44 protein-coding genes are annotated in these 43,700 nt (G+C 66.6%); 22 read left to right on the forward strand and 22 right to left on the reverse strand.

What is annotated here, in order from left to right; all coding sequences use genetic code 11:
• Nucleotides 1-146: 146 nt before the first annotated feature.
• The 5 genes from KBY93_RS11645 to KBY93_RS11665 all read right to left on the reverse strand — a co-directional run bounded on the left by KBY93_RS11645 (nucleotide 147) and on the right by KBY93_RS11665 (nucleotide 6,494).
• The gene (locus KBY93_RS11645) at nucleotides 147-953 is read right to left on the reverse strand and encodes an inositol monophosphatase family protein (protein WP_255094579.1); all 807 of its coding nucleotides are present in this window, start codon (nucleotides 951-953) and stop codon (nucleotides 147-149) included.
• Entirely contained in the window at nucleotides 950-2,371 is a 1,422-nt protein-coding gene (locus KBY93_RS11650) for a BCD family MFS transporter (RefSeq protein WP_315856408.1), read from the reverse strand. The genes KBY93_RS11645 and KBY93_RS11650 overlap by 4 nt, the downstream gene beginning before the upstream one ends.
• 55 nt (nucleotides 2,372-2,426) lie before the next feature.
• On the reverse strand, nucleotides 2,427-4,121 hold the full coding sequence (locus KBY93_RS11655) for a TolC family protein (RefSeq protein WP_255094581.1): 1,695 nt from the start codon (nucleotides 4,119-4,121) through the stop codon (nucleotides 2,427-2,429).
• Between the two features lie 65 nt (nucleotides 4,122-4,186).
• Nucleotides 4,187-5,575 carry a TIGR03279 family radical SAM protein gene (locus KBY93_RS11660; RefSeq protein ID WP_255094583.1) on the reverse strand — a complete coding sequence of 463 codons (1,389 nt, stop codon included), beginning with the start codon at nucleotides 5,573-5,575 and terminating at the stop codon, nucleotides 4,187-4,189.
• Between the two features lie 46 nt (nucleotides 5,576-5,621).
• Nucleotides 5,622-6,494: an undecaprenyl-diphosphate phosphatase gene (locus tag KBY93_RS11665; RefSeq protein WP_255094584.1), complete on the reverse strand. Its 873-nt coding sequence runs from the start codon at nucleotides 6,492-6,494 to the stop codon at nucleotides 5,622-5,624.
• 227 nt (nucleotides 6,495-6,721) lie between these two features.
• On the opposite strand from KBY93_RS11665, the gene KBY93_RS11670 reads away from it, so the two are divergent.
• The 3 genes from KBY93_RS11670 (at nucleotide 6,722) to nadB (ending at nucleotide 9,659) form a co-directional block, all read left to right on the forward strand.
• Nucleotides 6,722-7,354: a DUF3120 domain-containing protein gene (locus KBY93_RS11670; RefSeq protein ID WP_255094585.1), complete on the forward strand. Its 633-nt coding sequence runs from the start codon at nucleotides 6,722-6,724 to the stop codon at nucleotides 7,352-7,354.
• Nucleotides 7,355-7,525: 171 nt separating this feature from the next.
• A complete protein-coding gene (gene psbU / locus KBY93_RS11675) occupies nucleotides 7,526-7,903 on the forward strand; it encodes a photosystem II complex extrinsic protein PsbU (RefSeq protein ID WP_255094586.1) in 378 nt (125 codons plus the stop codon).
• Between the two features lie 61 nt (nucleotides 7,904-7,964).
• A complete protein-coding gene (nadB, locus tag KBY93_RS11680; RefSeq protein ID WP_255094587.1) occupies nucleotides 7,965-9,659 on the forward strand; it encodes an L-aspartate oxidase in 1,695 nt (564 codons plus the stop codon).
• Nucleotides 9,660-9,675: 16 nt separating this feature from the next.
• Here the strand turns inward: nadB and KBY93_RS11685 are convergent, their stop codons facing one another.
• Together KBY93_RS11685 and KBY93_RS11690 are read right to left on the reverse strand one after the other, a co-directional pair.
• Nucleotides 9,676-10,596: a vitamin K epoxide reductase family protein gene (locus KBY93_RS11685; RefSeq protein WP_255094588.1), complete on the reverse strand. Its 921-nt coding sequence runs from the start codon at nucleotides 10,594-10,596 to the stop codon at nucleotides 9,676-9,678.
• A complete protein-coding gene (locus tag KBY93_RS11690; RefSeq protein WP_255094590.1) occupies nucleotides 10,593-11,429 on the reverse strand; it encodes a BtpA/SgcQ family protein in 837 nt (278 codons plus the stop codon). The genes KBY93_RS11685 and KBY93_RS11690 overlap by 4 nt, the downstream gene beginning before the upstream one ends.
• 113 nt (nucleotides 11,430-11,542) lie before the next feature.
• Between KBY93_RS11690 and rimO the strand changes: the two genes are divergently transcribed.
• The 3 genes from rimO to KBY93_RS11705 all read left to right on the forward strand — a co-directional run bounded on the left by rimO (nucleotide 11,543) and on the right by KBY93_RS11705 (nucleotide 15,980).
• The gene (gene rimO / locus KBY93_RS11695) at nucleotides 11,543-12,979 is read left to right on the forward strand and encodes a 30S ribosomal protein S12 methylthiotransferase RimO (protein ID WP_255094592.1); all 1,437 of its coding nucleotides are present in this window, start codon (nucleotides 11,543-11,545) and stop codon (nucleotides 12,977-12,979) included.
• Nucleotides 12,976-14,214, forward strand: a complete 1,239-nt coding sequence (locus KBY93_RS11700; RefSeq protein ID WP_255094593.1) for an MFS transporter — start codon at nucleotides 12,976-12,978, stop codon at nucleotides 14,212-14,214. The genes rimO and KBY93_RS11700 overlap by 4 nt, the downstream gene beginning before the upstream one ends.
• Nucleotides 14,215-14,375: 161 nt before the next feature.
• Nucleotides 14,376-15,980, forward strand: coding sequence for a B12-binding domain-containing radical SAM protein (locus tag KBY93_RS11705; protein ID WP_255094594.1), 1,605 nt, complete (start codon nucleotides 14,376-14,378; stop codon nucleotides 15,978-15,980).
• A gap of 47 nt (nucleotides 15,981-16,027) precedes the next feature.
• Here the strand turns inward: KBY93_RS11705 and KBY93_RS11710 are convergent, their stop codons facing one another.
• Both KBY93_RS11710 and KBY93_RS11715 read right to left on the reverse strand, forming a co-directional pair.
• Nucleotides 16,028-16,450, reverse strand: a complete 423-nt coding sequence (locus tag KBY93_RS11710) for a DUF4346 domain-containing protein (protein WP_255094595.1) — start codon at nucleotides 16,448-16,450, stop codon at nucleotides 16,028-16,030.
• A 22-nt stretch (nucleotides 16,451-16,472) separates the two neighbouring features.
• Nucleotides 16,473-17,651 (reverse strand): GNAT family N-acetyltransferase, encoded by a 1,179-nt coding sequence (locus KBY93_RS11715; protein ID WP_255094596.1) that lies wholly within the window; start codon nucleotides 17,649-17,651, stop codon nucleotides 16,473-16,475.
• On the opposite strand from KBY93_RS11715, the gene KBY93_RS11720 reads away from it, so the two are divergent.
• Entirely contained in the window at nucleotides 17,650-18,150 is a 501-nt protein-coding gene (locus tag KBY93_RS11720) for a hypothetical protein (RefSeq protein WP_255094597.1), read from the forward strand. The two genes, KBY93_RS11715 and KBY93_RS11720, sit on opposite strands and share 2 nt — an antisense overlap.
• Here KBY93_RS11720 and KBY93_RS11725 read toward each other — a convergent pair.
• The gene (locus KBY93_RS11725; RefSeq protein ID WP_255094599.1) at nucleotides 18,137-18,784 is read right to left on the reverse strand and encodes a dihydrofolate reductase family protein; all 648 of its coding nucleotides are present in this window, start codon (nucleotides 18,782-18,784) and stop codon (nucleotides 18,137-18,139) included. The genes KBY93_RS11720 and KBY93_RS11725 overlap by 14 nt on opposite strands.
• Nucleotides 18,781-19,719, reverse strand: coding sequence for a 6-carboxytetrahydropterin synthase (locus KBY93_RS11730; protein WP_255094623.1), 939 nt, complete (start codon nucleotides 19,717-19,719; stop codon nucleotides 18,781-18,783). The genes KBY93_RS11725 and KBY93_RS11730 overlap by 4 nt, the downstream gene beginning before the upstream one ends.
• A 103-nt stretch (nucleotides 19,720-19,822) precedes the next feature.
• On the opposite strand from KBY93_RS11730, the gene KBY93_RS11735 reads away from it, so the two are divergent.
• Nucleotides 19,823-20,509, forward strand: coding sequence for a shikimate kinase (locus tag KBY93_RS11735; protein ID WP_255094600.1), 687 nt, complete (start codon nucleotides 19,823-19,825; stop codon nucleotides 20,507-20,509).
• Nucleotides 20,510-20,549: 40 nt separating this feature from the next.
• On the opposite strand, the gene KBY93_RS11740 is transcribed toward KBY93_RS11735, so the two are convergent.
• On the reverse strand, nucleotides 20,550-20,813 hold the full coding sequence (locus KBY93_RS11740; protein ID WP_255094601.1) for a chlororespiratory reduction protein 7: 264 nt from the start codon (nucleotides 20,811-20,813) through the stop codon (nucleotides 20,550-20,552).
• On the opposite strand from KBY93_RS11740, the gene KBY93_RS11745 reads away from it, so the two are divergent.
• Complete coding sequence (locus KBY93_RS11745; protein ID WP_255094602.1) at nucleotides 20,812-21,507, forward strand: DUF6816 family protein; 696 nt, start codon at nucleotides 20,812-20,814, stop codon at nucleotides 21,505-21,507. The two genes, KBY93_RS11740 and KBY93_RS11745, sit on opposite strands and share 2 nt — an antisense overlap.
• Before the next feature lie 9 nt (nucleotides 21,508-21,516).
• Here KBY93_RS11745 and KBY93_RS11750 read toward each other — a convergent pair whose 3' ends face one another.
• Entirely contained in the window at nucleotides 21,517-22,263 is a 747-nt protein-coding gene (locus KBY93_RS11750; RefSeq protein ID WP_255094603.1) for a glutathione S-transferase family protein, read from the reverse strand.
• Between the two features lie 113 nt (nucleotides 22,264-22,376).
• On the opposite strand from KBY93_RS11750, the gene KBY93_RS11755 reads away from it, so the two are divergent.
• The 5 genes from KBY93_RS11755 to KBY93_RS11775 all read left to right on the forward strand — a co-directional run bounded on the left by KBY93_RS11755 (nucleotide 22,377) and on the right by KBY93_RS11775 (nucleotide 26,743).
• Nucleotides 22,377-22,583, forward strand: coding sequence for a DUF751 family protein (locus KBY93_RS11755; RefSeq protein WP_255094604.1), 207 nt, complete (start codon nucleotides 22,377-22,379; stop codon nucleotides 22,581-22,583).
• A gap of 2 nt (nucleotides 22,584-22,585) precedes the next feature.
• Nucleotides 22,586-23,035, forward strand: a complete 450-nt coding sequence (gene rbfA / locus KBY93_RS11760; protein ID WP_255094605.1) for a 30S ribosome-binding factor RbfA — start codon at nucleotides 22,586-22,588, stop codon at nucleotides 23,033-23,035.
• Complete coding sequence (locus KBY93_RS11765) at nucleotides 23,032-24,684, forward strand: glycoside hydrolase family 3 N-terminal domain-containing protein (protein WP_255094606.1); 1,653 nt, start codon at nucleotides 23,032-23,034, stop codon at nucleotides 24,682-24,684. The genes rbfA and KBY93_RS11765 overlap by 4 nt, the downstream gene beginning before the upstream one ends.
• 65 nt (nucleotides 24,685-24,749) lie before the next feature.
• Complete coding sequence (locus tag KBY93_RS11770) at nucleotides 24,750-25,943, forward strand: glycosyltransferase family 2 protein (RefSeq protein WP_255094624.1); 1,194 nt, start codon at nucleotides 24,750-24,752, stop codon at nucleotides 25,941-25,943.
• Complete coding sequence (locus KBY93_RS11775) at nucleotides 25,943-26,743, forward strand: uroporphyrinogen-III synthase (RefSeq protein WP_255094607.1); 801 nt, start codon at nucleotides 25,943-25,945, stop codon at nucleotides 26,741-26,743. The genes KBY93_RS11770 and KBY93_RS11775 overlap by 1 nt, the downstream gene beginning before the upstream one ends.
• Here KBY93_RS11775 and KBY93_RS11780 read toward each other — a convergent pair.
• The 3 genes from KBY93_RS11780 to zds are packed head-to-tail and all read right to left on the reverse strand — an operon-like array spanning nucleotide 26,740 to nucleotide 29,262.
• Nucleotides 26,740-27,339 (reverse strand): hypothetical protein, encoded by a 600-nt coding sequence (locus KBY93_RS11780; RefSeq protein WP_255094608.1) that lies wholly within the window; start codon nucleotides 27,337-27,339, stop codon nucleotides 26,740-26,742. The genes KBY93_RS11775 and KBY93_RS11780 overlap by 4 nt on opposite strands.
• Nucleotides 27,326-27,772: an SRPBCC family protein gene (locus KBY93_RS11785; protein WP_255094610.1), complete on the reverse strand. Its 447-nt coding sequence runs from the start codon at nucleotides 27,770-27,772 to the stop codon at nucleotides 27,326-27,328. Before KBY93_RS11785 ends, KBY93_RS11780 begins: the two co-directional genes overlap by 14 nt.
• Before the next feature lie 5 nt (nucleotides 27,773-27,777).
• On the reverse strand, nucleotides 27,778-29,262 hold the full coding sequence (zds, locus tag KBY93_RS11790; RefSeq protein ID WP_255094626.1) for a 9,9'-di-cis-zeta-carotene desaturase: 1,485 nt from the start codon (nucleotides 29,260-29,262) through the stop codon (nucleotides 27,778-27,780).
• Between the two features lie 122 nt (nucleotides 29,263-29,384).
• On the opposite strand from zds, the gene KBY93_RS11795 reads away from it, so the two are divergent.
• Genes KBY93_RS11795 through KBY93_RS11810 form a run of 4 tightly spaced genes read left to right on the forward strand, consistent with a single transcriptional unit; the run spans nucleotide 29,385 to nucleotide 31,823 of the window.
• Entirely contained in the window at nucleotides 29,385-29,813 is a 429-nt protein-coding gene (locus KBY93_RS11795) for an iron-sulfur cluster assembly accessory protein (RefSeq protein WP_255094612.1), read from the forward strand.
• Between the two features lie 57 nt (nucleotides 29,814-29,870).
• Complete coding sequence (locus KBY93_RS11800; RefSeq protein ID WP_094556463.1) at nucleotides 29,871-30,299, forward strand: hypothetical protein; 429 nt, start codon at nucleotides 29,871-29,873, stop codon at nucleotides 30,297-30,299.
• 17 nt (nucleotides 30,300-30,316) lie between these two features.
• Complete coding sequence (locus KBY93_RS11805) at nucleotides 30,317-31,543, forward strand: lipid-A-disaccharide synthase-related protein (protein WP_255094613.1); 1,227 nt, start codon at nucleotides 30,317-30,319, stop codon at nucleotides 31,541-31,543.
• Nucleotides 31,518-31,823, forward strand: a complete 306-nt coding sequence (locus KBY93_RS11810; protein ID WP_255094614.1) for a hypothetical protein — start codon at nucleotides 31,518-31,520, stop codon at nucleotides 31,821-31,823. Before KBY93_RS11805 ends, KBY93_RS11810 begins: the two co-directional genes overlap by 26 nt.
• Here the strand turns inward: KBY93_RS11810 and KBY93_RS11815 are convergent.
• Entirely contained in the window at nucleotides 31,759-32,694 is a 936-nt protein-coding gene (locus KBY93_RS11815; RefSeq protein WP_255094615.1) for a TIGR01777 family oxidoreductase, read from the reverse strand. The genes KBY93_RS11810 and KBY93_RS11815 overlap by 65 nt on opposite strands.
• 94 nt (nucleotides 32,695-32,788) lie before the next feature.
• Here KBY93_RS11815 and ndhO point away from each other — a divergent pair, with 94 nt between their 5' ends.
• Nucleotides 32,789-33,037 carry an NAD(P)H-quinone oxidoreductase subunit O gene (gene ndhO / locus KBY93_RS11820; protein WP_255094616.1) on the forward strand — a complete coding sequence of 83 codons (249 nt, stop codon included), beginning with the start codon at nucleotides 32,789-32,791 and terminating at the stop codon, nucleotides 33,035-33,037.
• A gap of 29 nt (nucleotides 33,038-33,066) precedes the next feature.
• Here the strand turns inward: ndhO and KBY93_RS11825 are convergent, their stop codons facing one another.
• From KBY93_RS11825 to KBY93_RS11835, 3 genes are all read right to left on the reverse strand, one after another.
• Nucleotides 33,067-33,744 carry a J domain-containing protein gene (locus KBY93_RS11825; RefSeq protein ID WP_255094617.1) on the reverse strand — a complete coding sequence of 226 codons (678 nt, stop codon included), beginning with the start codon at nucleotides 33,742-33,744 and terminating at the stop codon, nucleotides 33,067-33,069.
• A 103-nt stretch (nucleotides 33,745-33,847) separates the two neighbouring features.
• Nucleotides 33,848-35,533 carry an iron uptake porin gene (locus KBY93_RS11830; protein ID WP_255094618.1) on the reverse strand — a complete coding sequence of 562 codons (1,686 nt, stop codon included), beginning with the start codon at nucleotides 35,531-35,533 and terminating at the stop codon, nucleotides 33,848-33,850.
• Nucleotides 35,534-35,880: 347 nt separating this feature from the next.
• Complete coding sequence (locus tag KBY93_RS11835; protein WP_255094619.1) at nucleotides 35,881-37,512, reverse strand: iron uptake porin; 1,632 nt, start codon at nucleotides 37,510-37,512, stop codon at nucleotides 35,881-35,883.
• 231 nt (nucleotides 37,513-37,743) lie between these two features.
• On the opposite strand from KBY93_RS11835, the gene KBY93_RS11840 reads away from it, so the two are divergent.
• Genes KBY93_RS11840 through KBY93_RS11850 form a run of 3 tightly spaced genes read left to right on the forward strand, consistent with a single transcriptional unit; the run spans nucleotide 37,744 to nucleotide 43,017 of the window.
• Nucleotides 37,744-39,747: a glycosyltransferase family 39 protein gene (locus KBY93_RS11840; RefSeq protein ID WP_399223092.1), complete on the forward strand. Its 2,004-nt coding sequence runs from the start codon at nucleotides 37,744-37,746 to the stop codon at nucleotides 39,745-39,747.
• Nucleotides 39,747-41,399 carry a glycosyltransferase family 39 protein gene (locus tag KBY93_RS11845; RefSeq protein ID WP_255094620.1) on the forward strand — a complete coding sequence of 551 codons (1,653 nt, stop codon included), beginning with the start codon at nucleotides 39,747-39,749 and terminating at the stop codon, nucleotides 41,397-41,399. Before KBY93_RS11840 ends, KBY93_RS11845 begins: the two co-directional genes overlap by 1 nt.
• Nucleotides 41,314-43,017, forward strand: coding sequence for a DUF2079 domain-containing protein (locus KBY93_RS11850; protein ID WP_315856409.1), 1,704 nt, complete (start codon nucleotides 41,314-41,316; stop codon nucleotides 43,015-43,017). Before KBY93_RS11845 ends, KBY93_RS11850 begins: the two co-directional genes overlap by 86 nt.
• A 116-nt stretch (nucleotides 43,018-43,133) precedes the next feature.
• Here the strand turns inward: KBY93_RS11850 and KBY93_RS11855 are convergent, their stop codons facing one another.
• The gene (locus KBY93_RS11855; protein ID WP_158218592.1) at nucleotides 43,134-43,274 is read right to left on the reverse strand and encodes a hypothetical protein; all 141 of its coding nucleotides are present in this window, start codon (nucleotides 43,272-43,274) and stop codon (nucleotides 43,134-43,136) included.
• Between the two features lie 205 nt (nucleotides 43,275-43,479).
• The coding region (locus KBY93_RS11860; protein ID WP_255094621.1) for a hypothetical protein at nucleotides 43,480-43,700 on the reverse strand (221 nt) is incomplete at its 5' end.

Genomic DNA, 43,700 nt, shown 5'->3' on the forward strand with positions numbered 1-43,700 from the left:
GCTCGCGGTGGTCTCCCGACCGCTTTGGAAACTTACAACACCGGCGGCGGGCTCTCGCCCTCACTTCAGTTGCAAGCCCTGCAGCGCTTGCCTTTCGGCTCACGCGCAGTCCAAAAACATACCACAGAACTAGCCGTGCTTTGGGCTCAACCCCGAAGAAGCGCTTCGGCCCAGGGCATGAAGCGCTCGAGCGCCTCCGGGCTGCTGGCGGCCAGCACCGGAAAATCAGTGTGGCCATGGTCGTCGCCAGGCCTCAGGTGCTCGGGACTGCGCACCAGCCAGCGCAGGGGACACTGCAATTCACTCAGCACCAGCCAGGCTGCAGCCAGATCCCAGATCTTGGGGGTGGCCTCCAGCGCCATCACGGTCTGGCCCATGGCCACGCTCACAAGGTTGAGGCTGGCGACCCCGAGCAGGCGGATCTTGCCGGGGAAGCGCCGATCCGGCAGCTTCTGCAGCACCCCGATCGAACGGCTGCAGAGCGAAGCACACCCGGCCGCCTGGGCCTCATCTCCCGGTGGTTTCAAGGATTTGCCATTGCGCCAGGCCCCCAGCCCTCGCACCGCGATGATTCTCTGGCGCAAGGGAGGCACATCCAGCACCGCCAGCACGGGGACACCTCCCTCGAAGCGGGCCAGGGAAATCGCCCAGTAGGGAATCCCGGCGGCGAAGTTGGTGGTGCCATCAAGGGGATCGACCACCCAGTAGGCGTCGGTGGAGGGAACCAGCTTGCGGCCCTCCTCACTGAGAACCCCCTCGCCGGGATAAAGCAGCTCCAGCCCCCGCACCAGGGTTTCATCGCTCCAGCGGTCACAGGCGGTGATCAGGCTGCCATCGGCTTTGGCTTCCGAGGCCATGTGGCCGAAATCCTTGCGTTGCCGCTCGGCAACGGCATCAAGCAATTCCGTGAGCCTCAGAGCCTCGGGTGGAATTGCGGTAAAGGTGGCAGTCATCCGAGTTCGGTGGTCAGGACCTGGGTCAGCTGCCTGGTGGTGTCGTCGCGGAAGCAGTGAACATTGAGGGCGACCAGCACCCGCAGTGCCGCCAGGGCGATCAGCGCGGCCGTGCCCAAGACCAGGGCATAAGGAATAAAAGGACCCTGGCCGGGGATGATGGCACGACCCAGATCCAGCAATCCGCCACCGATCAGTTTGGCCGTGGCGCGGGAGAATGCCTGGGCCAGGCCCCACACACCCACGAAGGTGCCAGCGGCTTCCGGCAGGGTCAGATCGAGCATCAGGCACAGGGTGCTGTTGGTGCCGATGCCGGAGGCCAGCCCGAAGAGCAGCAGCACCGCCTGAAGCAAGGGGACCTCACCCACAAGTCCGCTCAGGATCAGCAGGAGCATCGAAGCCAGGATCAGCTGACAGCCAAGCCTGGCCGTTGCGTACTTACCCAGCCTGGGCACGATCCACCAACCCGCCAGCACCAGGCCGAGCAGGGTGCCGACCCCCCAGAAGGCATTGAGCGAGGCGGTGGCGGCAATCGGCATGGCGAACACGTCGGCGCCATAGCTCTCCAGGATCGGGTCCTGGATGAACAGGGCCAGGGTGAAGAGCACCACGAACAGGAAGAAAACCGCCACCTGCCGGCTTGAGGTGATCAGACGCCAGGCCTGGGGCATGGTGATCGCATCGTCGCGGGCTGGGCTGGTGCCGCCGCCGACGGCCTTGGTGCTAGCCGGAGCGGCGGGCTCGACGCCCCAGGTGGCAAGCAAGGTGAGACCCATCACCGCCAGGGCGGCCCGAACCATGAACCGGGAGAGCACAGCCTCCAGCACCAGCGGGTCGGTGACGCCGTCGAGCCCCTTGAGGCTCCGGGAGATCACCACCGCTCCCACCACGATCCCCACTGTGAGCATGCACCAGATGATTCCCACCGCCCGGGGGCGCTCCCTCTCCTGGGTGCGGTCGATCACCAGTGCCAGATACGGGGTGGTGGCCATCGAAACAGCCAGTCCGTAGGCAGCGAACAGGGCACACATCAGGACTGTGCCCAGAGTGATGGCGGCTCCATCCCCCAGCTCCCGGGCCGCTGCGAGCCGGAAGATCACCGGCACCACCAGCACCGCCAGCCCGCAGAAGAGCGCGGCGCCCAGCCAGATGTATGGGGTGCGGTGGCGGCCCGCGAGGGGCCGGGCATCGGAGAGCTGGCCGAAGAGAATCCTCGACGGGGCCACGAATTGCTCGAAGGCCAGGGCCCCACCCACCAACAGACCGGGAAATCCCAGTTCACTGATCATCACCCGGTTGAGCATGCCGGCAAAAATCACCGCCAGAAAGCCGAGGCTTCCCTGGAACAGCCCCAGCCGCACGGTGCTGGCGATCGAGAGGCTGGGCGGCGAGCTGGAGAGGGCCATGGTGGAGGGCAAGATTCAGGCAACGAAACCTTCCGGCCACCCGGGTTGATCCCCCGCCGGGCGCTCTCTAGGGGGAGAGAGGACCACGCCCATCCGGCGTACGCACCTCAGACTGACAGGCCGGTAACAACGGTTGGGGCTCGATCGGAATCTGGGTGGTGAGATCGGTGGCCGGCTTGCTTGATGGGAGGGTGGGCGGCTGACAGAAAGCCACCTGATCCAGGCCCGTGCGGCGCCTCAGTTCGGCCAGCCGGCGGTTGTAGTCGGTCACGGCGCGGGCATAGCTCACCTCCGCCTGGGTGAGGTCGCGCTGGCTGTCGACGACCTCCCGCTGGGTGGTGACGCCCGCCTGGAAGCGCAGCCGGGCCAGGCGCAGCGCTTCGCGCGAAGAGATCACCGACCGGGAGGTGGTGGTGATGTCGCGGTTGTTCTGAAGAAGCAGGTAGAAACTGGTTTCCACTTCCAGCCGAATCTGATCGCGGCGTTCGGCAAAGTTGAAGCGCTGCTCTTCTGCCGCCTGTTTCTGCTGGCGGTACCGGGCGGCGGCCCGACCACCGTCAAAGAGATTCCAGCTCAGATTCAGGCCGATCGAATTGTCGACGCCGTAGGTGTAACTGCCCATGTTGATCGGCAGATCCACCGGAACCCCATTCCGGCCGTTGCTGCGATCCCAGCCGAAGTTGTTGACGATGCTCAGAAAGGGCTGAACCGCGCCGATCGCCGCATTGGCATTGCTGTTGGCAATTGAGATCTGCAGGATTACCTGGTCGAGCTCCTCACGGAAGGCATAGGCCGCCACGATGCTTTCCTGCAACGACGGCATCCAGGTGCCCACCACTCGTGCCGGCTCCTTGGCCGTCGGCGTGACGTCCTGGGGAAGATCCAGCAGGGAGGCCAGAGCCCGGCGAGCCACCGACTGCTCGGCCAGAGAGTTGGTCAGCAACTGCTGGTCACGGGCCAGCTGGGTTTCCGCCTGGAGCACCTCAAGCTTGGTGGAGACCCCCGCCTGAAACCTGGCTCGGGCATCCTTGAGACTCACCAAAGAGGCCCGCACCGATTCCTGACCGATGCGCACGCCCTCATCAGCAAGCTGCAGGTTGAAGTAATTCTGGGCCGCCTGAAGACGCAGGTCGCGAAGGGCGATCAGGTATTGATTCTGGGCCTGCTCGAACTGGTCGCGGGCCGCTGAAATCTGGGGAACCCTCTGGGGATTGATCAGGTCCCAGTTGATCCCGATGTTCATGTTGGCCCCAAGGGTCTGCCCTTTCGTGCGCGACTCAGGCGTGGCAAAGGGGCCGGTGGCGTCGGCGTCGTAACTGAAGCGGTAGTTGTTGGTAAGGGCCGGGAAGGCTCCGGTGGATAGGTTGATGCTGGGGTACCAGGCGGAGATCTGTGCGCGCAGGGTGGATCTGGCTTGATCCACCCGGGAGGCCACCGCCTTGAGGCTGGGGTTGTTGGTCTCGGCGAGGGTCTCGACCTCGCGGAGGCCCAGGGGCCGCAGTTGCTGGATTTTGACCTGGGCTGGCCTGGTGGGCAGCGCCAGGGAGGGGGGGGAGGCCAGGGGTCGTAAACCAGGCTCAAGCTCGGTAGCCGCCGGTGGAAGAACGGTGGGGTCCGATTTGGGCCGGTTTCCCTTGACCTCAGGAGCCAGGGGAATCGGCACGGGCTGGGCTGGGCGTCCAGGTGCAGCCTTCAGGGGAGCGGCCGCTGGGGCTGTGTCCTGGGCCAGGCTCACGCCCTGAAAGCCAGGGACGAGCGCCATCCCCGCAAGGGCTGCCGAGGCAAGGAAGGAGGGCCGCACACCGATACCCGTTGTTAGTCCCGAGCTTAAAGAGCCAAGGCCTGAATGCCGAGGCAGGCGGCCACGAAATCATCCGCCCCCTGCACCAGGCGGATCGGCGCCGGCAACCGACGCTGCAGGTCCTCAAGTCTGAAGTCATCCAGGAAGACCGGCTCCCCCTGACGCAGCATCACCGAGGGAAGCAGCAGCTCATCCCCCAGCGCCTGGCCCTCCAGGCCGGCCAGAAGATCGGAGCCAGTGAGCAGGCCGGTGACCACCTGTTCCTGCCCCCAGTAGGGACTGGGCAGACCATGGAGCCGAAGCGACAGCCCTTCGACGGCATTGAGGCGATCGACCACTGGCTGCAGGGCATCGGCCACCAAGCCCCCGACGACCCAGCTCAGGCGCCGGGGCTGCACCAAGCGGAGGGGCAGGCGGCTGGTGGCCTGATCGAGAGCTTCGAGAAAGGCACGGATGCTGCCGACCCCATTCTCCTGCTGGGGCAGATCCTCGTAGCTGGCGCGCTCCGGCAGGGGAAGGCCGGCCATGAGATACCACTCGTCGGAGAGCCAGGCGAAGCGGCTGCCGAGTGCCGCCCGGAAGCGGTCCTGGAGGGGCTCCACCTGCTCGATAACCCGGCGGGCGCAGGAGCGGTCGACCGGCACCAGACCATCTCCCGGGGGACGGAAGCGAGTCAGCCCCACGGGCACCACGGCGGCGGAGAGCACGGCCGGCCAGTCGCCGGCACCGAAGCGGGCCAGATCGAGCAGGGTGCGCTCCAGGGCCGCTCCGTCATTAACCCCCGGGCATACCACCACCTGGGCATGGATCTGCAGCCGCCGCTCGCCGAACCAGCCCAGCTGATCAAGCAACAGGCCGGCCCTTGGGTTCACCAGCAGGCGGCTGCGCAACTCGGAATCGGTGGCATGCACCGAGACAAACAGGGGCGAGAGCCTCTGCTCCTCGATCCGCTGCCAATCCGCCGCGGTGAGGTTGGTGAGGGTGAGGTAGGAGCCGTAGAGAAAGCTGAGACGGTAATCGTCGTCTTTCACATAGAGGCTCTGGCGCCGGCCGGGGGGCTGCTGATCGATGAAACAGAAGGGGCAGTGGTTGTTGCACTGGCGCAGGCCATCGAAGAGGGCCTCGGTGAAAGCAAGCCCCAGACCTTCATCGGCATCCTTCTCGAGCTCGACCTGATGGCGGGTGCCATCGGGGTCCTCCACCTCCAGGCTCAGCTCCTCCTCCCCCACCAGCACCTGAAGGTCGATCAGGTCGCGTGGCCGCACCCCGTTGATACTGATCAGCCGGTCCCCGGGCTGGAACCCGAGGTCTTCGCCGATCGACCCGGGCTCCACGGCGGCCACCACGGCTGGCTGGGGCTGGCGGACTGAATCCACAGGGGCCAGGACAAGACCTGCGGAGGGTTCGTTCCACACGGTGGAGACTCGAAGCGGAGAGTTTCAGTGTGGGCGCCTGAGGGCTTCAGCTGACGGCTGGATCCATCCGCCAGACCCAGAGCAGCAGCAGCAGCCCGAAGGCCAAGCGGTAGATCACGAAGATCCAGGTGCTGTGGTTCTGCAGAAAGCGCAGCAGCCAGGCGATCGCCAGCCAGGACACCACGGCGGCTGAGGCAATGCCGATCAACAAGGGGATCGGCCCGTGGCTGGCGCTGCTGGCGAAGGCCGACTTCAGCTCCACCAGTCCCGCCAGTGTGATCGCCGGGATTCCGAGCAGGAAAGAGAATCGGGCCGCCGCTGCCCGCTGCCAGCCATCGAAGAGCGATGCGGTGAGGGTGCTTCCGGAGCGCGACACCCCGGGGATCAAGGCCAAGGCCTGGGCGATGCCCACCAGCAGGCCATCAATCGGGCGCACCTGGGGCAGGTCCTTCTGGCGTCGACCGCTCCGCTCGGCCAGGGCCAGCAGCAGGGCCATCACGATCGAGACCAGGGCGATCGAGGTGATGCCGCGCAGCGGCGAGCTCTCGTAGGCCGGCCACAGGATTTTGATGGCCAGGCCGGCCAGCACGATCGGCAGGCTGCCGATGGCCATGGCCAACCCCAGCCGCGCCGAAGGATCCCCCCACTGCCCATGGCGGAAGGCACGGCTGACGCCCGAGAGCACCTCCGCCAGGTCGTGGCGGAAGTAAACCAGCACGGCCGCGATGCTGCCCAGCTGAATCACGGCCGTGACGGCCACCCCAGGATCGCCCCAGCCGAGCAGCACGGGCACCACCTTGAGATGGGCTGTGCTGCTGATCGGCAGGAATTCAGTGAGGCCCTGCACGATGCCAAGCACCAGGGCGTGCCAGCAGGCTTCAAGAAAGCTTGGAACCGGGGCTGAAAGGGCAGAGCCCATGCGCGGAGTGGCACGGCGGAGCCAGTGACCCTATGACCGCCCTGCTCACAGCTCCACCTCCGGCGTCCCTTAAGGTTGCATACCTTTCTTCACAGAACCAGGTGATCGGGGCCACCGCCACTCCTCCCACGTCCGCCCTGGTCCCCGAGACCCTCGTTATTTCCCAGCGCCCATCCAGAGCAGCGCTGAAGGCGCCCCTGGGAGGATCTGATGCAGCCCTGCTGCCGATGGTTGCCGCTGCCCTTGTGGTGGTGCCTGTCTTTCTTCAGGCTCCCTGGGTCCGCCTGCACCCCAGCAGCGCCACGCTGTTCACAGCCGTGATCACAGCCGCCGGGCTGCTGCTGGAGTTGCGGGGCCCAGAGCGCTGCCGCGGTTTTGGGCCGCTGCTGGTGGGCTTCAGTAGCAGCTGGCTCGCCGGCTGTCTCTTCTGGGGATGGTGCCGCCTGCATCCGCTCTGGCATCTGCCGATCGAGGCCTTCGCCCTGCCTCTGGCCCTGGCCGGCCTGAATGGACGCTGGCGCAGCGCCTCCCAGTTCTATCTGGCCTCACTGCTGGGCACCGCCTGCACCGATGGGGCCATCGCCCTGACGGGGGTCATGCCGCTCTGGCCGCAGGTGTTGAGCGCCCCGGTCCAGGAAGCACCCGCTCTGTTGCATCGGGCAGCCCTGCAGGTCCTGGAGCCGGCCTCGCTGGCTCTGGTTATGGGGATCGCGGTGGCCCTGACGCTGCTGGCGCGTCGATGCCGCCGCTCGGGTGCTGGCGGGCGATTGGCCGCAGCCACGCTGCTGACCACCCTGGCGGTGGACGGGTTGTTCCTGATCGCCGCCCTGCTCAGCCCCCAGCTCAGTGGATTGATCTGAAGAGGAGCGGGACTGGGGGGCGGGAATTGAAGAACTGCAAAAGCCTTGGCGCTGTGTGGATTGATCCGCCAACTGGCCTGTAGCGTTGCCCGTGACCCTGCTCGGAGAGCTTCCGAGTCAAGGCTTCCATCCAACGGCGATCCTCACCGATCCACACCACGGAGAACTGCGATGAAACGGCTGGTTGCCTGGATGATGAGCGGCGTGCTGCTGGCTGGCCTGCTGGTGTCCCTGCTCCTGCCTCCGGCGGTCCAGGCGGAGGAGCTCCGCAATGTGGCGGATGAGAAGATCGCGGCCCGCCAAGGCAAGGTGGATCTCAATAACTCACCCGTGCGCAGCTTCCAGCAATTTCCCGGTATGTATCCGACCCTGGCCGGCAAGATCGTGCTCGGGGGGCCTTACGAGGAGATCGACGACGTGCTCAGCCTGGATCTGACGGATCGGCAGAAGGAATTGTTCGAGAAGTACAAGGACAATTTCACGGTGACCGCACCCTCGATCGCCCTTAATGAAGGCGACGATCGCATCAACCCGGGCGTCTACCGCTGAACCCCTACAGTCGCGACCCCCCGAAAGCCGTCGGTCTCCGGCGGCTTTTTTTTGCGGCCCCATGACCTCGACACCCCACCCCCAACAACCCCTGGCTCCGCGCTGGGATGTGGTGGTTGTGGGTGGCGGCGCTGCTGGGCTGATGGCCTGCCTGGAGCTTCCCGCCGGGCTGAGGGTGCTCCTGCTCAGCAAGGAGCGCGGACCCCGAACCGCCAGCCGCTGGGCTCAGGGCGGCATCGCCGCAGTCACCCGGGCTGAGGACAGCCTGGAGAGCCACCGCGATGACACCCTGCGGGCTGGGGCGGGACTGTGCGATCCAGGCGCCGTCGATCTGCTGGTTCGGCAGGCTCCGGCCTGCGTTGAACGGTTGCTGGGGCTGGGCATGGCCTTTGACCGCGACGGCAGCGGCCTGAGCACCACCCTTGAGGCCGCCCACAGCCACAGGCGGGTGCTCCATGCCCAGGATCGCACTGGAGGCGCTCTGGTGGATGCCCTGGAGCGGGAGGTGCTGCGCCGCCCGGGGCTGGTGCAGCGCAAGGGCCTGATGGCCCTTCAGATCTGGGTCGAGCAGGGCCGCTGTCTCGGCCTGCAGGTGCTGGAGAACGATCAGGTGCGCTGGCTTGGGGCCGGTGCCGTGGTGCTGGCCAGCGGCGGCGGCGGCCACCTGTTCGAGAAAACCACCAATCCCTCCCAGTCCACGGGCGATGGTGTGGCGATGGCCTGGCGGGCCGGGGCCGCCATCCGCGATCTGGAGTTTGTCCAGTTTCACCCCACCGCCCTGATGCTGCCAGGGGCCCCCCACTTCCTGATCTCCGAGGCGGTGCGGGGTGAAGGGGCCCGCCTGATCGATGCCCACGGCCACAGTCCGGTGGCCGACCTGGCCAGTGCCGATCTGGCGCCCCGCGATCAGGTGAGCCGTGCCCTGGTGCGAACCATGCAGGCCCAGAGCGTGGACCACCTCTGGCTCGACCTGCGCCCGGTGGGACAGGAGCGGCTGAACCGTCAATTTCCAACGATCCTGCGCCGCTGCCGCGAGCTGGGCCTGGAGCCCATTTCGGCGCCGATCCCCGTGGCTCCAGCCGCCCATTACTGGATGGGTGGCGTGAGCACCGACCTGGGCGCCGCCACAAATCTTCCGGGCCTGTACGCCGTGGGGGAAGTGGCCTGCACAGGCGTGCATGGCGCCAATCGGCTGGCCAGCAATTCACTGATGGAATGCCTGGTCTTTGCCGGGCAGCTGCGGCACCTGTCCCTGCCGGAGCAGCAGCCCTGGCCCAGCTCCTGGGAATCGCCCTCGCCTGCCGGGGGGGGCAGCTGCCCCTCCCCACTCGCCCAGGCCCAGCCCCTGCAGAGCGACTTGCTGGCCCAGAGCGAGCGGCTGCGCCATCTCTGCTGGCGGGTGGCGGGGGTAGAGCGCCAGGAGCGGGACCTGCGGGAGGCCCTGCGGCTGATCCACCACCAGCGACAGGAGCTGGACGATCAGCCCTGGATTCAGGCCCTGGCCAGGCTCGAACCCGGCGATCAACTGCCCCTTGGACCGGGAGGCGGAAGTGTTCTGCGCCCCCTCAACGATCTGCGCCAGCTGCTCACGCTGGCAGATCTGCTTGTGGAGGCTGCCCTGTTCCGCCGCGAGAGCCGCGGCGGCCACTACCGGACCGACTGCCCGGCGCCCCAGCCCTTCTGGCAGCGCCACTCACTGCAGCTGTGCGGTAAGGGGATCCACACCACCCCGTTGCTGAAGGGGAACTCCGGCTGAACGCTGGCCTGTGAGTTCAGAGCTGGCCCTTGAAACCACTCAATTCGGCCAGTTTGGCGAGAGTCTTGACGCCGGAGTCCAACTTGCCGTTGATCTCCCAGGTGGGGAATCCCTGGAGGTTCTTGCTGTCGCAGAGCGCTTTCTGATTGTTGACGCCATCGGCGGCACATTCGATCACCTTCAGCTTGGCGTTGGCCTCCTTGCCGAACAGTTCCTTCTGTTCATGGCAGTGGGGGCACCAGTAGGCGCTGTACATCACCGCACCGGTCTGGCTGAGGTGCTCCGCCAGGGCCAGGGTGGCTGGGGTACTGACGCTGATGACGGGCGGTGGTGTGCCGCGGGTGCCCATGGCGGCGGGCCTATCAACGGAGGCGGCCCAGCCCAGGCCCACCAACCCCACCAGCAGGGCCACAAGAACCCCACGAAACACCAGCTGGCCGCGGTCGTCCCACTGGCCGCCGATGAGGCTGAGAACGAACAGGATCAGGCTGAGAACAGCCGAGAGCACACAGAAAAAACAGAAGGCCTTGATCTTGAACACCAGCAGCCCCATCAGGAGCAGGCTGAACACGGCCATGCCGCCGCTGAGAAGGAACAGCCCCCACCAGCTGCGCTCGGAGATGGCCGATCGGGCCTCGCCCCTGAGAATCAGCGGCAGCACCGCCAGCACCAGCACCGTGGTGTAAGCGAGGAAGCCGAAGAGCGAGAGCGGCTGGCCGAAGAGACTGCCCCAGGCACTGTTGAGCACCTTGTCGCAGCCTTCGGAGCCCCCGGGGCAGCTGAGCGGGCCGATCAGCCCCCAACGCTTGAGGGTGATAGCACCGGTGTCGATCGCACCGATCGTGGCCAGAACAGCCATCACGACGCGGACCCAGCGCAGTCCGGGATCTGATCGTCGACGGCTGCTCAGACGACTGCTCAAGCGGGTGGAAGTCACGGCAAGGGCTTTATCTGGGCCGATTGTGGCAGCATCCGCTTCAGAGCACTGACCCGCGCGGGGTCCACCGGCGCAGAGATCAAGCCATTGCATTTGAGGGCCGTGCCAGCGATCACGCCGTCACAGGCAGCCGAAAGCCTCTGCAGCGTCTGAGGATTGGCCCCACTGCCGATCAGCACAGGCGCCCCGGCTGCCGCAGCCCTGGCCTGCTCCAGATCGGCCGGATCGGTGGGTCTGCCGGTGCCCGTGCCCGAGACGATCACCCCATCGGCGCCGCCGCGCTCGAGCACATCGCTCACTGCCTCCGCCATCGACAGCGGCGCCAGGGGGGCTCCGTGCTTGACCAGCACATCGGCCAGGATCCTCACCGATTCGGCACCCAGTAGGCGGCGCCGGCGCAGCAGCTCGGCGGCCACCCCCTCGATCAACCCCTGATCGGTGACCGTGGCACCGCTGAGCACATTCACCCGCAGAAAGTGAGCGCCACTGGCCTGGGCGATCGCCAGAGCCGCCAGCGCGTCATTGCGCAGCACGTTGATGCCCACCGGCTGCTCTGTGGCCCGCACCACCGCCAGGGCCAGCCTGGTCATTGCCGCCACCGTTTCCGGCGGCACCGATCCCCGCCAGAAGGGCACATCGCCGAAGTTCTCCACGATCAGGCCATCGACGCCACCGCTGAGATAGGCATCGGCATCGGCCAGGGCGGCAGCCTCCAGATGCCCCAGATCACCGGCCCAGCCCGGAGATCCAGGCAGGGGCCCAAGGTGAATCACCCCGATCAGCGGACAGAGTTGGGGAAAAAGCTCACGCCAGTGGGATCCAGAGCAGGGCATGGCAATGGCCGCAGCAGGAGAACGAGCCAGGCCGAGGCACCCTGACATCCCATAGGGTGATGGATTGGCCCCAGGGGTTCTACCCACGGTCAAGGTTTTCGGCCGCCGCACCCATGTCTCCCGCCAACGCAGCTTTCCCCGCAGGATCGGTCCGGCCCGCCGACGAGTCCAAGACCAGCCGTCCCACCGTGGCCTTCGCTCACCTGGGCTGCGAGAAGAACCGGGTCGACACTGAGCACATGCTCGGACTGCTCGCCCAGGCGGGCTACGGGATCAGCGCCGATGAGCGCGATGCGGCAGTGGTGGTGGTGAACACCTGCAGCTTCATCCAGGACGCCCGCCAGGAATCTGTGCGGACCCTGGTGGAGCTGGCGGAGCAGGGCAAGGAGCTCATCATCGCCGGCTGCCTCGCCCAGCATTTCCGCGAGGAGTTGCTGGAATCTCTGCCGGAGGCACGCGCGATCGTCGGCACCGGCGACTACCAACACATCGTGGAGGTACTTGAGCGGGTCGAGGCCGGTGAGCGGGTGAACCGTGTGAGCGAGGTGCCCACATTCGTGGGCGATGAGCATCTTCCCCGGTACCGCACCACCTCCGAGGCGGTGGCCTACCTCAAGGTGGCAGAAGGCTGCGACTATCGCTGCGCCTTCTGCATCATCCCCAGGCTCCGGGGCGACCAACGCTCCCGCACGATCGAGTCGGTCGTGGCGGAGGCCCATCAGCTCGCCGCCCAGGGGGTGCAGGAGCTGATCCTGATCAGCCAGATCACCACCAACTACGGCCTCGACCTCTACGGCAAGCCCCAGCTCGCGGAGCTGCTGCGGGTCCTGGGAGAGGTGGAGATCCCCTGGATCCGGGTTCACTACGCCTATCCCACCGGCCTCACATCAGAGGTGCTGAGCGCCTACCGGGACGTGCCCAACGTGCTGCCGTATCTGGATCTGCCGCTTCAGCACAGCCATCCCGAGGTGCTGCGGGCCATGAACCGCCCCTGGCAGACCGGCGTCACCACAGAGCTGCTGGGACGGATCCGCCAGCAGCTGCCCGATGCGGTGCTGCGCACCACGTTCATCGTCGGCTTCCCCGGTGAAACCGAGGAGCATTTTGAGCACCTGCTCCGTTTCGTGGAGGAGCAGCGCTTCGACCATGTGGGGGTATTCACCTTCTCCCCGGAAGACGGCACCGCTGCGGTGGATCTGCCCGATCCGGTGCCGGCTGAAGTGGCGATCGAGCGCCGCAACTGCCTGATGGCCGCTCAGCAACCGATCGCGGCCGAGCGCAATGCCAGCTGGGTGGGTCGGATCGTTGATGTCCTGATCGAGCAGGAGAACCCCAGCAGCGGCGAGATGATCGGGCGTTGTGCCCGCTTCGCTCCCGACGTGGACGGGGAAGTGCGTGTGAGCCCGGGTCCCGGTGGTCTCTGCGCCTCCCCCGGCACCATGGTGCCGGTGCGGATCACGGCCTCCACCCCCTACGACCTTCAGGGCGAGGTGGTGGGCGCCCGGGCCATGGTGGAGGAGGCTCTGGCCAACCGCGGCAGCCGCGGTTGAGGCACTGGATCCGCCGCAACCAGCGCACCACCTTTCTGATCGCCTCGGGGCTGAGCACCGCCGGCTCCTTCGCCGGACTGACAGCCAAAGGCTGGATCCTGATGGACCAGACCAGCAATCCGTTGCTGCTGGCCCTTCATTTCGGCGTCCTGGCGTTGCCGAGTCTGCTGGCCAGCGGCACTGCTGGGGTGCTCACCGACCGGATCGGCTGCGAACGGGTGCTGATCCGCTCCCAGTGGGGCCTGGTGGCGGGTGCCGCCCTGGGGGCTGTGGCCATCCCTCTGCTGACGGGAGCCGCCCAGGTGAGCCTTCTCCTGCTCAGCACCCTGGTGGTGGGTCTGGCCAGCGCCTTTGAACTCACGGCTCGCAACAAGTACTGCGCCCTGCTGGTGGATGAGCCGGCCCAGCTGGCTCCCTACCTCACCTCCTTCTCGGTGGTGTTCAACGTCGGCAAGCTGGTGGGGCCACCCATCGGTGGGTTGCTGCTCGCCCTGACGGGACCAGCCACGGCCCTGACCATCGATGCGGCCTCCTACCTGCTGCCGATCGCCACAGTGCTGTGGCTGCTGCAGCCCAACCTCAGCGCCGAGCGGCGCAGCGGCAGGGGCGTTGATTCCAGCCTGATCAGCGCCTGGCGGGGCTGTGGCGCCAGCCTTCGCCACGTGCTCGTGTTCACTGGCCTCGCTTGCCTGGCGGTCTTCTTCCATCCCGGCCTGGCGCCGCTGATCGCCGCCCAGGTGCTGGGACCATCCCCTCAGGCCCTGGGCTGGTTCACGAGTGTGCTGGCGGCGGGCAGCATCAGCGGAGGGCTGCTGCTGCAACGACGCAGTCAGTGGCTGAGCGAGCGCCCTTCCCTGCTTCTGGGCACCTGTGCCGTGATCACCAGCCTCGCCCAGCTGGGCATGGCTCTGAGTGCGCCCACGGCCTTCCGGCTGGGGATGACCTTTCTGATCGGAGCGGGGACCGCTGGTCTGCTGGCAGGCAGCAACCTGATCCTGCAGGTGGGAGCTCCGCTCGTGCTGCGCGGACGTATGGCAGGTCTTGGTCAGATCGCCTTCCTCGGCGGCGGCGGCTTCAGTGGCCTGATCGCCGCCGTGCTCACCCTGAGGATCGGATTGCCAGCCACCTTTGCGCTCATGGGCAGCATTGGCCTGGCGTTGGGGCTGCTTGAGCTAACCAGCCGCTGGGGACTGCGCCTGAATCCAGGGGGGTCAGATCAGCTTGATGCCGCGTAAAACAGTGGACAGAAGGAAGGCCGTCAGCAGTCCAGCGGCCACCAGAACGAGGTACAAAGCTGCCGCCATGGCCAGCACGGGAATACAACCCGCTCATTAGAGCAGAGCAACCCTGCTGCCGTGGGTTCCCCTTAGGCTGGCGCCCTACGAACCGGATCAGCATGCGCGCTCTGCTCGTCTACCCGGAGTTCCCCAAGACCTTCTGGAGCTACGAGAAAATTCTCGAGCTAGTGAATCGCAAGGTGTTGCTCCCGCCACTCGGGATGGTCACCGTGGCGGCCCTGCTGCCCCAGCAGTGGGAGTTCAAGCTTGTCGACCGCAATGTGCGCGAAGTGACCGAGGCCGAGTGGGCCTGGGCTGAGCTGGTGATCATCTCCGGGATGATCGTGCAGAAGGCCGACATGGCCGCCCAGATCGCCAAGGCCAAGCAGCGGGGTCTGCCCGTGGCGGTGGGAGGCCCCTTCGCCAGTTCGACCCCTGATGCACCAGAGATAGCTCTGGCCGATTTCAAGGTGCTCGATGAGGGTGAGATCACCCTGCCGATGTTCATCGAGGCTCTGGAGCGCGGCGAGCAGCAGGGCCGCTTCAGCTCGGAGGGCGTGAAGCCCGACGTGACCGGCACCCCCATTCCCCGCTTCGATCTGCTCGAGCTCGACGCCTACGACTCGATGTCAGTGCAGTTCTCCAGGGGCTGCCCGTTCCAGTGCGAGTTCTGCGACATCATCGTTCTGTATGGACGCAAGCCCCGCACCAAGACCCCAGAGCAACTGATCGCCGAGTTGCAATATCTCTACGACCTGGGCTGGCGGCGCTCGATCTTCCTGGTGGATGACAACTTCATCGGCAACAAGCGCAACGCCAAGTTGCTGCTGCCGGCCCTGAAGCAATGGCAGATCGAGCACGGCTATCCCTTCAGCTTCGCCACCGAAGCGTCGGTGGATCTGGCCTCCGACGACGAAATGATGTTGATGATGGCCGAAAGCCGTTTCGACAGTGTCTTCCTCGGCATCGAGACCCCGGATGAGGCGAGTCTGGAAACGGCCCGGAAGCTGCAGAACACACGCAGCTCCCTGGAGGAATCCGTCGATCGGATCACCTCCTACGGCATCAGGGTGATGGCCGGCTTCATCATCGGCTTCGATGGGGAGAAATCCGGGGCCGGCAAACGCATCGTCGAGTTCGTGACCCGCACAGGCATCCCCGCAGCGATGATGGGCATGCTGCAGGCTCTGCCCAACACCGGCCTCTGGCATCGGCTCGAGAAGGAAGGACGGCTGATCCAGGACAAGGCTGACGCCAAGGGGGTGAACCAGACCAACCTGCTCAACTTCGTGCCCACCCGCCCGATCCGCGACATAGCCAACGAATACGTGGAGGCCTTCTGCAACCTCTATGAGCCGAACGCCTACATGGATCGGGTCTTCAGCTACTACCACAAGGTGGGCAAGCCCCGCTGGCAGCCCTTCCTCAAGCCTGAGCATTCCGGCTTCAAGCTTCCCAGCTGGACCGACGTGCGCGCCTTGCTGATCGTCATCTGGCGTCAGGGCCTGGTCCGCGACACCCGCGGTCGGTTCTGGCGTTACCTGTTGGCCATGGCCCGTACGAATCCCGATCAGCTAGAGCAGTTCCTCGTGGTGCTCGCCCACAACGAGCACTTCATGGAGTACCGCAGCATCGTCACCGAGGAGATTCAGGTGCAACTGCAGTCACTGCCTCCGGAACCACCTCCCGCCACGTCAGATGTGAGAGAACTCCAGCCGGCGTGACCAACTGAGCTCATGTCGGAGAGAAACCCTGAGCTCCAGCAGTTCCTTCAGTCCTGGATGTAGGAGTCGCCAGAACGCAGGGCCGCTTCGGCCTTCTGCAGTTCACGGCCCAGATAAAGGGCATGATCCAGCCTGCTGATCGGGGCTGGGGATGGCCCCTCAGTCAGCTGAATACCCAGTTGTTTGGCCGTGCGGCCTCGAAATACTGTCACCGGCCGGCGGGGGGCTGCTCTACGGCAACTGAGCACTTCGCCGGTGTCAGGATCGGTGGCCAGGCCTCTGGCATTGATACCGTTGCTGTAGAGCTCCGCCACCAACTCTCCCCGCTCGCGATCCAGGCTGATCAGCACATAGCCGGCGGGATCGAGATCGATAGGGCGCTGCGACAGGCGTTCATCGAGAGCTCGCAGCTCCTGCAAGGGTGTAGCTGCAGGCGCGGGTGAAGACGTGATCGACGATCGCTGATCCATGCACTGATCGTAAACAGCGGACTCAGCAGGTGCCCAAGGGCAGATCCCGGCGGCTGAAAGGCAGCTCGGCATTTTCCGCCTCGATCTCCTCGAGCATCTGGGCATTGGCTTCGGGCAGCCAGCGACGCAGCAGCCGATCGAAGCCTGGATCCTGCCAGCGGTGCAGGCTGGCTCGGGGCTCGGCCAGAAAACCCCGGCGCCGCTTGTGGCTCCCGCCAGCCCCTGGATCAAAGCAGCTGATGCCCTGCTCGATCGCCCACTCGATCGGGGCGTAGTAGCAGACCTCGAAATGCAGGTTCTCGATCTCCCGATCACTGCCCCAGTAGCGGCCCCAGAGGGCCTCGCCGTGGCGCACGCAAAGCGACATCGCCACCGGCTCCTGCGGATCGCCCCGATGGGCACTGAAGAGCACCAGATGCTCTCGCAACTCAAGGGCATCCAGCCGGAAGAACTCCTCGCTGAGGTACTTGCTGCCCCAGGCCCCCCAGCGGCTGCAATGCTGGGCGTAGAGGTGGTGCATCCGCTCCAGCATGGCGGCGGGAATCGCAGATCCCACCAGGGGAGTCACCTGCAGACCGGCCGCGGCGATCGAGCGCCTCTCCCGGCGGATGTTGCGCCGCTGGTTGGCATTGAAGCCCGCCAGATAATCCTCGAAACTGCTGAATCCATCGTTGGACCAGAGACTCTGCTGATTCAGCCAGGTGGCGCAGCCAGCGGCCTCGGCCCAGGGCTGCCACTGGGGATCCACGTAGAGGAAGTTGCAGCTGAAGATCTTCTGTTCGCGGCAGAAGCGATCGATCAGCTCAAGCATCAGGGCCGTGACCTCTGCCTCGTCTTCACTGGGATCGATGTGAAAGCGATAACCCTGCACCGGGCTGAGCGGGCTCATGCCCACCAGCTTCGGGTAGTAGCGCAGGCCCAGCTGACCGGCGAGCTGGGCGAAGGATTGATCGAAGACGAATTCCCCGTAGCTGTGGCCCTTGAGGTAGAGCGGCGCCACGGCAATCAACCGCTCCTGGCGCCACAGGCTCAGATGGCAGGGCTGCCAGCCCTGGCGGGGCACGATGCTGCCGGAGCGCTCCAGAGCGTGCAGCCAGGGCCAGCCGTAGAACGGAAGACCCGCAGGCCCCGTGAGCTCCTGCCAGGCTTCACGGGGAATCTCCGTCATGGCCCGGTGCCAGCGGGCCTGCAGCTCAGCCATGGCGGAGGAACACGTGGGCTCGACGGCGAGGGGCAAAACTAACGGCATGACGCAACGACTGCACCGGTTGTCGACCCTGGTGGCGGCACTCCTGACGCTGTCCGGTGCATTGGCCTCCGGGTTGGGCAGCCCCCTGCCCGCTGCGGCCAGTCTGCTGGGGCCGGTACTGCGCCTGATGCGACCCCAGCTGGAGAGAAAGCTCAGCGACGTCTGCGTGAGCACTGCCGCCGGCGGCCAGGCCAGCCTGGAGCGCAGCCTGAAGGAACCCTGCCGTCGTCTGGCGGCACCGGCCAGCGCCTGCCTGATCTCCGAGGCCGAGAGCAGCGGGCGCAGCTTCGGGGTGATCAGCGAACTGGCCCGGGGCCGGCTTGGCGACGACAGCGAGGTGGTGGTGAAACGCTGCGTTGCCAAGCTGCTGGGGCTGCCCGCCGACAGTCTCAAGGAAGTGTCTCTGGATGACCTTCAACGCCGCTTCAAGCGCCCCGTCACGCTGCCGTAGGAGCACTGCAGCGGTAGCGCAGCAGCAGTTCACCGTCCCCCAGGGGCCGGTGCTCCAGCAACTCCCAGCACTGACCCGAGAGGTCGGGCGCCAGGGGACTCACCCAGCCATGGCTGCCCCCCAGCAGCAGTGGGCAGAGGCTCAGCTGCAGCTCCTGCACCAGTCCCTCCGCCAGCAGGGCCGTGGCCAGTTCGGCGCCACCGAGCAGCACCAGCCGGCGCAGCCCTCGCCCTGCCAGTTTCGCCAGGGAAGCCCGCCAGTTGCCAAGGGCCACATGGTCATCAAAGGCCTGCTGGGCAGGCCCAGGTGAAAGCAACCAGCGCTCCAGGGGCTGGGAGAAGAATGGAAGGGACGGCTCGAGTCCGCGGCCACGACTAACCACCACAACGATGGGTTGAAGTTGGCGCCCCTCCAGGCGGCGACGCGCCAGCAACTCAGGGCGATGGATCAAGCAGGTGCTGCGATGTAGGCGCAGCGTGGCCGCTCCGACGAGGCAGCCATCAGCCCAGGAGAGGGCCTCCTCGAGCACGGCCCGATCTCCGGCAGCTCCAAGCTGGGCGGCACCTCCTTGGGCGGGCGCGAGACGGCCATCGAGGCTGATGGCCAGCACCAGCCTCAGCTGGGGCAGGCTCAAGCGCCGGCCAAGGCCTCCAGCACGGCGGGGCGAGTTTCGAGCAGGGGGGTTTCGGCGAACACCTCAGCGGCGTTGTTCGGGCTCTCCTGCAGACGCACCTTGTGCAGAGCTGCACCAGTGGCGGCAATCGGAGCGCTGAGCAGATCGGCAATGTGCAGTGCGATGTTCTCAGCCGTGGGGACGCAGCTGGCGAAATGGGCCACGTCCTTGTTGAGGAAGGTGTGATCGAAAGGCTCCACCACCAGTTCGTTCACCAGGCCCTGCAACTCGCCCAGGTCGCAGACCATGCCGGTACGGGGATCGATCGCACCGCGCACGGTGACATCGAGCAGGTAATTGTGGCCATGGCCATGGGGGCGGGCGCACTTGCCGTAGATCGATTCGTTCTCGCTCTGGGACAACTCTTCGCGGGCCAGGCGGTGGGCGGCGGAGAAGTGGGTGCGGATCGAGAGGAAGGCTTCCATGGGATTGCCGATGACATCGGCCCAGAGGGTGGGTTGCTCGTAGAGGCGCAGACCGACGAGCGGCAGGTGCGGGGCCAGCCGTTTCCAGATGGCCTGGAGCAGAGCCTCGGTGGTGGGCAGGCAACCCTCGGGTCGGCTCAGATCAAACTCCGGCCAGCAGTCGTTGAGGAAACGGAAATCGAGGGGATCGGTGACCTCCCGACGGATGGCATGTTTCACATCAGAGAGGTTGAGCACCATGCCGTCGCCATCGAGCGGGCCAGCCATCGCCACGATCAGCTCATAGTTGTGACCGTGACCCGGGGCGAGGCTGCAGCGGCCAAAGCGGTTGGCGTTCTCCTCATCGCTCAGCTCCGGCAACCGGTAGAGGTGGCTGGCACTGAACAGGGCCCGTCGGGTGATAACGCAGCCACGGCCGCGGCCATGGTGGTTCATGCCGGCTGAAACGCCAGTGGTTGGGGTGGCGGGCATCGCCAGGATCCCGGTTGCCATCGACTCGGCGGCGTCCTGCTGGGTCATCCTAGGGATTCCGCCCCTGGCAACGCCGGACCCAAGTCTTCGCCGACCAGCCCCCATGGCCTCTGAACCGCCCTCCACCGCCAGCGTCAGCGTCAGCCCAGATTTGCCCGGGAGCCTGGAGGGCCTCAACATCTACCTGGTGGGGATGATGGGGGCAGGCAAGAGCAGTGTGGGGCGCCCGCTGGCCGAAGCCCTCGGCTATCGCTTCATCGATGCCGACAGCGTGCTCGAGCAGCACGCCGGCTGCTCCATCCCCGAACTGTTCGAGCACCAGGGAGAAGCGGCCTTTCGCGAACTGGAGTCGGCCGTGCTCAACCGGATCGCCTGCTGGCATTCCCTGGTGGTGGCCACAGGCGGTGGCGTGGTCAGCCGCCCCGTCAACTGGGGCCAGATGCGGCAGGGGCTGGTGGTGTGGCTGGACGCCCCAGAGGAGCTGTTGCTGAAGCGCCTCCGAGCCGATCCAGGCCAGCGGCCCCTGTTGACCACGGCTGATCCTGAGTCGCGGCTGCGCCAGCTGCTTGACCAACGCCGGCCCCTCTACAGCCAGGCCGACCTGAGGGTGCCCCAGGACGGCCGGGCGGCCGCGGCAGTGGCCCAGCAGGTCGTGGAGGCGATCCCGACGGTGCTGCGCCAGCGGGAGGCGCCACCCCAGGCTCCCGCCGAACTGATCGACATGAACGGCGCCAGTGCAGCGAGCCTGAACAGCACAGCAGAGCTGCAAGGAGTTCCAGGTCTGCAGTAACCCTCTAATCGGAACTGAACTCCATCGAGGCGTTCGTGCATCAACGGGCCGGGGGCTCCAGGCGCACGGCAAACCACTGAACAGCCATGCCGGGCTCCAACTCCAGTTCACAGGCCGTTTCCAGCAGGCGCTCGGCCCGTTCACGGTCGCTGGGCAGGGAGCGCAGGTCGGCGGGGGGCTCTTCCAGTTCAGCGAGCTGGGTGGTGAGCCAGCTGAGGGTTTCGGCGGCCGAGAGAATGCGTTCACCCCGGGAGGGCTCCAGCACCACGTAATGATCGAGTTCCCGCAGCAGGGGATCGGACATGCTCAGCTCACGGATCGCCTTCATCCTCGCCGCCCTGATCGCCCTCTGGCCGGGGCAGGCAATGGTGGCCAACAGTGGCCCAGGTCCGCTGGAGCGGCGGCTGGTGGCCTGGCCGGAATGGAGTCTGCCGGCTCCGCTCAGCCGACCCGGTCGCAGCGATCTCCGCTACCCCGACTGGTTCGCCGGGGCCTGGTGGGTCCACAGCCTGGAGGAGGGCAGTTCTGCGCCGATCCCGCCCTATGCGGTGCGCTTCCTCATGGATCACCGAGGGGCAGTGGTGGGAGATCGTGCGTTCAACGCCACCCAGGTGGGCGATGCGCTACTGGGTGGTCAGCTGCTCTCGGTCGCCAACGACCCGGCCAACCCCAACCGTCAACTGGCTCTGCTGCGCGGTGATCTGGAGCTGGAATCCACCGTGATCGGCCGCCGCAGCCAGGGTGGTTCGGAGGCTGTGGCCCTTGGCGAAAGCTTTCTCAGCGACGAGCTGGCCCTGCAGGTGCTGCACGGCCCCGGTGGGGCCCGGATCAGCCGCGTGGAGACCCTGAGCCGCTACCGGCTCGTGGACAGCACTCCGGGCCACGAACTGATCCGGGCGGAGCAGTGGCAGGCCAGCTACCCGTCACCGGAGCAGGGGCTAGTGGCCCATGCCGGCGACAGCCATCACCTCTGGTTGCTGCTCAGCCGCAACCCCTGAGTACCCGGATCAGGGTGTGGTCGGGGAAACCGGCTCGCTGACAGCAATACGGCCGAGGGAGAGGTACAGGCCATCCCTCCAGGCGAACAGGCTGGTAAGCAGAGGATGGTCGGCCAGGCCTGGCACGCCACGGCCAGCCAGGGGGGCACCGGAGCTGGCCGGGAAGAGCAGCAGCGACAGCTGGGCCGCCACCGCCAGATCAGCCAGAGAGAGGCGATCACCCACAAGAAAACGGCCGGGCGCGAGAAGCACCGCCAGCTGCTCGAGGTTCGCCTGCAGTTGGCGCCGCTCTGCCTGGCCGATGGTGTCGCCAAGCGACGCGAGCAGATCCGTGGGCAGGGCCCCCACCACCAGCGAGCGCAGCACCGCAGGGGTGGCTTCAGGCAGCAGGGCGCCGCGCAGCACCGAATCCGAGCTTGCCGCCTGCAGCAGAGCCTGACGGACCCCGCTGGCCAGGGCAGTGTCGGCCCAGTCTTCAAGCAGGAGCACCCGCGCCCTTTCGGCCGGATCCTCGGGAATCAGGGGAGGGGTCGGCACCTGGCGCTCCAGGTACTGGGCAATTGAGCTGGAGTCGGCGATCACCTCGGCTCCATCCACGAGCACCGGCACCTGACGCTGACCTGAGAGACGGAACAGCTCAAGCTGCCCCAACCCGGGGGTGACCTCGATGACGCGATACTCCAGACCTTTGGCGGCCAGGATCAACCTCACCTTCTCGCAGAAGGAGGAATGGCGGAACTGGTGGAGCTCGAGCATCGGCGGCACGGTCCTCTGGGCGGCAGAGTAGCCCTCATGTTCTCCCGGCGTGGGCGGCACCCCGCCACTGCCTCGCCTTTCAACGACTTGCCACCCACTGCCCCGCCTGCGCCATGAAGGACTTCTTCCTCAACGTGACGCGCTACCCGCGCTACCTGGTGGCCTTCAGCCTCGGTGTGTTCAACTCCGTGCTCGAACCCCTGGCAAAACGGCGCAGCAACCCGGTCACCGCCGTAGCCCTTGTGGGGGCCCTGGTGAGCGGAATGATCAGCCTGAGCCTGGTGCTGCGTGCCATGGTGAATCCAGCACCACTGGCATAGGAATGGCACAGGGCCGACGGGTCGAGCGGATGGCTTCCCTGATTCGCCGGGAGATCAGTGAGCTGCTGGTGAACGGCATCAAGGACGAGCGGGTCTCGCTGGGCATGGTCAGTGTCACCCAGGTGGAAGTGGCGGGTGATCTGCAGCACTGCAAGATTTTCGTGAGCGTCTTCGGGAGCGACGAGGACCGCCAGACGACCCTGGCCGGTCTGAAGTCGGCGGCTCCCTTCGTGAAAGGGGAGCTGGCACGGCGGCTGAATCTGCGCCGCACCCCCGAGGTGCAGTTCCTGCTCGATCGGGGCCTTGAGCGGGGCGGGGCGGTGCTCGGGCTGCTCAGCCAATTGGGGGAGGAGCGGCAGCAACGGGAGGCCCTGGCCGTTGATGAGCCTCCCCCCTCTGATGAACCCCTCACAGCTGAAGCCGTCGACGGAGGCCAGGGCAGCGGGCGATGACGACGGTTCTGCCCCAGGACCTGGAGCCCCTACCACCGGCGGCTGAACTGCGCAGGCAGGTGGCCCGGCTGCTGGTGATCCGCGGCAGCGGCCACCTGAGTGACGGTCAGCGGCGCTACCCACTCTGGGAACTGGAGAACTCCACCCTGAAGCGGCTGCTGGCAGAAGGCGTGGGTGGCGTGATCCTGCTGGGGGGCAGTGCCGCCGAGCTGCGCCTGCGCAGCGAACAACTGCGGAATTGGTCGGAGCAACCGCTGCTGATCTGCGCCGATGTGGAGGAGGGGGTGGGGCAGCGATTCGAGGGGGCCAGCTGGCTGGTACCGCCCCTGGCTGTCGGGCGCCTGCACCGCAGCGATCCTGAGGGCGCCCTCTCCCTGGCCCGCCGCTACGGCCACTGCACGGGCCGCCAGGCGCGCCTGCTGGGGCTCAACGGTGTGCTCGCTCCGGTCTGCGATGTCAACAACAACCCCGACAACCCAGTGATCAACGTGCGCGCCTGGGGGGAGACCGCCGCCACCGCGTCGGCCCTGGCGGCGGCCTTCGTGGAGGGGGCCCAGGCCGAAGGGGTGCTCTGCTGCGCCAAGCACTTCCCCGGTCACGGAGACACCAGCGACGACTCCCACCTGGAATTGCCCCGCCTGCCCCATGGCAGGGAGCGGCTGGAGGCGATCGAGCTGCCCCCCTTCCGGGCGGCCATGGCCGCCGGCTGCGCGGCGGTGATGACCGCCCACCTGCAGCTGGACGCCCTGGATCCGCTGCGGCCGGCCACCCTTTCGCGGCCCGTGCTCACGGGGCTGCTGCGGCACGAGCTGGGATTCACGGGGCTGGTGATCACCGACGCCCTGGTGATGGAGGCGATCACCTCCCGCTGGGGCGCAGCGGAGGCCGCCGTGCTGGCCTTCGAGGCCGGCTCGGATCTGATTCTGATGCCCGCCGATGCAGATGCCGCAATCGAGGGTCTGGTGGAGGCCTTCAGCACCAGGCGCCTGTCGCTGGAGCAGCTGAACCAGAGCCTGCGGCGGCGCGAGCAGGCTCTGGCCGCCGCAGGCTCCCGGGCCCCGGCCGCCTCGATGGCACCACTGGAGGGGCTGGGCGAGCTGGAGACTCCGCAGGATCAGGCCCTGGCGCGGGAGCTGGTGGAGATGAGTCTGAACACGCGGGGCCACCAGGACCTGCCGCCGGGGCCAGGGGTCAACCTGATCCGCCTGGACAACAGCCTGGCCTGTCCCTTCCTGCCTGCGATGGCGCCGGCCCTGTTGCGGCCAGCCGCGGCCGACTACCGATGCTGCCTGCTGGACGCCCGTGGGCCCAGTCCCTGGAGCGGGGACGCCGAGGCACCCCTCGCCCTTGACCGCCTGCCGGATGGGCCGTTGTTTCTGCAGTTGTTCGTGCGCGGCAATCCCTTCCGCGGCAGCGCCGGAGCTGATGAACCCTGGCCCGCGGTGATCCGGCAGCTGCTGCGGCTTGGTCGGTTAGCTGGCCTCACCGTGCTGGGCAGTCCCTACCTGTGGGAGGCCCTGGAGCCCCAGCTTCCCAGTGGAATTCCTGCGGGCTACAGCCCCGCCCAGATGCCCCTGGCCCAGGCCGCCCTGCTCACAAGGCTCGGCCTGGCCGCCGGCAGCCCCGCCGAGGGCGGCTTCACCGACTGAGCCCGATCACGCCTGAAGCCCTGACCTCTCACCCCTAACCTCCCGCCTGGTTGCGGGCCGCCGCCGTGCTCAGCCTGTCGATGATCGTGCGCAACGAGGCCGAGCGCCTCGGCCGCTGCCTGGAGTCGGTGGCGGGGTTCGCCGATGAGCTGGTGGTGGTGGACACCGGCTCCAGCGACGACACGGTGGCGGTGGCTGAACTCCATGGCGCCCGGGTGGAGCGCATCGTCTGGCCCGGGGACTTCGCCCCCGCCCGCAACCTGGCCCTGGAGTGGGTCCGGGGTACCTGGGTGCTGGTGCTTGATGCCGATGAGCAGCTGCTGGAGGAGGCCCGTGAACCATTGCGCGCGTTGATGGCCGATCCCGACACGCTGCTGATCAACCTGCTGCGCCAGGAAGTGGGCGCGCTGCAATCGCCTTACTCCAGCGTCAGTCGTCTGTTCCAGCGTCACCCCCAGATCCGCTGGAGCCGCCCATATCACGCGATGGTGGATGACAGCGTGGCCGAGCTGCTCGCAAAGGAGCCCCGCTGGAAAGTGGTGGACTGCCCCCAGCCGGCGATCCTCCATGAGGGATACCGACCGGAACGGCTTGCCGATGGGCGCAAGGCGCGGCAATTGCGACGGGCCATGGAGCAGGAGCTGCGGGAGTACCCCGGGAATGCCTACGCCAGCGCCAAACTCGGTGGCCTGGAGATCAGCGAGGGGCGGGTGAAGCGTGGGATTGCCCTGCTCAGGGCCGGGCTGGCTGGCTGCCCCCCCGGAGCCCACCCCGAACGCTTTGAACTGCTGCTGCACCTGGCGATGGCCGAGGCCAGCCGCCATCCCGCCAGGGCCGCGGCCCTGTACCGGGAGGCCCTGGAGCTGCCGCTCGATCCACGGCTGCAGGTCGCGGCACGGCTGAACCTGGCGGCCCTGCAGCTGCAGGACGGCGCCACGGAAGAGGCTGCCCAGCTGGCGGAAGCCGTCACGCGCGGGGCACCCGAGCTGGCTCTGGGCTGGTACAACCTCGGCCTGATCCGCCGCCGCCTCGGCGACATTCGCGGCTCCCTCAAGGCCTACGACATCGCCGTGAGCCTGGCCCCCGAGCACGCCGAAACCCACCAGAACCGGGCGGTGGCCCAGCTGCTGGCGGGCGACATCAGCGCTGCCCGCGCCAGTTTTCGCCAGGCCATTGCCCAGCTGCGGCAGCAGGGCCAGACCAGCGCCGCCGAGCAATTGCAGCGGCAGGCGGGGGCGATGGTGAGACTGGACGACTGATGGAGGAGGTGGACATGCTTTCAGGTCGGGTGGTGGCGGTGACGCGGGCCGAGCAGCAGCTGGGCGAAGCTCGCGCGATGTTCGAGCGGGCCGGCGCCAGGGTGCTGGACCTTCCCGCTCTGGTGATCGGCCCTCCCGATGAATGGGGGCCCCTTGATGATGCGCTCGAAGAGCTGGAGAGCTTTCACTGGCTGGTGTTCTCCAGCGTCAATGGGGTGGAGGCTGTGGAACAGCGGCTGCAGCGGATCGGGCGCAACCTCAGTGATCGCCCCCGCGGCCTCAAGATCGCGGCGGTCGGCCGCAAGACCGCAGCCCGACTGGAGCAGCTGGGCGCCCCCGCCGATTTCGTGCCTCCCAGCTTTGTGGCCGACAGCCTGATCGAACATTTCCCTGTCTCCGGCTGGGGGCAGCGCCTGCTCCTGCCCAGGGTCCAGAGCGGTGGCCGCACCCTGCTGGCGGAAGCCTTCGCCGAAGCAGGCACGCGGGTGGTGGAGGCCGCCGCCTATGAGTCCCGCTGTCCGCCCCATCTACCCCTGGCCACCGCCGCTGCCCTGCGCCAGGGCCAGGTGGACGCCATCACCTTCACCAGCGGCAAGACCGTGCGCCACACCGTTCAGCTGCTGCAGCAGGATCTGAAGGAGGGCTGGCGCGAACGGCTGGACACCGTGGCCCTGGTGTCGATCGGTCCCCAGACCAGCAACGCTTGCCTGGAGCTGCTTGGACGGGTGGACGCCGAAGCCGACCCCCATGACCTGGACGGGCTGATGGCGGCCTGCGACCGCGCCCTTGGAGGTCCCTAGAGCTCGGCGATCACCACCTGGCCCTTGGCCTGGCCCTGACGGCTCACAAGGGTCAGGCGGCCGCGCAGCACATCAATCGAGGCCACACCCCAGGCCTCGGGCAGGAGGTCTGTGGTGCGGCCGCCTGCATCACCAACGGCCAGGGAACCGCTCTGACCGCCGAACTGGACGAGAGCCATGGGGCGGCCGCCGCTGCTGATCACGCCCTGGAAACGGAAACCATCGGGGAGGGTGAGGGGAGGTTGGACCACGATGGCCCGGGGTTTACCGGCGTCCCTGGTGACCCTGGTGACCGCCAGTGGCGCGAAGGGGTCGAGCCGGCCCTGGGGCATCGCAGCCTCAACCTGCTGGACCGTGGGCAGGGGGGTGAAGCCTGCTTTGGCAATGGCGGCTGACGCCGGTGCGGGTTTGTTGGGTGTGGTGGGGGCTGCCCCGGGTGCAGCGGGGGGCGGAGGGGCCACCGCACCAAGATCGGGAGGGGGTGGTGTGCCTCCACAGCCCGACAGGCCAGCCGCGAGCAGGAGCGGCAGCAAGGCGAGGCCCGTCACGATTCGCCCCTGGTTCATGCCGGGTTGATGCCGCTCAGCTCTGGCCATGCTCCTGCTCCACAAGGTCCCGGAAGCGATCCAGGTTGGCCTGGAGTTCCCGGGTGACGATTCCTCCAAGGATGGTCGGTTCCATCAGCGGCGCAAGGATTCCCGGCAGCTCGTAGCTGACGGTCAGCCGGACAATCGTCAGCCTCTCGGACTGGGGGTAGAACCGCACGGCCCCCTTGGTAGGCAGACCCCCCACCGACTCCCAGTGCAATTGCTGGGCTTCGATCCGGTGGGAGATACGGGCCTTCCAGTGGAAGCGAAATCCCTGGGCCGCCAGGGTCCAGTCGGTGAGATCGGGATCATCAAGGGTGACCACTGACTCGATCCAGCGCATCCAGCGCGGCATTGCCTCCAGATCGCTCCAGACTTCCCAGACCCGATCCACCGGAGCCTTGATCTCCGTGGTCACACTGTGCTCAAGCCAACGTCCCATGGTGATCAGGCGACGGCCGCCAGGGAGGCAAGCCGCACCGGCTGATCGAGGATGGCGGCTGCCGCTAAACGCCCACTCATCGTGGCCCCCTCCATCGAATCGATGTAGTCCTGACGGGTGTAACTGCCAGCCAGAAAGAAATTGTCAACCGGCGTGCGCTGCTGCGGGCGGAAGGGTTCCATGCCAGGGGCCTCGCGGTACAACGACTGAGCCAGTTTGACCACGTTGCTCCAGATCAGGTTGAGGCCGCGGGCCGAGGGGAACAGCTCACGCACCTGGGCGTCCACCAAAGCGGCGATCTCGTCGTTTCGGCGAGGAATCCAGGGGTCACCGGGGGTGAGCACACACTGCAAAAGGGACCCCTCCCCCTCGCGCCGGTAGTCGGCAGGGCTGGCGAGAGCCAGGTCGGCGAAGCAACTGAAATCGGCGTCGGCGGTGTACAGCAGGTTGTCCAGTCCGCTCGCACGGCTGAGATCACGGCGGGCAGCGGCATGGGCTTCGCCCTCCCCGAGCTCGGTGACCCAGCCGTCGTAGCGCAATTGCACTGTGGCCACCGGCACCGCCTCCAGCCGGTAGATGTTCTCAAACTGGGCAAAGCGGCGCCAGGAGGGCGGCAGCAGCCGCTGGATGCCAGGCACGTCGCAGGCTGCCAGGTAAGCGTCGGCCTCGACACTGATCTCCCCATCGGGGGTACCCAGGCGCAGGGCCGTGACCTGGGGCGCCGCCTCCGGCCCCGCCCCCTCGTCGAAGCAGACCTCACTGACCCGGTGGCGGAGATGCAGCCTTGCCCCGCGGGCTTCGATGTAATCGAGGATGGGCTGGTGCAACCAACGATGCGGCGAGCCCTTGAGCAGATTCAGCTTGGACGCCTCGGTCTTGGAGGCGAACATCATGAAGATGGTGAGCATGCAGCGGGCCGAGATGGCCTCGCAGTCGATGAAGCCCAGGGCATAGGCAATCGGATCCCACATCCGCTCCACACTGCGGGCGCTGCCTCCATGGCCGAGGAACCAGTCGCGGAAGCTGATCCGGTCGAGGGACCGGATCACTCCCATCGCCCCCTGGTAGTCCACCAGGCCACGCACGATCGGGCTGGTGCCCAGGGCCAGGGCATTGCGCAGCTTGTCGATCCAGTCAAGCTGCGGGGTGGTGAAGAAGGCCTTGAGCCCGTTGAAAGGGGCTCCGATCGGGAAGCGGAAATCCAGTTCACGCAGATCGCCGCCCTTGTTCACGAACAGGTGGGTGTGCTGCTTGGGCAGAAGGTTGCCGAAGGCCCCCACCTTCCGCATCAGGGCGAAAAGGTTGGCGTAATTGAAGAAGAAGACATGCAGGCCCATCTCGATGTGGTTGCCGTCCGCATCGACCCAGCTGCCCACCTTGCCACCCACGAACGGGCGGGATTCATAGAGGTCAACCTGGTGGCCGGCATCACAGAGATCGACCGCGGCTGCCAGACCGGCCAGACCAGCTCCCACGATGGCGACGCGCACCCTTGACTCCTTCAGGTGAGCCGACTCTATGGAGCCGTCCACGGCGACGGCGGGACGCCAGAGCTCGAGATTGCTCCATAGACTGACCTGACAACCCGTTCCACCTGCCGCAGGCCTCGCCCATGAGCAGCCCCACAACCGATGCTCCCGCCCCGACCCAGGAGGCCGCGGCGGCACCTGTGGCAACTCACACCGGAAAGGACGGCAAGGGCATCCGCATCACCGAGCCGGCCATGAAGCAGCTGGCCGCCCTGATGCAGCAGCAGGGCAACGACAAGCTCCTGAGGGTGGGAGTGCGCTCCGGCGGCTGCAGCGGCATGAGCTACACCATGGATTTCATCGACAGCGCCGCGATTCGCGACGATGACGAGCATTACGTCTATGAGCCTGATGGCGCCCCCAGCTTCCGGGTGGTGAGCGATCCCAAGAGCTTGCTCTACATCTACGGCATGCAGTTGGATTTCAGCTCTGCTCTGATCGGTGGTGGCTTCAATTTCACCAACCCCAATGCCAGCCAGACCTGCGGCTGCGGCAGCTCCTTCGCCGTCTGAACCGCCGCAGATGCGGACCTTCAGCGTGGGAATCTGGGTCACCCGCAGCCGCAGCCGATGACGGCCACCACCAAGTCCGCCGAAGCCCTGTTCGATCAGGCCATTGGCCGCTACCAGCAGGGAGCTGCAGCCGCTGACGTCATCGACGACTTCCTGACGATCACGTCCCAGGCTCCCCGCCTAGCGGCAGCCTGGACCTGCCTTGCCTGGCTGCAGCTGCTCGAGGACCAATCCGAAGCAGCGCTGCGCTCAGCCCGGATGGCGGTAAAGCTGAACCCCCAGGACCCCCAGTCGCGGGTGAACCTCTGTCTGGCCATGCTCGAGTCGGGCGCCAAAGGAGTGCGGGAGCACATTGATCTGGTGCTGCGCATCACCGCCGTATCACCGGAGCTGGCCAGCGAACTGAACGAGGCGATAGCAGATGGGCTCAGGCGGCGCCCAGGCTGGGGTGCTCTGGAGAAGGTCAAGGCCTGGCTGCAGGGTTGATCCCTCGAGCCCCCACGATGGGCGATCCCCCCCGGCGCCTGCTGCTGCTCAGCAATGGCCATGGGGAAGACCTCAGCGGCAGCCTGATCGGACAGGAGCTCCAGAAACTGGGGCTGGAGGTGGTGGCCCTGCCGTTGGTGGGTCATGGCGGCGCCTACCGCCAGGCTGGATTGCCCGTGCTCGGGCACACCCGCGAATTCAGCACCGGCGGACTGGGCTACACCAGCCTCGGCGGACGCCTGACTGAACTGGTGCAGGGCCAGCTCACCTACCTGCTCAGCCAGCTGGTGCTGTTTTTCCGAGAAGCCCGGCACTGCGCCGCGGTGGTGGTGGTCGGAGATGTGATCCCCGTACTGGCCGCCTGGTGCAGCCGCCGGCCGGTGGTCACCTACCTGGTGGCCTACTCCAGCCACTACGAAGGCCGCCTGCGCCTGCCCTGGCCCTGCGGAAGCTGCCTGCGCAGCCGCCGCTTCCGCAGGGTATTCAGCCGGGATGCGTTCACCGCCACAGACCTGAGCCACCAGCTCGGGCGGCCTGTGGACTTTCTCGGTAACCCCTTCCTCGACAGGGTCCTGGAGAGCGCACCTCCCCTCGACGGACCAGGGGTCGGGGCGCCCAGCCCCCGGCTGGGGCTGCTGCCTGGCAGCCGCCTGCCAGAGGCCCTGCGCAACTTCGAGTTGATGCTGCAGGTGCTCACCCGCTTGCCTGCCGCCCTGCAGGCCAGCGGCGGCCTCCAGCTGAACGCCGCCCTGGTGGGGGCCATCGACAAAGCCACAGTGGCCAGGCTCAGCCGCCCCCTTGGCTGGCAGCTGGATCCATCTGGGCGCCTGTGCCACGGGGAGCTGGAGCTGAGGCTGCACTGGGGGGAATTCCAGGCGGTGGTGCAGCAGGCCGATCTGCTGCTGGCGATGACCGGCACGGCCACGGAACAGGCCGTGGGCCTGGGCAAACCCGTGGTTCAGCTGGCGGGGGGCGGGCCCCAGTTCAGCCCCAATTTCGCCGAGGCCCAACGACGCCTGCTGGGGCCCTCGCTGTTCAGTGCCGAGGGGGAGCCGGGCTCGGAGCGCAGCCTTGGCGGCACCGCCGCGCTGGTGGGCGAAGTGCTGCACCAGCTGCAGCACACCGATCTGGGCGAGCGCTGCCGACGCAACGGCCTGGAGCGCATCGGTGGTCCCGGCGGGGCCGCCAGGATGGCTGGGCAGATCCTGCAGGTCCTCAATGAACCCTCAGCCCCGCTCCAGTGATGCCGCCAGCGCTGAAGCCCTTGCGCCGCGGCTGAAGCGCTGGATCGACACCGTGCTGGTGATCGATGTGTTCCTGGTGATCGCGGGGGCGATCTGGTTTGCCCTGGCGGTGACTCTGCACAGCCAGCATGTAGAGGCACCGCTCCAGCTGCTTCAGAGGCTCTGGGATCCTCTGTTCACCCCGGCGATCGGCCTTCTTATGGCGGCCGCCCTGGTCAGTGGGCTGCTGGGCTGGTGGCAGCGGCAAGGGCTGAGTCGAGATCGGGGTAGCGAAAAGTGAAGCCCTGGAGTTCCAGCCGCTCGGAGACCACCTGCTGGCCTTCCAGAACCACCGAGGCACCGTCCCCGAGCATCAACTGCAGCACTGGCGCGGGAACCGGCAACAGGCTGGGACGCTTTAGCACCCTGCCAAGGGCCGCCGCGAATCGCCCCATGCGCACCGGCTGGGGAGCCACGGCGTTGTACACGCCCTGGTAATCCGGGGTCTCCAGGGCGCTGGCGATCAGCGCGCAGAGGTCGGTGCGATGAATCCAGCTCATCCACTGCCGTCCGGAGCCAATCGGGCCGCCCAGACCAGAGCGGAACACCGGCAACATTTTGCCGAGGGCACCACCATCGGGGCCGAGCACGATGCCGATCCGCAGCTTCACCAACCGGCAGTCGGAGGGAGCCTGATCGGCAGCCGCTTCCCAGTCGCGGCAGAGCTGACCAAGCAGATCCGGCGCCGCAGGGCTCGATTCGCTGAAGCGGGCGTCCTCGCTGCTGCCGTAGTAGCCCACGGCGGAGCCGCTCACCAGCACCCTGTTCGGCCGGGGATGGGTCCTGAGAGCCTCCACCAGATGGGTGGTGCTTCCCAGGCGACTGTCGATCAACCTGCGCCGCTGCTCGTCACTCCAGCGCTTCTCCGCGATCGGCTCCCCGGCCAGATTCACCACCCCGTCCGCCTCAGCCACGGCAGCGATCAAAGCCGGCTCCTGCCAGGAGGCCGCCAGGGCCGGATCCGCCTGGATTCGCCGCAGTTCAGGGTGCTCCAGCCCCACCAGGGGCACCAACTGACGGCTCACCACCACCAGCTGGTGCCCCCGAGCGAGCAGGTGGGGCACCAGCTCGCGCCCCACGAACCCCGTACATCCCAGCAGCAGCAGTCTCACGGGCCCAGGCAGCACACACTGCTGCCGAGGCTAAGAGGCTCCCCAGGCCGCCGAGCAGGGCCTAGCGTGATACGAAGCGGAGTGCTTACTGTCAATGGCCGAGACCCCAACAGATGCCATCGCCCCCAAGGCCGTTACCATCAAGAAAGGCTCCCTGGTGAAGGTCAGCAGGAGCGCCTATCAGGGCAGTCTTGAAGCGGCTGCCAGCGATCCCACTCCCCCCGACTATCTGTTTGAAGGTCCAGGCGAAGTGCTGGCTCTCAACGGCGACTTCGCCCAGTTGCGGTGGCGCCTGCCGGTGCCGGACGTGTGGCTGAGGCTCGATCAGCTCGAGGCCTGTTGAAGGATGATCCACCCATCTCTGGATCCTGTTCAGAGATCGAGGCTTCGGCGCTCTTCCTTGAGGCGGCTGCGCCGTTGCTTGGCCTCCCGCAACATCTCGCGGCCATCGTGCAAGTAGCTGTCGACGTAGCCCAGGGTGTAGCGCTCCAGCTCCAGCAGGGCGTCCTGAACCTGGCTGAGGCAGTGATAGAGGCTGAGGCCAAAACCCCGGGCCTCGCTCGGGCAAGGGACGGAACGGTAGAGCGCCTCCACCTTGTCCATGCGGCTCTTGCTCTGCTCCAGATAGGCGCAGAACGCCCCCATCAGGCTGTCGTCGTAAGGATCGGCGGCCAGGGCACGCAACTGGCCGGGGAAGGGGTTGATCACCTGGGCGAGCAGACGATCGATCGGCCCATAGACCTGCTGTAACCAGCCCAGCAGGGCCCCATCGCGATCAAGGCCGCGATGGGCTGGGGTGGCGACTCTGGATCCAGGCCGCCCGCTCCGGGCTGATGGTTGCCGGCTGAGGTCGTAGGTGCGACGCCGGTCGCCATCTCCCAGAACCGCCCAGGCGGCATTGATGGCCAGGATCGCGGTGTCATCCCCACCGGCATCGGGATGGTGCCGTTTGACCAGGGCGCGGTACGCCGCCTTGATTTCATCTGCCTCAGCCGTGGCTGGAACGCCCAGGACGGCATAGAAATCGCTGCTGGCCAGGGCTGCCTTCAAGGGGATTGCTGGGAGCTGAGCCCATCATGACAAGGGCTCCAGCCATGAAAAAGCCCCCTGACGGGGGCCATGGTGTGTGAGGTTGTGGACTCGGGCAGCAGGCTCAGAACTTGAAGGTGGTCTGGACGAGGCCGCCGAAGTTGCTGAAGCTGTTGTCGTCGCCGGTGAGCTGTCCCAGGGGACGGCTCAGGTAGAAGATCGCCGGGGTCACGGCAATGTTGTCGGTGACCTGGAACTTGTACCACCACTCCCAGACGTAGTTGCCGTCGGCCGGGGTGGTATTACCTGTGTCGCTGCTACCACGGGAAAGGGCGGTGGCGAAGACAGGCTGACCGACCGCCATACCGGCGGCATTGCCCTTGCCGAACAGATCATTCCACTGCAGGCCGACGAACCAGCTCTGGCTCTCGGTCACATAGGGATCAACGAATTCAACACCCAGGGCATTGTTCTCGTTGCCAGAGAGGCTATTCAGACCCCAGCCCAGGCTGATCGAGGGCAACCAGCCACTTTCTTTGGGCTGCCAGTAGGCGTTGGCCGCCACACTGTTCGAATCACCAGTGGTCAGGAACCAGCTATTACTGGCTACGAAGTTCGTGCCCCGCCGGAAATTGGTGGCCTGCTGGCCATAACGATAGGCCAGCGACACGTTCCACTGAGGAGCCGTGTAGTTCAGCTGGGCCAGGAAGTTGCCTCGGGCACAGTCGGTGCCGATGCCACCCTCGCTGCTGGAGCAGGAATTGTCGTCTCCATCAAAAGCCTGGCCTGCAAATCCCTGCTGGGCCACGTAGTTGGCACCGAAGCTGAAACCACCCTGGCCCTTCTTGACGTTCTGCTTCCAGATACCGGCCAACATGGAACCAGTGGCCTTGTTGTAAACGCCAGGGGCACCATGCAGGCTGAACAGGTCAAGGATGCGGTCGCCCTTGCCGCTTCCGTAGACCGAAGGGGTGACAGCAAGCGATTCAGTGTTCCGGGCCTTAGGGCCAACAATGAATGTGAAATCGCGGCCGACCGGGAAGCGGTAGTAGAGACGATCAATCCCGATCGAGTCGGTGCCACCGATGCCGTTGCTGGCCACATCCAGGGCTGTGAGGTTAACCCCGTTGCCGTTAAAGGCGTTGTCGAAGTTCCCCGAGCGCAGACGGGTGTAGAGAAGATCCTTACCGGTGAAGCTGGTGAGCAGATTCAGCCGCAGGTCATAGCTGAAGGTGGTTGCTCCGAACTGAGCATTGTATTTTTCGGCTGCATCACGGCTGCCGAAAGTGGGGGACGACCCGAATACGCCGGCACCCGGGCGATCACCACTGGCAGTGACAGCGCCGATCACAAAGGTGGCCTGACCCTGAAGTTTTGTGGTGGTGGAGAACTGGGTTGCCTCCAATTCACCAACCTTGGCCTCGAGATTGTCGACGCGGCCGCGCAGGATGGCGAGTTCCTTCTCAAATTCCTTGAGCAGGCGGCGCAGCTCGTCGGTCACTTCGGTGATCCGATCAAGGCAGGCATTCAGCAGAGCAGCGGCTTCCCAGCGGCTCAGGGGTTGCTTGCCGCGGAAGGTGCCGTCGGGATAACCGGCGACGCAGCCATAGCGCTCGATTAGGTTCGAGAGTGCCTGATAGGCCCACTCGGTGGGCTGAACATCAGAGAACTGGGTGATGCTGGTCACCTGATATTTCTTGCCGGCATACTTTTTCATGCCGTCCAGATCAAGCTCCCCAGCCGAAGCGGCCATGGGAGCCACCAGCCCAAGGGCGACCGGTGCCAGCAGCAGACGCTGGAATAATTTCATTGGAACCTCACACCAATTGAGGGATGGTCCAAAAGGACGCATTTATATTTTATCGAAAAGGCAGATTAGGGCTGCCGCTCACGAACACATGACCAAGTGTCGACGGTCACATACCAATGTTCAAGCCCCTGCCCCGCAGGGGATCTCAAGCCCTGCTGCATCGGCCACAACACCGCAGCCCTCCAAGAAAGCTCATCAAAAAGCCGTGGCGTAAACCACGGCTGAAAGAAAGAATTGCTGTGAATCCGCTCAGCTCAGTGCCAGGAAGCCAGCCAGATCAAGGTGTGTGAGGAGTTGATCTGGCTGGAAAAAGATTCAGCAAAGGCTGATCAACTGATCAGGATGGATCAGAACCTGAAGGTGGTCTTGACTAGGCCACCGAAGTTGTCGAAGGTGTCGCCGTCGGCTTTCTGGAACTGGCCTTGGGGGACGCTGAGGTAGAAGATCGCAGGGGTGATCGAGATGTTGTCGGTCACCTGGAACTTGTACCACCACTCCCAGGCATAGTTGCCGTCGTTGGCCTCGATGACGTCGTCGTCACCCGACTTGGTGAAGAAGGTGGGCTGACCCACGGCCATACCGAAGGAATTGCCCTTGATGAAGACGTCGGACCACTGCAGACCCACGTACCAGGACTGGGTCTGGGCACCGTCGATCTGATCGAAGGTATCGGAGCTGTGGGCGTTGAGACCCCAGCCGGTGCTGATCGAGGGGAGCCAACCGGAGTTGGAGGGCTGCCAGTAACCGCTGATGCCAACGGAGTTGACGCTGTCGGAGAGGGCATACCCGAGGTTGGCCAGGGGGGTGCCGTTACCGCCGTAGAGGCCAGCCAGACCACCCTGGGGGGTGGTGTAGGTGTAGGCGGCGGCGATACCGAAGTTCTCGTTGTTCCAGGCGATCTGGGCGGTGCCGGTCTGGGCGGAACCGTCAGTGCCGATGCCACCGATGTTGGGGTTACCCACGTTGCCGTTGACGGCCACGTAGTTGGCACTGATGCTGAAGCCCCCGCTCTTCCACCACAGACCACCACCGGAGCCGAGGGTCAGGGGGTAGGCGCCGGGAGCGCCGCCGTAAGTGAAGATGTCGAGGACGGTGTCAGCGGGGTACACGCTGGGCCAGAAGGCCAGCATGTCGTCCTGACGGACCTTGGCACCCACCGTGGCGGTGAAGCTGCTGCCCAGGGGGAACTGGTAGAAGAGGCGGTTGACTTCGACGGAATCGGCGCCACTGGGACCTTCAAAGGCAATCTCGAAGGCGTTCAGGCCCACCAGGTTGTCGGGGTTGGCTGCACCCCAGGGGCTGGAGCCGAAGTTGCCGGCCCGGAGACGGGTGCGCAGCAAATCCTTGCCGGTGAAGCTGGTGTCGAGGAAGAGATCGAGGTTGTAGTTGAACGCGGTCGCGCCCTGCTGGGCAGCGGCGGCGTCAGCGAACTTCTGGCCGGGGGCCACTTTGTCGCCGCTCAGGATGGATTCGCCGAGGGTGGCGCGGGCATCACCGCTGTAGCTGTTGGCGCCGATGGTGAAGGTGGCCACACCACGCAGCTTGGTGGTGGTGGAGAACTGGTTGGCCTCCAGCTCACCCACCTTGGCCTCGAGGTTGTCGACGCGGCCGCGCAGGATCGCGAGTTCCTTCTCGAACTCCTTGAGCAGGCGGCGCAGCTCATCGGTCACCTCGGTGATCCGGTCGAGGCAGGCGTTGAGCAGAGCGGCGGCTTCCCAGCGGCTCAGCGGCTTCTTGCCGCGGAAGGTGCCATCGGGATAGCCAGCGACGCAGCCGTAACGCTCGATCAGGTTCGAAAGCGCCTGGTAGGCCCACTCGGTGGGCTGCACATCGGAAAACTGGGTGATGCTGGTGACCTGGTCCTCGGAGGCGGCGTATTGGTTGATGCCGTCCAGGTTCATTTCGCCGGCGGTGGCGGCCACGGGGGCCATCAGTCCGAGGGCGACAGGTGCCAGCAGCAATTGCCGGAAGAATTTCATGGGGTCCTCACACAAGTTGGCGCAATGCGCCTGCCATGAAGAATCGCCCCCAGCCCAGCAGGCTGCCCGTGCAGGTGTGACAGAAAGCACAACGGCTGCGGGGACGGCAACTGGTCCAGACTGGCCTGAACCGCCGCCAAGGCCCTGAACACCCGGTCCCAACGCCCCTGGCTGTGGTGGCTGGCCCTGGCGGCCATCTGGCTGGCTGGCAGCCTGGCCGACCAGCTCTGGTTGCAGCTGGACCAGCGGTTGCCTGCCTGGGATCAGGCCGACTACCTCAACAGCGCCGTGGACCATGGCCGCGCCCTTGGCCTGCTTCCCGGTGGAGGCTGGCCGGGCTGGCAGGGTCTGCTCGATCTCTCCCCAAAGGTGCCGCCGCTGGCGAGCCTGGTGAATGGCTCGGTGATCGCGCTCTCAGGCGACAGCCCCGATCAGTCCAGCGCGGCCCTGGCGCTCTGGCAGGGACTGCTGCTGGTGAGCGTGGCCTGTTGGGGCCGCCAACTGGTATCGCAGGGTTTCGGCCTTCTCGCGGCCGCCCTGACCACCACCACCCCGGCCCTGCTCAGCCTGCGGCTGGATTTCACCCTCGATCTGCCTCTCGCCGCCACCAGCGTGCTGGCGCTTTGGCTTATGGGGCGCTGGGCGGCGCCCGACCCCAGGGGGGGACGCTGGCAACAGGCCGCCGTCGCGGCCCTGGCGCTGGCGGCGGCCGTGCTGGTGAAGCAGAGCGCTTTGCTGGTGCTGCTCCCCCCGGCCCTGTGGGTGGCGCTGCGGGGGCTGGGGCGAGCCCAGCGGCGCTGGCAGGCGCTGGCCGCCCTGGCGCTGGTGCTCACCCTGGTGCTCCCCTGGCTGCAGCACAACTGGATCACCACGATCGGCGGCACCAACCGGGCGGTGATTGAGTCGGCTACCCAGGAGGGTGACCCGCCGGCGTTCAGCCTGGCCAGCCTGCTCTGGTACCCCAGGCTCTGGCCCCAGCAGCTGGGGCTGGCAAACAGCCTGCCAGCCCTGGCGGGCACGCTGCTGGCCCTGCACGCCGCCTGGCCATGGCGCCGGGACTGCCCGCAGCCGCAGCCAGCCGATGGGACGAATCGGGCTCAGGGCGGCTGGGGCTGGCGCTGGTTGATCGGCTGCGGTCTCAGTGGCTGGCTGTTCACCACCCTCAGCCCCAACAAAGACCCCCGCTACATCACCCCGGTACTGCCGCTGCTGGTGCTGCTGCTGAGCTGGGGCTGGTGGCAGCTGGGACAGGCCTTGCTCAGGCAGGGCTGGAGGCGCGCCAGCTGGGCTGCCCTGGCCGCGGGGTTGGCGGCCAGTGCGGGCAGCGCGGTGACAGCACTGGCCGGCGAAATCCGCTGGCAACCCCGCTCACCCTTGCCAGACGTGATGGACACCATGCGCCAGCAGGTGGGTGATCAGCCCCGCACCCTGGTGATGCTCCCCAATGCCGCCGAGCTCAACGAGCACACCGCCACGGTGTTCGGACGGGCCCGGGGGGGGCAGATCGTTGCCCGACAGCTCGGCCGGCAGCCCAGGGAGCGAGAGCTGGTGCTGGATCAGGCGGAGTGGGTCCTGCTCACCACCGGCGAGGCAGGCATGCGACGGGAAGCCTCACGGAAGCTGGCCAGAGCGATCCGCCAGGACTCCCGCTTCCGGCTGGTGGGCCGCTGGCCCTGGAGCGACGGCGAACCCGTTGAGCTCTGGGCCCGCCGCCAGCCCGTGCCCGCCACGACGCGCTTCGATCGCAGGTTCATTGAGCTGGCCTCTGGTCTGGAGCGGGGCCCGGCCGGGCTGGCGCCTGTGTTCGAAGCCATCGGCCCCCAACACCAGCTCGATGGCCACTGGCACTACCAGGGGCGGGTGATCGACTGGGCCGAGCAGCGCCTGCGCTCCGATCCAGACGATCGGGACGCCCTCTGGGCGCTGGCATTGCTGGCCGTGCTGCGCAACCGCCCCTTCCAGGCAGATCAGTGGTTCAGCAGGTTGCAGACCCTGGAGCCAGCGAACCCCTGGCCGCCGGCGTACCGCAGTGTGGTGCTGCTGGCCGGCTGGAATCCCTGGCGCGCCCATGCCGTGGCCACCGCGGCGGCCCGTGGGCATCAGGAGCCTGTGCTCAACGCCCTCGCCGATGTGAGCGGCGCCCTGCTGGCAGATCCCTTCAGTCTGCAGCGGGCCTTGCGTTCGGTTCCCCAGGCCACCCGCAGGGTGACCGACCAGCTGAACAAGGACAAGTGATGAGAGTGAGCCGCGCTCTGCTCGGGCTCTGGGCCGTGGCCCTGGTGCTGGCCCTGGCCGGCCTGGGCAACCTGCCCCTGCGCGACTGGGATGAGGGCATCGTGGCCCGCGTGGCCCTGGAGACCAGCCAGGCCTCCTGGCCCGAAACCCTGCTGCCGACCTTCTGGGGATCCAGCTATCTGAACAAGCCTCCTGGCCTGCACTGGCTGATCGCGGGCGTGATCCAGCTCTGGCGCGCCCTCAGCGGCGAGTCCACCGCCCGGCCACCGGAGTGTGTGATCCGGCTGGCGCCGGCGATCGTCTCAAGCCTGCTGGTGCCGCTGATCGGCGCGATCCAGCTGCGCCTGCGACCCGGCCAGCCCCTGGCCGCCGTGGCGTCGGCAGCCATCGCCCTGACCCTGATGCCCCTTGCCCGCCACGGCCGGCTGGCGATGCTCGATGGGGCCCAGCTCACGGCCATGGCCCTCCTCTGGCTGGGCCTGCTGCTGGCCAGGCCCCGGTCAAGAACGGCGCTGGTGGGTGGTCTGATCGCTGGAGCCGGGGGCAGTGGGCTGCTGCTGCTGAAGGCTCCGGTGCTGTTGCCGGTGCTGGCTACGGGCCTGTTGTTGCGCTGGCTCGATCGCGACCTGGATCGGCAGGCCTGGCTGCGTCTGGGGCTGGGACTGGGCCTGGGGCTGTCAGTGGGTATGGCCTGGCACGGCTGGCATGGTCTGCAGCGGGGCTCCGAGGCCCTGCTGATGTGGGGAGGTCAGGGACTGCTGCGCTTCACCGCCACGGTGGAAGAGCACCACGGCAGTCCACTTGAGCCACTGCTGGAGGTGCTGGAGGGGGGGTGGCCCTGGCTGCCCCTCTGGCCGATCGGTCTGGTTCTGGCCTGGCGAGAGCGGCGGCAAACGGCGGGGCGCTGGAGCCTGGGCCTCAGCCTGGCGGCCAGCCTGACGGTGCTGCCGATGAAGACCCAGCTGCCCTGGTACAGCCTCCTGCTCTGGCCACCCTTCTGCCTGATCTGCGGGCCGATTCTGGCCAGACTGTTGGAAGGTCCCCGTCCGAGGGGCGTGCTGGGGCGGCTGCCCTGGTTCTGGGCCGCACTGGGGGCGCTGCTGCTGCTGGCCTCACTGCTGCTCCCGCAGTCGTTCCGCTGGCTGCCCCTGCCGGCGGGGGTGGGTCTGCTGCTGGGGGGGATCGCCCTGAGCCGGCCGGCCCAGGGCAAGCGACGACTGGGGCTGACGCTGCTGCTGCTCGGTTGGAGCGCCTCGCTGCTGCTGTTCTTCCTGAGTCCGTTCTGGAACTGGGAGCTGAACGAAACCTGGTCGGTGCTGCCAGCCGCTGAGCTGGCCCGAGGCGTCGGGGGCGACAGCCCCACGGCCAAGCTGCCGATCCACATGCCCGGCAACGAGGGCCAGCGCCCGAGCCTGCGCTGGTACGCAGAGCAGGAGCTGTTCAACCTGCCCGACAGCCCCCGCGACCACTGGCCGAAGCGCTTCAGGGTTCTGCTGCGCCCCGTCGACGGCGTCGGCAGACTGGAGCCTGGCAACCCTGACCGCCTGCGGCTTCAGGATGCCACCTGTGACCTGGAGGCTCGCGGTGGCGACAGCTGGCAACGCTGGATCTGCGCAGGAGAAGCCAAGGACCCTGCCCCTCAAGCCCCCTGAGCAGGTCCGGGCTGAGCGAACCGTGCTGGTGGCGGCGGCGCTGTTTGCGCTGACGGGGCTGATGCTGCAGTGGTGGCGTCTGCAGGTGCTCACCGCCTCCTACGACCAGGGCATTTTTCTGCAGACGATCTGGAGCGGCCTGCACGGCCATCCCTTCGAGAGCACCCTTTCCTCCCAGCTGTCCACCAACGTGATCCACGCCGGGGAACCTCCATCCCTGGGCTATCACCGACTTGGCCAGCACTTCACACCAGCCCTGCTGCTCTGGGTGCCACTGGTGGGGTTGCTGGGGATCTGGGCCCTTCCGCTGGTGCAGGTCGGCCTGATGACGACCGCCGGGCTGGTGCTGCACCGAATTGCCCGGGAACGGCTGGAGGATCCCTGGCTGGCCGCCTTCCTGGCCTGCAGCTTCTTCGGCGCCAATGCCGTGATCGGCCCCACCTTGGGGAACTTCACCGACCTGGCCCAGCTGCCCCTGGCGGTCCTGCTGCTCTGGTACGGACTGCAGCGCCGCAACTGGTGGCTGGTGGCGCTGGCGGCGCTGGCGGTGCCGATGATTCGGGAAGACACCGGCGTGCTGCTGGTGGGGGTCAGCCTCTGGATTCTTGTGCGTCAACGCCAGCGCTGGCCCCTGGCTCTGGGGCTGGCCGTGATGGGTCTGGGCTGGGTGCTGCTGGTGACCAACGTGCTGATGCCGCTCTTCAGCGACGACAACTCCCGCCGCTTCATGGTCGAGAACTTCGGCCAGTACCTCAATGATGCGGAGCAGGCCAGCAGCCTGGAGGTGCTGCTCACGGCCCTCGGTCAGCCGTTGGTGGTACTGCGGGAGCTGATCTGGCCGCCAGGGGAGACCCTGCGCTACCTGCTGGCCCAGGGTCTGCCCCTGATGCTGGTGCCACTGATCAGCCTCGACAGCTGGCTGCTGATGGGCCTGCCCCTGCTGGGCCTGCTGCTGGCGCAGGGATCGAACAATCCACTCTCGATCAACCTCCGCTACGCGCTGCTGGTGGTGCCCGGGCTGTTCGCCGGGGCGATCGAGTGGTGGAGCCGCCATCCCCAGACCTTCGCGCGCCGGCGCTTGCGGCGGGTATGGATCGGCTGCATCACGCTCTCCCTGCTGTTCACCCTCCTTGCCAACCCCAATCGCAGCCTCTCGTTCCTGATTCCTGACAGCATCGATCCCTGGGTCTACAGCTCCCCGCCGCGCCAGTGGAGCCACGGGGCCAACGCCCGGGACCTGCTCAGGCTGATCCCAAAGGACGCCAGCGTGGCCGCCACCACCCCCCTGATTCCCCACCTGGCCCAGAGGCCGGTGCTGATCCGCTTCCCGAACGGGGTGATCTACAGAGATCGCCTGGGCCGCCACAATGCTGTCGACTGGATCGCCGTCGATCTCGATTGGTTGCGCCGCTACGAAGTGGCCTTCCCCAGCGATCGTGAAGCCCTGGAGAACAGCCTCGAAGGGCTGAGTTCCTTGTCTGAGCCCTACGGGGTGCGGGCCTTCTCCGATGGGGTGGTGCTCCTGCAGCGGAACCAGCCTGATGTGATGCCAGCGCGGCGCCAGCTCGAGGAACTGATCGGCTCGATCCAGCGGCAGCTCAATCGCCGACCCGATTGAATCAAAGGCGGTCCAAGAACGATGCCCCCGCTGCCGGGCTCAAGAGCGCAGCAGCGGGGGCGTTCGCCGGGTCCGCTATGGCGCGGAACCGATTGATCAGGAAACTGGCGCCGAAATCAGCCGGCGTTCTCCGCGATCAGCAGACCCTGGGTCATGGAACTGTGGCTCACGGGCACCTCCTCCTTGGGGGGATAAAGCCAGCCGGTGACGTTTTCGAAGCGGGCTGATCGGGCACTGGGCCTGAAGACCTGCTCCACGACACTGCTGACGGAACGCCGTGAATCTAGGGGAATCTCCCGGCCTGGCGAGAGCTGGTGAGCTGGGCAGCACAGGCATCACCAGCCTGAGCTCGTCATTGCGGAGGACGGCCATGACCTAATGGGGGACTCCTGAAAAAGAGCGGCAGCCAAAACCGGTCTTGGAGCGGCAGGGGATGCGCTATTGCGGAGCCCACAAATCTGGCTATGCGGTGACCGGCAAATCATCCCACTTGGGAGATGGACCATTGCAGGCACCTCCTTCCATGGAATTGAGCTCAAGAAGGCTCCAAAGCCAAGCGAAAAGGAATACAAAAAAGAGGCACAGCAGCCTCAGGACCTTCTCCGCGCACATCACCAGGAAGCTCATTGAGATTGAACCCTCAGCGCCAGCGGACAGTCTGGCCATGATCAACTTCAAGGAAT

The sequence above is a fragment of the Synechococcus sp. J7-Johnson genome (assembly GCF_024345795.1).
GTDB lineage: Bacteria > Cyanobacteriota > Cyanobacteriia > PCC-6307 > Cyanobiaceae > Regnicoccus_A.

Excerpts from the sequence above, each read along its gene's own strand:
- KBY93_RS11645 (WP_255094579.1), bottom strand. The coding sequence starts at position 953 with ATGACTGCCACCTTTACCGCAATTCCACCCGAGGCTCTGAGGCTCACG.
- KBY93_RS11655 (WP_255094581.1), bottom strand. The coding sequence starts at position 4,121 with ATGGCGCTCGTCCCTGGCTTTCAGGGCGTGAGCCTGGCCCAGGACACA.
- KBY93_RS11665 (WP_255094584.1), bottom strand. The coding sequence starts at position 6,494 with ATGGGCTCTGCCCTTTCAGCCCCGGTTCCAAGCTTTCTTGAAGCCTGC.
- KBY93_RS11670 (WP_255094585.1), top strand. The coding sequence starts at position 6,722 with ATGGTTGCCGCTGCCCTTGTGGTGGTGCCTGTCTTTCTTCAGGCTCCC.
- psbU (WP_255094586.1), top strand. The coding sequence starts at position 7,526 with ATGAAACGGCTGGTTGCCTGGATGATGAGCGGCGTGCTGCTGGCTGGC.
- nadB (WP_255094587.1), top strand. The coding sequence starts at position 7,965 with ATGACCTCGACACCCCACCCCCAACAACCCCTGGCTCCGCGCTGGGAT.
- KBY93_RS11690 (WP_255094590.1), bottom strand. The coding sequence starts at position 11,429 with ATGCCCTGCTCTGGATCCCACTGGCGTGAGCTTTTTCCCCAACTCTGT.
- rimO (WP_255094592.1), top strand. The coding sequence starts at position 11,543 with ATGTCTCCCGCCAACGCAGCTTTCCCCGCAGGATCGGTCCGGCCCGCC.
- KBY93_RS11705 (WP_255094594.1), top strand. The coding sequence starts at position 14,376 with ATGCGCGCTCTGCTCGTCTACCCGGAGTTCCCCAAGACCTTCTGGAGC.
- KBY93_RS11710 (WP_255094595.1), bottom strand. The coding sequence starts at position 16,450 with ATGGATCAGCGATCGTCGATCACGTCTTCACCCGCGCCTGCAGCTACA.
- KBY93_RS11720 (WP_255094597.1), top strand. The coding sequence starts at position 17,650 with ATGGCGGAGGAACACGTGGGCTCGACGGCGAGGGGCAAAACTAACGGC.
- KBY93_RS11715 (WP_255094596.1), bottom strand. The coding sequence starts at position 17,651 with ATGGCTGAGCTGCAGGCCCGCTGGCACCGGGCCATGACGGAGATTCCC.
- KBY93_RS11730 (WP_255094623.1), bottom strand. The coding sequence starts at position 19,719 with ATGCCCGCCACCCCAACCACTGGCGTTTCAGCCGGCATGAACCACCAT.
- KBY93_RS11735 (WP_255094600.1), top strand. The coding sequence starts at position 19,823 with ATGGCCTCTGAACCGCCCTCCACCGCCAGCGTCAGCGTCAGCCCAGAT.
- KBY93_RS11745 (WP_255094602.1), top strand. The coding sequence starts at position 20,812 with ATGCTCAGCTCACGGATCGCCTTCATCCTCGCCGCCCTGATCGCCCTC.
- KBY93_RS11740 (WP_255094601.1), bottom strand. The coding sequence starts at position 20,813 with ATGTCCGATCCCCTGCTGCGGGAACTCGATCATTACGTGGTGCTGGAG.
- KBY93_RS11750 (WP_255094603.1), bottom strand. The coding sequence starts at position 22,263 with ATGCTCGAGCTCCACCAGTTCCGCCATTCCTCCTTCTGCGAGAAGGTG.
- KBY93_RS11755 (WP_255094604.1), top strand. The coding sequence starts at position 22,377 with ATGAAGGACTTCTTCCTCAACGTGACGCGCTACCCGCGCTACCTGGTG.
- rbfA (WP_255094605.1), top strand. The coding sequence starts at position 22,586 with ATGGCACAGGGCCGACGGGTCGAGCGGATGGCTTCCCTGATTCGCCGG.
- KBY93_RS11765 (WP_255094606.1), top strand. The coding sequence starts at position 23,032 with ATGACGACGGTTCTGCCCCAGGACCTGGAGCCCCTACCACCGGCGGCT.
- KBY93_RS11775 (WP_255094607.1), top strand. The coding sequence starts at position 25,943 with ATGGAGGAGGTGGACATGCTTTCAGGTCGGGTGGTGGCGGTGACGCGG.
- KBY93_RS11780 (WP_255094608.1), bottom strand. The coding sequence starts at position 27,339 with ATGGCCAGAGCTGAGCGGCATCAACCCGGCATGAACCAGGGGCGAATC.
- KBY93_RS11785 (WP_255094610.1), bottom strand. The coding sequence starts at position 27,772 with ATGGGACGTTGGCTTGAGCACAGTGTGACCACGGAGATCAAGGCTCCG.
- KBY93_RS11795 (WP_255094612.1), top strand. The coding sequence starts at position 29,385 with ATGAGCAGCCCCACAACCGATGCTCCCGCCCCGACCCAGGAGGCCGCG.
- KBY93_RS11800 (WP_094556463.1), top strand. The coding sequence starts at position 29,871 with ATGACGGCCACCACCAAGTCCGCCGAAGCCCTGTTCGATCAGGCCATT.
- KBY93_RS11805 (WP_255094613.1), top strand. The coding sequence starts at position 30,317 with ATGGGCGATCCCCCCCGGCGCCTGCTGCTGCTCAGCAATGGCCATGGG.
- KBY93_RS11810 (WP_255094614.1), top strand. The coding sequence starts at position 31,518 with ATGAACCCTCAGCCCCGCTCCAGTGATGCCGCCAGCGCTGAAGCCCTT.
- ndhO (WP_255094616.1), top strand. The coding sequence starts at position 32,789 with ATGGCCGAGACCCCAACAGATGCCATCGCCCCCAAGGCCGTTACCATC.
- KBY93_RS11830 (WP_255094618.1), bottom strand. The coding sequence starts at position 35,533 with ATGAAATTATTCCAGCGTCTGCTGCTGGCACCGGTCGCCCTTGGGCTG.
- KBY93_RS11835 (WP_255094619.1), bottom strand. The coding sequence starts at position 37,512 with ATGAAATTCTTCCGGCAATTGCTGCTGGCACCTGTCGCCCTCGGACTG.
- KBY93_RS11845 (WP_255094620.1), top strand. The coding sequence starts at position 39,747 with ATGAGAGTGAGCCGCGCTCTGCTCGGGCTCTGGGCCGTGGCCCTGGTG.